The 57,671-nt window shown below is 53.1% G+C and carries 45 protein-coding genes (1 of these 45 running past the window's edge); 19 read left to right on the forward strand and 26 right to left on the reverse strand.

The genetic code is table 11. The annotated features are described in order from the left end of the window. The 4 genes from AC0LWT_RS33930 to argC form a co-directional block, all read left to right on the forward strand. Positions 1–1,706: 1,4-alpha-glucan branching protein domain-containing protein (locus AC0LWT_RS33930; protein ID WP_474685921.1), on the forward strand; the 1,706-nt coding region annotated here is incomplete at its 5' end. A gap of 185 nt (positions 1,707–1,891) precedes the next feature. After that, positions 1,892–2,182 (forward strand): hypothetical protein, encoded by a 291-nt coding sequence (locus AC0LWT_RS33935; protein WP_474685923.1) that lies wholly within the window; start codon positions 1,892–1,894, stop codon positions 2,180–2,182. A gap of 558 nt (positions 2,183–2,740) precedes the next feature. Beyond that, complete coding sequence (locus tag AC0LWT_RS33940; protein ID WP_474685925.1) at positions 2,741–4,705, forward strand: glycoside hydrolase family 15 protein; 1,965 nt, start codon at positions 2,741–2,743, stop codon at positions 4,703–4,705. Between the two features lie 142 nt (positions 4,706–4,847). Further along, complete coding sequence (argC, locus tag AC0LWT_RS33945) at positions 4,848–5,801, forward strand: N-acetyl-gamma-glutamyl-phosphate reductase (protein WP_474685927.1); 954 nt, start codon at positions 4,848–4,850, stop codon at positions 5,799–5,801. 30 nt (positions 5,802–5,831) lie between these two features. Here argC and AC0LWT_RS33950 read toward each other — a convergent pair whose 3' ends face one another. Both AC0LWT_RS33950 and AC0LWT_RS33955 read right to left on the reverse strand, forming a co-directional pair. Next, positions 5,832–6,209 carry a glycine cleavage system protein H gene (locus AC0LWT_RS33950; protein WP_474685929.1) on the reverse strand — a complete coding sequence of 126 codons (378 nt, stop codon included), beginning with the start codon at positions 6,207–6,209 and terminating at the stop codon, positions 5,832–5,834. A gap of 135 nt (positions 6,210–6,344) precedes the next feature. Next, positions 6,345–6,893, reverse strand: coding sequence for a peroxiredoxin (locus tag AC0LWT_RS33955; protein ID WP_474685931.1), 549 nt, complete (start codon positions 6,891–6,893; stop codon positions 6,345–6,347). Positions 6,894–7,481: 588 nt separating this feature from the next. On the opposite strand from AC0LWT_RS33955, the gene AC0LWT_RS33960 reads away from it, so the two are divergent. Then, positions 7,482–9,629, forward strand: a complete 2,148-nt coding sequence (locus AC0LWT_RS33960; RefSeq protein WP_474685933.1) for a fibronectin type III domain-containing protein — start codon at positions 7,482–7,484, stop codon at positions 9,627–9,629. A 134-nt stretch (positions 9,630–9,763) separates the two neighbouring features. Here the strand turns inward: AC0LWT_RS33960 and leuB are convergent, their stop codons facing one another. Together leuB and AC0LWT_RS33970 are read right to left on the reverse strand one after the other, a co-directional pair. After that, on the reverse strand, positions 9,764–10,843 hold the full coding sequence (leuB, locus tag AC0LWT_RS33965; protein ID WP_474685935.1) for a 3-isopropylmalate dehydrogenase: 1,080 nt from the start codon (positions 10,841–10,843) through the stop codon (positions 9,764–9,766). Positions 10,844–11,019: 176 nt separating this feature from the next. Then, positions 11,020–11,259 (reverse strand): hypothetical protein, encoded by a 240-nt coding sequence (locus AC0LWT_RS33970; RefSeq protein WP_474685937.1) that lies wholly within the window; start codon positions 11,257–11,259, stop codon positions 11,020–11,022. Between the two features lie 395 nt (positions 11,260–11,654). On the opposite strand from AC0LWT_RS33970, the gene AC0LWT_RS33975 reads away from it, so the two are divergent. From AC0LWT_RS33975 to AC0LWT_RS34000, 6 genes are all read left to right on the forward strand, one after another. Next, positions 11,655–12,989, forward strand: coding sequence for an extracellular solute-binding protein (locus AC0LWT_RS33975; protein WP_474685939.1), 1,335 nt, complete (start codon positions 11,655–11,657; stop codon positions 12,987–12,989). A gap of 73 nt (positions 12,990–13,062) precedes the next feature. Beyond that, the gene (locus AC0LWT_RS33980; protein WP_474685941.1) at positions 13,063–13,938 is read left to right on the forward strand and encodes a carbohydrate ABC transporter permease; all 876 of its coding nucleotides are present in this window, start codon (positions 13,063–13,065) and stop codon (positions 13,936–13,938) included. 18 nt (positions 13,939–13,956) lie between these two features. Further along, positions 13,957–14,835: a carbohydrate ABC transporter permease gene (locus tag AC0LWT_RS33985; protein ID WP_474685943.1), complete on the forward strand. Its 879-nt coding sequence runs from the start codon at positions 13,957–13,959 to the stop codon at positions 14,833–14,835. Between the two features lie 32 nt (positions 14,836–14,867). Next, positions 14,868–16,637: a sensor histidine kinase gene (locus AC0LWT_RS33990; RefSeq protein WP_474685946.1), complete on the forward strand. Its 1,770-nt coding sequence runs from the start codon at positions 14,868–14,870 to the stop codon at positions 16,635–16,637. Continuing rightward, positions 16,618–18,198 (forward strand): response regulator transcription factor, encoded by a 1,581-nt coding sequence (locus tag AC0LWT_RS33995; protein WP_474685948.1) that lies wholly within the window; start codon positions 16,618–16,620, stop codon positions 18,196–18,198. The genes AC0LWT_RS33990 and AC0LWT_RS33995 overlap by 20 nt, the downstream gene beginning before the upstream one ends. 46 nt (positions 18,199–18,244) lie before the next feature. Further along, complete coding sequence (locus tag AC0LWT_RS34000; protein WP_474685950.1) at positions 18,245–20,815, forward strand: beta-mannosidase; 2,571 nt, start codon at positions 18,245–18,247, stop codon at positions 20,813–20,815. 1,398 nt (positions 20,816–22,213) lie between these two features. Here the strand turns inward: AC0LWT_RS34000 and AC0LWT_RS34005 are convergent. From AC0LWT_RS34005 to AC0LWT_RS34050, 10 genes are all read right to left on the reverse strand, one after another. Then, complete coding sequence (locus AC0LWT_RS34005; RefSeq protein ID WP_474685952.1) at positions 22,214–23,410, reverse strand: aminotransferase-like domain-containing protein; 1,197 nt, start codon at positions 23,408–23,410, stop codon at positions 22,214–22,216. A 92-nt stretch (positions 23,411–23,502) separates the two neighbouring features. Further along, positions 23,503–25,050: a 2-isopropylmalate synthase gene (locus AC0LWT_RS34010; protein WP_474685954.1), complete on the reverse strand. Its 1,548-nt coding sequence runs from the start codon at positions 25,048–25,050 to the stop codon at positions 23,503–23,505. A gap of 113 nt (positions 25,051–25,163) precedes the next feature. Then, entirely contained in the window at positions 25,164–26,156 is a 993-nt protein-coding gene (gene ilvC, locus AC0LWT_RS34015) for a ketol-acid reductoisomerase (protein WP_474685956.1), read from the reverse strand. Positions 26,157–26,343: 187 nt separating this feature from the next. Beyond that, positions 26,344–26,829, reverse strand: a complete 486-nt coding sequence (gene ilvN / locus AC0LWT_RS34020; protein ID WP_474685958.1) for an acetolactate synthase small subunit — start codon at positions 26,827–26,829, stop codon at positions 26,344–26,346. Continuing rightward, positions 26,826–28,574, reverse strand: coding sequence for a biosynthetic-type acetolactate synthase large subunit (ilvB, locus tag AC0LWT_RS34025; RefSeq protein WP_474685960.1), 1,749 nt, complete (start codon positions 28,572–28,574; stop codon positions 26,826–26,828). Before ilvB ends, ilvN begins: the two co-directional genes overlap by 4 nt. A gap of 1,126 nt (positions 28,575–29,700) precedes the next feature. Further along, complete coding sequence (gene rplT / locus AC0LWT_RS34030; protein WP_474685962.1) at positions 29,701–30,060, reverse strand: 50S ribosomal protein L20; 360 nt, start codon at positions 30,058–30,060, stop codon at positions 29,701–29,703. A gap of 43 nt (positions 30,061–30,103) precedes the next feature. Further along, positions 30,104–30,304 (reverse strand): 50S ribosomal protein L35, encoded by a 201-nt coding sequence (rpmI, locus tag AC0LWT_RS34035; RefSeq protein WP_474685964.1) that lies wholly within the window; start codon positions 30,302–30,304, stop codon positions 30,104–30,106. A 29-nt stretch (positions 30,305–30,333) separates the two neighbouring features. Next, positions 30,334–30,834, reverse strand: coding sequence for a translation initiation factor IF-3 (infC, locus tag AC0LWT_RS34040; protein ID WP_474685966.1), 501 nt, complete (start codon positions 30,832–30,834; stop codon positions 30,334–30,336). Between the two features lie 253 nt (positions 30,835–31,087). Further along, positions 31,088–32,323, reverse strand: a complete 1,236-nt coding sequence (locus AC0LWT_RS34045) for a glycosyltransferase family 2 protein (RefSeq protein WP_474685968.1) — start codon at positions 32,321–32,323, stop codon at positions 31,088–31,090. A 340-nt stretch (positions 32,324–32,663) separates the two neighbouring features. Then, a complete protein-coding gene (locus AC0LWT_RS34050; RefSeq protein ID WP_474685970.1) occupies positions 32,664–33,842 on the reverse strand; it encodes a glycosyltransferase family 4 protein in 1,179 nt (392 codons plus the stop codon). A 216-nt stretch (positions 33,843–34,058) separates the two neighbouring features. Here AC0LWT_RS34050 and AC0LWT_RS34055 point away from each other — a divergent pair, with 216 nt between their 5' ends. After that, entirely contained in the window at positions 34,059–34,586 is a 528-nt protein-coding gene (locus AC0LWT_RS34055; protein WP_474685972.1) for a phosphatase PAP2 family protein, read from the forward strand. Positions 34,587–34,593: 7 nt separating this feature from the next. Next, positions 34,594–35,796 (forward strand): MGDG synthase family glycosyltransferase, encoded by a 1,203-nt coding sequence (locus AC0LWT_RS34060; RefSeq protein WP_474685973.1) that lies wholly within the window; start codon positions 34,594–34,596, stop codon positions 35,794–35,796. Here AC0LWT_RS34060 and trmB read toward each other — a convergent pair. Together trmB and AC0LWT_RS34070 are read right to left on the reverse strand one after the other, a co-directional pair. After that, entirely contained in the window at positions 35,769–36,491 is a 723-nt protein-coding gene (trmB, locus tag AC0LWT_RS34065; protein ID WP_474685975.1) for a tRNA (guanosine(46)-N7)-methyltransferase TrmB, read from the reverse strand. The genes AC0LWT_RS34060 and trmB overlap by 28 nt on opposite strands. A 193-nt stretch (positions 36,492–36,684) precedes the next feature. Next, a complete protein-coding gene (locus tag AC0LWT_RS34070) occupies positions 36,685–37,215 on the reverse strand; it encodes a WGxxGxxG-CTERM domain-containing protein (protein ID WP_474685977.1) in 531 nt (176 codons plus the stop codon). A 152-nt stretch (positions 37,216–37,367) separates the two neighbouring features. Between AC0LWT_RS34070 and mnmL the strand changes: the two genes are divergently transcribed. The 4 genes from mnmL to AC0LWT_RS34090 all read left to right on the forward strand — a co-directional run bounded on the left by mnmL (position 37,368) and on the right by AC0LWT_RS34090 (position 40,386). Then, entirely contained in the window at positions 37,368–38,327 is a 960-nt protein-coding gene (gene mnmL, locus AC0LWT_RS34075) for a tRNA modification radical SAM protein MnmL/YtqA (protein ID WP_474685979.1), read from the forward strand. A gap of 79 nt (positions 38,328–38,406) precedes the next feature. Next, a complete protein-coding gene (locus AC0LWT_RS34080) occupies positions 38,407–38,544 on the forward strand; it encodes a hypothetical protein (protein WP_474685981.1) in 138 nt (45 codons plus the stop codon). A 234-nt stretch (positions 38,545–38,778) separates the two neighbouring features. Beyond that, complete coding sequence (gene mnmM / locus AC0LWT_RS34085; protein WP_474685983.1) at positions 38,779–39,357, forward strand: tRNA 5-(aminomethyl)-2-thiouridylate-methyltransferase MnmM; 579 nt, start codon at positions 38,779–38,781, stop codon at positions 39,355–39,357. Between the two features lie 63 nt (positions 39,358–39,420). Next, on the forward strand, positions 39,421–40,386 hold the full coding sequence (locus AC0LWT_RS34090; protein WP_474685985.1) for a type I phosphomannose isomerase catalytic subunit: 966 nt from the start codon (positions 39,421–39,423) through the stop codon (positions 40,384–40,386). A 732-nt stretch (positions 40,387–41,118) separates the two neighbouring features. Here AC0LWT_RS34090 and AC0LWT_RS34095 read toward each other — a convergent pair. The 3 genes from AC0LWT_RS34095 to AC0LWT_RS34105 all read right to left on the reverse strand — a co-directional run bounded on the left by AC0LWT_RS34095 (position 41,119) and on the right by AC0LWT_RS34105 (position 44,898). After that, positions 41,119–42,621: an IMP dehydrogenase gene (locus AC0LWT_RS34095; protein WP_474685987.1), complete on the reverse strand. Its 1,503-nt coding sequence runs from the start codon at positions 42,619–42,621 to the stop codon at positions 41,119–41,121. 220 nt (positions 42,622–42,841) lie between these two features. Beyond that, on the reverse strand, positions 42,842–44,605 hold the full coding sequence (locus tag AC0LWT_RS34100) for a B12-binding domain-containing radical SAM protein (protein WP_474685989.1): 1,764 nt from the start codon (positions 44,603–44,605) through the stop codon (positions 42,842–42,844). Between the two features lie 71 nt (positions 44,606–44,676). Continuing rightward, positions 44,677–44,898, reverse strand: a complete 222-nt coding sequence (locus tag AC0LWT_RS34105; protein WP_474685991.1) for a hypothetical protein — start codon at positions 44,896–44,898, stop codon at positions 44,677–44,679. Between the two features lie 180 nt (positions 44,899–45,078). Here AC0LWT_RS34105 and AC0LWT_RS34110 point away from each other — a divergent pair, with 180 nt between their 5' ends. Continuing rightward, the gene (locus AC0LWT_RS34110; protein ID WP_474685993.1) at positions 45,079–45,765 is read left to right on the forward strand and encodes a hypothetical protein; all 687 of its coding nucleotides are present in this window, start codon (positions 45,079–45,081) and stop codon (positions 45,763–45,765) included. A gap of 1 nt (position 45,766) precedes the next feature. Further along, on the forward strand, positions 45,767–46,678 hold the full coding sequence (locus AC0LWT_RS34115; protein ID WP_474685995.1) for an ABC transporter ATP-binding protein: 912 nt from the start codon (positions 45,767–45,769) through the stop codon (positions 46,676–46,678). A gap of 1,179 nt (positions 46,679–47,857) precedes the next feature. Here AC0LWT_RS34115 and AC0LWT_RS34120 read toward each other — a convergent pair. The 7 genes from AC0LWT_RS34120 to AC0LWT_RS34150 form a co-directional block, all read right to left on the reverse strand. After that, positions 47,858–48,979 carry a glycoside hydrolase family 88 protein gene (locus AC0LWT_RS34120; RefSeq protein WP_474685997.1) on the reverse strand — a complete coding sequence of 374 codons (1,122 nt, stop codon included), beginning with the start codon at positions 48,977–48,979 and terminating at the stop codon, positions 47,858–47,860. A gap of 82 nt (positions 48,980–49,061) precedes the next feature. Beyond that, positions 49,062–50,927, reverse strand: coding sequence for a heparinase II/III domain-containing protein (locus AC0LWT_RS34125; RefSeq protein WP_474685999.1), 1,866 nt, complete (start codon positions 50,925–50,927; stop codon positions 49,062–49,064). A 31-nt stretch (positions 50,928–50,958) separates the two neighbouring features. Further along, positions 50,959–52,566: a response regulator transcription factor gene (locus AC0LWT_RS34130; RefSeq protein ID WP_474686001.1), complete on the reverse strand. Its 1,608-nt coding sequence runs from the start codon at positions 52,564–52,566 to the stop codon at positions 50,959–50,961. Beyond that, positions 52,544–54,385 carry a cache domain-containing sensor histidine kinase gene (locus AC0LWT_RS34135; RefSeq protein ID WP_474686003.1) on the reverse strand — a complete coding sequence of 614 codons (1,842 nt, stop codon included), beginning with the start codon at positions 54,383–54,385 and terminating at the stop codon, positions 52,544–52,546. The genes AC0LWT_RS34130 and AC0LWT_RS34135 overlap by 23 nt, the downstream gene beginning before the upstream one ends. A 77-nt stretch (positions 54,386–54,462) precedes the next feature. Then, entirely contained in the window at positions 54,463–55,851 is a 1,389-nt protein-coding gene (locus AC0LWT_RS34140) for an ABC transporter substrate-binding protein (protein WP_474686005.1), read from the reverse strand. A gap of 108 nt (positions 55,852–55,959) precedes the next feature. After that, positions 55,960–56,799: a carbohydrate ABC transporter permease gene (locus AC0LWT_RS34145; protein ID WP_474686007.1), complete on the reverse strand. Its 840-nt coding sequence runs from the start codon at positions 56,797–56,799 to the stop codon at positions 55,960–55,962. Between the two features lie 33 nt (positions 56,800–56,832). Further along, positions 56,833–57,671: the 3' portion of a carbohydrate ABC transporter permease gene (locus AC0LWT_RS34150; protein ID WP_474686009.1), read on the reverse strand. The gene runs 97 nt beyond the window's last position; the window shows 839 of its 936 coding nt (coding positions 98–936); the start codon falls outside the window, past its right edge; the stop codon is at positions 56,833–56,835.

The raw sequence follows: 57,671 nt of genomic DNA on the forward strand, positions 1-57,671 counted from the left end.
CAGCCGAGGACCGGATGATCCGCGCCGCCGCCCGGGTGCAGCGCGAGCTTTCGCCGCCCGACGCCTGGCGGAGGCGGGCGCTCAATCAGGCGGCACGGGAGCTGCTGCTCGCTCAAAGCAGCGACTGGACGTTCATTCTCGACGCCGGCACGGTGACGGAATATGCAGAGCGCCGCATCCGCAGCCATCTGGAGCATTTTCACGCCCTGCTCGACATACTTGAGCCCGCTGATGAACGCAGTACCGGTACCGGTTTGTCCGCTTCGTCTGCGCCAGCCCAGCCCGCCGATGCTTTGACCTGCAGACCGGAGCCCACCGGCAATCACTGCACCGACAACGGCTTGCCCGCTCTGTCTCCGCCCGCTCAGCCTGCCGGCGACCTGCTCGATCGGCTGGAGCACAGCTCGCCGTTTTTGCCCGATCTCGATTACCGCATATACGCAGCTTCGAGCGAGCTTGAGGAGGTACGAGCGGGAGCGTTTCTTCCCGCCGCTCCCGGCAGTGGCAAGCTGCGCATCCTCATGCTCGCCTGGGAATATCCGCCGCGCGTGATCGGCGGCTTGGCCCGGGCGGTCTGCGACTTATCGGAACAGCTCGCCACGCTCGGACACACCGTCCATGTCATTACGTGCCATGCGACCGACAGTCCGGTCTACGAGGTGTCCGGGCAAGTGCATATTCATCGGGTGCAAATTTTGCAGTCGATGGCGCCGGTTCATTTTCTCGATTGGGTCTTTCAAATGAATATGGCTTTTATAGAAGTGATTCAGCGTCTTTTCCGGGACGATGCGGATTTCGATCTTGTTCACGCTCACGACTGGCTCGTCTTTTACGCCGCCAAAGAAAGCAGGCAAACTCTCGGCATCCCGCTCATCGCCACCGTTCACGCCACGGAATACGGGCGCAGCCAAGGCAGGCTGGAGACCGAAGTGCAGCAGCGGATTCATCGCCTGGAAGGTAAGCTGACCAAGGAAGCGGACCGCGTCATCGTCTGCAGCCGGTTTATGCAGCATGAAATGCAGCGCCTTTTCGGACTGCCGGAAAGCAGAGCGGTCCTTATTCCCAACGGCGTACGCGCGCATCGTGGAACGGATGCCCCCGCTTCCCTTATCCATCCGCTGCTGCCGGGAACCATTGGCGATACCACAGGCCGAGACCGGATCATCTGCTTCCTGGGCAGGCTCGTGCACGAAAAAGGCGCGCACATTCTGATCGACGCCATGCGGCCGCTGCTCAAACGCTTCGCTAACGCACTCCTCGTCATCGCCGGGACCGGTCCGGCTCTGGAAGAGCTGCGTTTCCGCTCCGCCCGTTACGGAGACCGGGTCCGTTTCACCGGCTTTGTTGACGGGCAGGATAAAGAACGATTGCTGGAAGCCGCCGAATTGTGCGTCTTTCCCAGCCTCTACGAGCCGTTCGGCATCGTCGCTCTGGAAGCGATGTCCAGCGGAACGCCGCTAGTCGTCTCCGATGTCGGCGGTCTGGCCGAAATCGTCGAGCACGGCGTCGACGGCTGCAAAGTTCCCCCGGGCGATGCCCGGGCGCTCGCCGCGCAAATCGCGGATTTGCTGGAGCGTCCCGAGTCCGCGAAGCAGCTTGCGGAAGCGGCTGCTCGTAAAATTGAAGCTTCCTACGATTGGACCGGCATCAGCGAGGCGACCGTAGACGTGTATCGGCAGGCAGCCCATACCGTTTTATCAAAATGAAGCGGAATTTCAAATTGCTGAGCAAATGAGGTCACTTTGTGAGGGTTAGGGAACCGGAGCGCTCTAATTTGGGGTGCATACGCTTTTTCCCAACGCTCGTCTCCCAGGGTGCAGGTTGTACAGCGGGGAGACATCAGGCAGCTTAGCGGACCAGACTAAAGCCTGCAAAAGTGCAGGTTTTTCCTATGAAAATGTTTCGTTTTGGCGAAAAGCCTGCGATTGTGCAGGAATTTTCGATGAAAATGAATCTGAGCCCACGTTCGCGGCGAAAAGCCTGCACAATTGCAGGAATATTTCGTCTCCAGCCCATCAACGAGCAAAAAACTGCACTTTTGCAGCTTTTTTCGCGTGATTCGGCTGAATGTGGGGTCCGGCTTTGGCGTGCACGTTTCAGGGCAGCCTGGCTTTTGCTGCTCTTCTTTACACAACCCAGCAGATTGTGGGGATTCGGCTCTGGCGTGCAGGTTTCGGAGTAGTCTGGCTTTTACTTCTCTTCTTTACGCAACCCAGCAGATTGTGGGGATTCGGCTCTGGCATGCAAGTTTCGGAGTAGCCTTGGCTTTTGCAGCTTTTTCACGCGATCGGGCTGATTGGGGCGGTCCGCCTTTAGCCTCCGCGTTTCGCGGCAGCCTGGCTTCTGCTGCTTTTCTTCACGCGACCAGGCTGATTGGGGCGGTCCGGCTCCGGCCTCCGCGTTTCTGGGCAACCAGGATTGCGCTGCTTTGATTATGCCGGCCCCGTTCTAGCCTCCCCGCGTTTCCTGGAAGCCCCGGAATTCACGTATATTTCATAGCGGCGAGGAAATAATAAAATAATATGTGAAACTGTGCCCATTTTGAAAGCGCGGTCACATGCAATTTTCAGAATATTTTCAAAGAATCATTGATTCCTTGGGAAGAATTAGGTAACCTATTGGCAAAGCCCTATGTGTCCTTATGAAGCGTAGGCTGATCCATCAGACGCGTAGACCCTCTTTCAGTTCCCTTGGAGCATGGTTTTACCGCGATCAAACTTACGAGTGGGGAAGTGATTTTATGCCTAGACATCTGGTCATCGGAAACGGAAAATTTCTTATTAACCTCGATCAGCATTCTTACATGCGGGATCTGTACTATCCTTTCGTCGGCCAGCTCAATCATATCGGCGGATACCAGTGCCGGGTAGGCATCTGGGTCGATGGCGCCTTTGCTTGGCTGAACGCCCCGGAATGGCAGTTTCATCTCGCTTATGTGGAGGATTCTCTCGTTACAAAGGTTACGGCTACGCATCCGGATCTGGGAATCACCCTGCTCATAAACGACGGTGTCCATCAGCGCGAGGACATTTATTTGAAGCGGATTCAAATTACCAATCACCGAAATACGGTGCGCGAGGTACGGGTATTTTTTAACCAGGATTTGCTCATTAACGAAACGGAAGTGGGCGACACCGCTGCCTATTACCCGGCATCCAATACCGTTTTCCATTATAAAAAAGACAAGTATTTCATGTTTAACGGAAGCACCGGAACCGAGGGCATTTTTCAGTATTCTACGGGTGTCAAAAGGTTCTACAATGCCGAAGGCACCTGGCGCGACGCCGAAGACGGCCATCTGATGGGCAATGCGATCGCTCAGGGCTCGGTCGATAGCACGATCAGTTTCCGGCTGTTCGTGCCGCCGGAGGCCAGCCAGACGATGTACTACTGGATGACGGCCGGCAAAACGCTCGAGGAAGTGAAAAAGCTCGACGCCTACGTCAAAGACAGCCACCCCGGCAAGCTGCTTGACCGGGTTACCGTGTACTGGCAGCGCTGGGCTAACAAGTCCGAGCGGGATTACGGCGACTTGCCGGAGGAAGTAGTGCGCTTGTATAAGCAGAGCCTGCTGATCGTCAGAACGCAGACCGATGTGAACGGCGCCATCATCGCCGCCAACGACTCGGACATTATGCAGAGCAATCGTGACCATTACAGCTACATGTGGCCCCGCGACGGCGCATTGATCGCCTATGCGATGTCCATGGCCGGTTATCAGGGCATGATCATTCCTTTCTTCAACTTTTGCGCTAATGTGCTTTCGCCGGAAGGCTATCTGCATCATAAATACAATCCGGACGGCACGGTCGGCTCCAGCTGGCATCCTTACATTCATTCGGGACGCGTGCAGCTGCCGATCCAGGAAGATGAAACCGCACTTGTCCTTTTTGCCCTGTGGCAGGACTTTCAGAAGCACGGCAGCCTGGAATTCGCCCAATCGCTTTATCGCACGTTAATTCGCAGAGCGGCCCGGTTTATGTCGACTTATATCGATCAGGAGCTGAACCTGCCTAAGCCGAGCTACGATCTTTGGGAAGAACGGTACGGCATTTATACTTTCACGGCTTCTGCAGTGTACGGCGGGCTGATCGCCGCTTCGAATTTCAGCAATTTGTTCGGCGATGAGGAGCGGAGCAACCGCTACAAGCACACGGCCGAGAAAATTAAAGCCGGCATGCTCAAGCATTTGTGGGATGAAGAAGAAGGCCGTTTTGTGCGCGGTTTGTACCTTGAGGACGGGGAATGGGTTAAGGATATGACGCTGGAAAGCTCCGTCTACGGCATTTTCGAATTCGGCGTGCTGCCGGCCGACGACGAGCAGGTCGTATCGACTATGAAAGCGAACAAAGCAGGACTGGCGATCAAAACCGACGTCGGAGGCATCGCCCGCTATCATCACGATTATTACTTCCAGCGCTCCACCGACATCGATAACATTCCGGGGAACCCCTGGATCATCTGTACGCTTTGGATCGCCGAGTGGGAAATCGAGTGCGCCAAATCGCTGGCCGACCTGGAGACACCACGCAGGACGCTGGAGTGGGTCGTTCGGCATTCCATGGAAAGCGGCGTGCTGCCCGAGCAGCTTGATCCTTTTTCAGGCGAGCCCGTATCCGTCGCTCCGCTCACCTGGTCCCACGCCACTTATGTGCTGACCGTCGTGAAATACTTGAACAAATACAAGCAGCTTGCCAAACAGTAGTGCTGCAAATACAAAAGCTATCCTGAAGTCGGTTTCGACAGGGGATAGCTTTTTTTTGCGCGGAGTAAATTTTTGCATTGTATAATTATTCATAAAATTTTATAATTATTAAAACCATTTTGCATTTATTGGAGTGATGAAATTGGGCTTTAAAGTTTTTGTCGATGGTCAAGACGGCACTACAGGATTAAAAATTAACGAATATTTATCGCGGATCGCCAAGATCGAAGTGCTTCAAATCGAACCTTCCAAACGAAAAGATCCGGATGCCCGCAGCCGATTGCTGAACGCCGCAGATATTGCATTCCTTTGTTTGCCCGACGATGCCGCCAGGGAATCCGTTTCGCTGATTGCCGGCGGGAAAACCAAAATCATCAATGCCAGCACCACCTTTAGAACGGATCCGGGCTGGGTCTTTGGATTGCCGGAGCTAGTCCCCGGCCAGAGGGATCTCATTCGCGGCGCTTCCAAAGTTTCCGTCCCCGGCTGCCATGCAACAGGCTTTATACTGAGTCTCAGACCGCTCATCGATGCCGGCATTGTGCCGAGGGACTACCCCGTCACCAGTTTCTCGGTTACAGGGTACAGCGGAGGCGGAAGAAAAAAGATAGAATTGTACGAAAACGCTGCGGCCGCAGACGAAAAAAAACTGCATATCCCGAGGCACTATGCGCTCGATCGCTTGCATAAGCACATCCCCGAGATGCAAATGTACTCCGGCCTGCTCTACGAGCCTCTTTTTACGCCCGTTATTGCCGATTACTATCAGGGACTGGCTGTATCCGTGCCGCTGATCAAAAGGAATTTGAACAAAAGCGTGTCGGCCGAGGATGTTCGCGACATCTTGGCGGCCCGCTATGAGTCCGAACCTTTCATCCGTGTCATGCCGTACGAATCCGGCCGCTACCTGGACGACGGCTACTTTTTGATCGGCGAGTGCAATCTCACGAACAAAGTCGACATGTTTGTTTTCGGCCAGGGCGAACATATCCACATTTTAACCAGGTACGATAATCTGGGAAAAGGTGCTTCCGGCGCGGCCATTCAAAATATGAACCTGATGCTCGGCTTTGAAGAAAGCCTTAGTTTAATCTAGCGGCCGCACTCGGAGCCTGAGCCAAACTCCCTACTGCACCAGCTCGCTGTAGCTCCCGGCTCCGAGCAGCAAGTCGAGCTCCTGCGGATGGGATAGCTGAATTTTATACATCCATCCTTTTTCATAAGGCGAGTCGTGCAGCAGCTGCGGCACCCGTTCAAGCAATGGGTTCACGGCCATTACTTTGCCGGATAACGGGGCGGGCAAATCCCGATCGCCCTCCACGGTTTCCGCGCTGCCTGCATATCCGCCCCGCTCCAGCTCATCCCCTGCTTCGGGCAGTTCGATAAAGACGATCATCCCAATTGTGGCGATCGCCCAATCGGTAAGTCCGACGACGGCATGCTCCCCTTCCGGACGAATCCAGTAATGGTCTTTGGTGTACCGAAGATGTTCCGGAACTGTCATGTTCATTATCCTCCCAGGTGCAAAAGTTTGCAAAGCCGCCAGTGCCTGCTAAGCCCGGCGTTTGCGTTTTAGTATCAAAAAAGCTCCTCCGCCGCATCAAACGGACCGAAGGAGCTTTATCGCTTTTAACTATGATTATTTCGCAACGAGGTGTTTGTCGCCAGGTTTCCAGTTCATTGGGCACAATCCGCCGGATTGAAGCGCTTGAAGCACGCGAAGCGTTTCTTCTACGCTGCGGCCTACGTCGTTGTGGTTAACAACTTCGTATTTCAGTTCGCCTTCCGGATCGATGATGAACAGGCCGCGAAGCGCGATGCCTTCTTCTTCGATCAGAACGCCATAATCGCGGGCAACGGATTTAGTGATGTCCGCAGCAAGAGGGAATTCCAGCTTGCCAAGGCCGTTATCGTTAACCGGAGTGTTGATCCAGGCGCGATGAGTATGAATGCTGTCGATGGAAACACCCAGAATCTCAGTGTCCAGCTCTTTGAATTGAGCGGCAGCGTGGCTCAAAGCTGTAATTTCTGTTGGGCACACAAATGTGAAATCCAATGGATAGAAGAATAATACCAACCATTTTCCTCTATAATCGGACAAAGATGCTTTACCGAAATCTTGACCGTTGCCTAATGCCGTCTCCATTGTGAAATCCGGCGCTTGTTTACCGACTAAACGCTCTGCCATGTGCAAAACTCCTCCTCTAATCTGAACTCTTCGTATAAAATGGTAACATTCGCCTAGATGAAAGTCAATAATTAGATCGAATATCAACTAATAATTATTATTAATTGTGGGAGATTTTTGACAATTAGTTTGAAAAGCATTTGGAATAGGGGCATTTCGAAATGCTGATTGGAAAAACCAAGCTGCTGAATATCATCTATCGATTATCGCCAACGCTTGCCGACCGAATTATGCGTGACACATAAGCTGCGTTATGTAAAAAGCCTGGCGGTTGAGGCGTTATATGTTTCACCCAGAAGGAACTAGTTTAATAAACCTAATTATCAATTTGGAAATGAGCCTTAATTCTCATTTATTTTTTAAAAAATTACAAATTTCAACTTTTTTAGACAAAATAACATGGTAAACCTTTCCTTTAAGTGATATTATGAGAAAGTTGATATAAATTACCCAAAAGGAGTCATTGCATTTATAGGAAAGGGGAGAGCATCAACTTTAGCACTAAGGACTATTTATCTATCTTTCTATGATTCAAGTTCATAAGATGACTCGATGCTCGGCAAATTAATTGGAAAAGGATGTGCAACTATGAAACCAACCTTCAAAAAATCTCTTTTTAATAGCAAGATTTATTTCTGCTGCATGTTTATGAGTTTACTTTTTACTATTTTTTCAAGTTCCACATTTGCGGCGACTACAGGATATCCTCCTAGTCAGGCTACTGGTGGGAAGGTTACTGCTACAGTGATCAATGCCTATTCTGCAAATGCAACTGAGAATGGTGCAGGGTTGTTCGATGGAACTATGGTGGATGAATGGAATACAAATAAAGTTTTTTATTGGTATGGTGCTACTTCGTATCTGGAAGTTTCTTTCCCTAAATCAGTTAATATTTGGAGATATGGAACTACTTCGTGGAGCGGTCATAATGCTCAATTGAACATCTTGAAATTTAACAGTTCTGACGGTAGCTATACAGATGTTACTTCCACGTATTCTCTTCCTGTTTCAGCAATTAACCAAACACAGGCTGAAAAGTTTGTACAGCATTTACCAGCGGGAAGGTACAAGTTTAAAGTTGCTAGTGGTTATCGAATAGATTCTGAATGGTATGTGGAAAATGATGAGGCTGGGCCTGCTGTACCGTCTGGTTTGAATGGTACTGGTGCTAATGGTACTGCTAACCTTACTTGGAATGCGAATACCGATTCTAATTTACAAGGATATTTCATTTACCAAAATGGAGTAAAACTTTCCAATACTCCTATCAGCGGAACATCTTATTCCGTTGGTTCCCTTACGAACGGGACTTCCTATTCTTTTCAGATTTCGGCTGTTGATACCTCAGGGAATGAATCTGCTTTGTCTTCAGCGGTATCGGTCACACCAGTGAACACGAACCCGCCAGTTACGCCAACCGGATTAACTGGAGTGGCAGGGAACGGGACGGTAAATCTTAATTGGAAAGGGAATTCAGAAACTGATTTAAGCGGCTATAATGTATATCAAAATGGAGTGAAACTGAATACGACACCTGTTTCGGCGGTTAGTTTTAATGTGACCGGATTGATCAATGGAACAACCTACAGCTACCAAGTTTCGGCGGTTAATAAAGCGGGGTTTGAATCGGCCAAATCTGCAGCCATCAATGTAACTCCTGTTCCTCCATTGCCGGCAACTCCTTCGGGATTATCAGCAACAGCTGGAAATGCACAAGTAAGTCTGACCTGGAATTCTGTAGCAGAGTCCACATACTATGTTCTTAAAAGATCAACGACTGCGGGCGGACCATATACTGTTATTGCTAATAATGTATATCTACCATCTTTTACGGATAACTCAGTTGTAAACGGTACGACTTACTACTTTACTGTAAGTGCGGTTAATATCGCGGGGGAAAGCGGCAATTCGAATGAGGTTGCAGTTACTCCAAAAGCTCCATTGCCACAAACGCCGCAAGCTCCAACCAATTTGACAGGAAGCGCGGGCAGCAATCAATCGAGCCTGTCTTGGACTGCATCGGCTGGAGCGACAAGTTACACGGTAAAACGTGCAGCAACTGCAAATGGGCCTTTCACCGCTGTGGCAAGCAACGTAACTCAGACTTCATTTATTGACGCCACGGTTACCAATGGTACGACTTATTATTATGTTGTCACAGCAACAAATGCAGGTGGCGAGAGCTCAAACTCCAACGTGGTTACTGTGACCCCGTCTTCGCCGGGATTGCTTTATCCTACAAACTTGGTTGCTACATCCGGCAGCAAACAGGTTTCCTTAACTTGGACAGCCGCAACGGGAGCATCCAGTTATATTGTTAAACGCAGCACATCCAATAGTGGTCCGTATACCCAAATCGCATTGGGAATTACAGGTACGAGTTATACGGATACGACAGTAACAGACGGAACGACATATTACTACGTAGTATCCGCTGTTATTGGAAACAATGAAAGTAATAATTCAAACTCTGTAGAGGCAACCCCGACAGCTCCAATTCAAAATAATCGGGCTCTATTAGAAATTACTATGGTTAGCGGTCAAACATTTGAATATGATTTGTCTATGGACGAAGTAAATGATTTTATCAACTGGTACAACAATCGCGCTTCAGGAACAGGACCAGCATTCTATACGATGAACAAAACCTATAACCTGGGACCTTTCAAAAGTAGAAAAGATAATTTTGTATTCGATAAGATCCAAAATTTTGAGGTTAATCAATACAGTAAATAGAGTTTGATCTACCGATTATCGCCATCGATCGCCGACCGAATTATGCGCAACACAATAAGCTGCGTTATGTAAAAAGCCTGACTGCTGGGGCGATGTTATTCGCTCAGCAATCAGGCTTTTTATATTGCATGAAATTATTTGCGCATAGCGTTAACGATCAGTTCGCCCATCGCAATCGTGCCGATGGCTTTGCTTTTGTCGACGGCGATGTCGCCTGTGCGGTTGCCCGCGTCGAGCACTTCTTTGACCGCGCGCTCGATGGAATCAGCCGCATCGTGATAGCCGAACGTCAAGCGGAACATCAGAGCGACGGACAAAATCGTAGCGATCGGGTTCGCGATGCCTTGACCGGCGATATCCGGAGCGGAGCCGTGCACCGGCTCGTACAGGCCGAAGCTGCCTTCGCCCAGGGATGCGGAGGAAAGCATGCCGATCGAGCCTGTCAGCATCGCAGCTTCGTCGCTCAAAATGTCGCCGAACATGTTCTCGGTGACAATGACGTCGAAGCTGGATGGACGGCGGAGCAGCTGCATCGCGCAGTTGTCGACGAGCACATGCTCCAGCTCGACATCCGGATAATCCGCGGAAACGCGGATTACCGTTTCGCGCCACAAGCGGGACGTCTCCAGAACGTTCGCTTTATCAACGGACGCCAGCTTCTTGCTGCGGGTGCGCGCGATGTCGAAAGCTTGGCGGGCGATGCGCTCGACTTCAGCGACGTTGTACACGCAAGTATCCACTGCTTCTTGGCCGTTTGCGCCTTCGCGGCGGAATTTCTCACCGAAATAGATGCCGCCTGTCAATTCGCGAACGACGATCAGGTCGGTTCCTTCCAATACTTCCGGTTTCAAAGTGGAAGCTTCTTTCAGGCAATCGAAAATAACAGCCGGACGAATGTTCGAGAACAGTCCGAGCGCTTTGCGGATGCCGAGAAGCCCTGTTTCCGGACGCAGCTCCTTCGGATTGTTGTCCCATTTCGGACCGCCGACAGCGCCCAGCAGAACGGCGTCAGCCGATTGGCACACCGCAAGCGTTTCTTCCGGCAGCGGGGTGCCTTTTTGATCGATGGCGATACCGCCGAACAGCGCATGCTCGGTTTCAAATTGGTAACCGAACAATTCTTCCGTACGCTTCAATACTTTTTCCGCTTCTGCAACAACTTCCGGACCGATTCCGTCTCCGGCGATTACAGCGATTTTTTTCACTTCTGCCATGACTTTCATTCACTCCCTGGTTTCATATTCCTGCCGCTTGGCGCGGTCAGACATCCTTCGTTAACGTCGAAAAAAGACTTCTATATATTGTACCATACTTAGGCCAGGTCACTTAGATATAAAATCTATCGCTTTAATAGGCTACACCTATAAAGAAGCATGTAAACGTGGTTGAATCACTCACCGCCGGAGCAGCACATCACTGCTGACGCGGCAAAAACCTGCAAAAGTGCAGGCTTTTTCTTTGAAAGAGGCTCATTTTGAGGAAAAACCTGCAATTGTGCAGGAATTTCCGACCCAGATGGGTCCGAACTCATGTATGCGCGAAAAAAACTGCATTTTTGCAGGAATTTTTCGTTTCCGGCGTACCAGCGAGGAAAAAACTGCACTTTTGCAGGTTTTCCCTGCTTTGCCAAGCGGGTGTGCGCCTTTTGCAGGTTTTCCCCACGGTCGGCAGGCTATCCCTCCCTCCGTTCGCTGCACGAATCGCCGTAAGTCACCCTGCCCCACCGCATCGCACCGCAACCACACGCTGGCTTTGACATCCATTAGGGTTCAGCCCTTCTGGATACCCTAGTAATAATGTATCTCGTACACTCCGGGATATTGTGGCCGACCGACCGCCGTCATGCCGTGCAGCACCGCGCGCCGGGAGCTGCGCGCAGATTCGCCGGTGCCGATATGATTCGACCCGAGCGGCACCGGCGAATCCGATCATTTTCTACCCTGTTCCTTATCCATTTCATCTTACGTAAACAACCGGAATCCGTAGAATAAAGATAGATCGCAAATACAGGAGGTCAGTAATATCATGAAAAAAATGATAAAAATCGCTGCAACGCTGCTTGCCGCTACTACGCTGCTTGCCGGATGCGCCAGCGGCGAAAAACCTGCGGATCCGCAGGGGGCGGGAGCGGCGGCAGGAACGTCCACGGACAAAGTCAAGCTCTCCGTGTGGCATAACTGGACAGGCCAGGATGCAAAGGCCATCGCCATGAGAAAAATTTTGGACGATTTCAAAACGCAAAACCCCGATATCGAGCTTGAGGTCGAGGGTCTCCCGACAGACGGCTTGAAAACGCGCCTCAGAACCGTAGCCGCGGCGAATGAAATGCCGGATTTGTTCGTGATGTGGCCCGACGCCATGACGAAGGAGTTTGTGAGCGGCAATCTCGTGCAGCCGATCAACGATTTCCTCGACAGCAAGCAGGAGTGGAAAAACAATTTCATTCCGAACGCGCTGGACGGCTATACCGTGGACGGCAACATTTATTCCGTTCCGATGAACCTGTCACCTACCTCTTTCATTTACTATAACAAAGCTTTGTTCGACAAATACAATGTACAGGTTCCCCAAACATGGGACGAGCTTAAAGCGGCAATCGACACGTTCAACAAAAATAAATTAATCCCGATCGCCCTCGGCAATAAAGCGAACTGGGCCGTCCAATCCACCATTTTCAGCGCGATCGCCGACCGCGTGACCGGAACGGACTGGTTCCTGAAAGCGGCGAAACAAGATGGCGCCAAATTTACAGATCCGCAGTTCGTCGAAGCTTTGAAAACGCTGCAGGATCTCAGCAACGCGAAAGCTTTCCAGGACGGCTTTAACAGCATCGATCAAAACCAGATGAGACAGCTTTTCTTCCAAGGCAAAGCGGCTATGTTTATCGACGGAGGCTGGGCGATGGCCGACGTTGTAACGAATGCGCCGAAAGAAGTGCTGGACCAAACGCACGTTACGATTTTGCCTCCTGTTAACGGCGGCAAAGGCGAGGCCAAATCCACTTCCGGCGTCGTAGGCACGGGCATGGGCGTAAGCAAAAAGCTGACCGGCGCCAAAAAAGACGCGGCGATGAAGCTGTTCTACGCGCTTTCCGGTCCGGACGGCCAGCAGGCGACTTTGAACAGCAGCACGCTCGTCAGCTACAAAATCGATCTGGACAAAAGCAAAGCTCAACCGCTGTTCGTGGAGCTGAACGAGCTGATGAAAACTGTGAAAATTACTCCCGTCTACGATTCCAAGCTGAGTTCCGCTGCCGTTGATGTCATCAACAACAATCTGCAAGAGCTGCTCATGGGCGGCAACCCGGAAGCAATCGCCAAAAAAATCCAGGACGCGCAAGCAGGCGCGCTGGGCAAATAAAGGAACTGCTGCAACACCCCCAGCCCTCCACGTTTGTGGCAGGGCTGGCTACTTTCCCGAAGGATGTGAAAAGATGAATACAGCGTATGTCCGCAGGTTCGTTGTGTTAAGCCTCCTCCCCGCCGTCTTGATCTATGCTCTATTTGTATTTGTTCCGGTCATCTGGTCCAGCTACTACAGTTTTTTCGACTGGAAAGGCATCGGCGCCGCCAAGTTTATCGGCCTCAAAAACTATGTTGAAATCATTCACGATGAGGTATTCTGGAGAGCGTTCAAGAACAACATCATTTTTGTCGCCGTAGCGGTCTTCGGCCAGCTTCCCATCGCTCTGGTGCTTGCCATCATGCTGCATAAAAGCAATGCCCTGCAGCGTTTCATCCGCTCCGCCGTCTTTATGCCGATGGTGCTTTCCTCCGTCGTCATCGGGATGATCTGGCAATATATTTATCACCCGCAGATCGGCATTTTGAACTTTTTGCTGGACAAGCTCGGTTTGTCAAGCTGGAAGCTGCAATGGCTGTCCGACGCGAAAATCGCGATTTTCGCCCTTGCTCCCCCGCTCGTCTGGAGCTTCGTCGGCCTTTATTTGATCATCTTTATTTCCGCGTTTCAGAACATTCCCGGAGAAATCCACGATGCCGCGCAAATTGACGGCGCGGAAGGAGCGCGCAAGCTCGTTTCCGTGACGCTGCCCATGATCTGGAGCACCGTGCAAATCGCCATCGTCCTCTGTATTTCCGGAAGTCTGAAATCGTTCGACCTCGTTTACGTAATGACCAAGGGCGGTCCGGCGCATGCGACCGAATTGCTCGCAACTTATATGTACAACTCAACCTTCTCTTCGTACCGCTACGGATTCGGCAGCGCCATATCCACGTCGATTGTCCTCATCAGTCTTGTCTTTATCGGCATCAGCCAGTGGTTAACGAACAGAAGCGCGAAAGCGTAAAGAAAGGAGCAACATAAGATGAGCTATTTGGCAGCAGCCCGGCCGCAAGCGAGTGCGAATAAAACGGGTTCTTCCATGAAAAAATGGAGACAAGGCATATTTTGGACGTTTTTGACTTTATATGCTATTTTAACGTTATACCCGCTTTTCTGGCTGGTGATCAGTTCGTTTAAATCGAATGCGGAGTTTTTCAACAAGCCTTTCAGCCTGCCGGAAAGCTGGCATTTCACCAATTTCGTGACGGCCTGGAACACCTCCAAGATGGGCCTCGCGTTCGTCAACTCGGTCATCGTATCCGCCGTCTCGCTGGTTTTGACATTGTTTATTACTTCGCTTGCGGCATACGTTCTGGCCAGATTCAAGTTCCGATTCAAGGGAATCATTTTAACTTTTTTCGTCATCGGCATGCTGATTCCGATTCACAGTACGCTGGTGCCGCTGTTTATTTTGATGAAGCAGCTTTCGATGCTGAATTCGTACTGGGCGCTTATTCTTCCTTATACCGCCTTCGCCCTTCCGACCGCCATATTTGTGCTAACCGCTTATCTGGCTTCGGTGCCCAAAGAAATCGAGGAAGCGGCTTATATTGACGGAACCAAGCTGTGGGGCGTTTTTTGGCGGATTATGCTGCCGATTTCGCTGCCTGCTTTATCAACGGTCATCATTTTGAGCTTTTTGCACTTTTGGAACGATTTTTCCTTTGCCCTTGTTTTCATTAGCAAAAGCAGCCTAAAAACGCTGCCGCTGAGCATCGCTACGTTCGCCGACGGCTATCAGACCGATTACGGCCTGACGCTGGCTGCGATGACGATTGCGGTGCTTCCGACCATTGCCGTGTATTTGATGTTCCAGGAACAGGTTATGAAAGGAATGACGGCCGGAGCCGTGAAGGGTTGATCGTACAGGCAAAAGCTAAGGAGGATACATGAATGTGGCGATGGATGGGATACTCCCTGCGGCGTAAGCTATCCTTCATGCTGCTTGTAACGGCGCTAATTCCGCTGCTGTTTCTCGGTTCGTTCGCCTTCGTCATTTCTTCGAACATTACGCAGGAGAAAGCGCAGCAGGCCGGACTTGACACTCTCGCGCAAATGGATGCCAAGTTCCGTTTTATTATCGGCGATGTCGAAAATATTTCAATTTTCCTGATCGGCCTGCGGGACATTCAGGAGTATATGAACAAGCCCGACAATGATGTGGCCGCGCAAACCCGCATCCTCGGCCTGATGACCAACCTTATGCATTCCAAAGACTATTTGTCCAACATCACGATTTATCCGGCAAACGGGGGCGATCCCCTGTCCACGACGACGATCTATAGCAGCGACCTGGGCAAGCAGATGGATGTCAGACAGGTGCAGGACAAGCTGTGGACCGGACTGTACACGATACGAAACTATGCAGGGGACCGCCATGTTTTTTCCTTCATCCGCCCTTTGCGCAGTGTGAACAATTATCAGACGCTGGGCTGGCTGTCGATCAGCCTGGACGAGCAGACGGTGTCCCGCATCTGGTCGGAGACGCAGCTTGCCGAAGGCCATGGTCAAGTGGCGCTGCTGAACGGCAGCTATGACGTCATTTCATCTACGGATAAAAGCTGGCTGGCCCGCCCTGCCGGGGCGATGTTTCCGGAAATAGCGGGGCTTGCTGCAGGCAAGGTATCCGGCGAATGGGCAAGCGGCAGCGGGAACGCCAAGCAAAACGTGCTGTTTTATCGGGATGTCCGCACCGGATGGACGCTTATCGGCGTCATTCCCTTCGAGCTTTACAGCGCCCAAAACCGCTACATCCTGCAGTTGACGGGCATTGCCGTCGTCATATCGGTTTTGACGACCGCCATACTATTGATTTTTTTCATTCAAAAAATTACGAACCCGCTTCGCGCATTGACCCGTCTGCTGTCCAAAGTGAATCCGTCCGAGCCGCTGCCGCTCTATCCGGCGGAAACGGATGACGAAATCGGGCGGCTGGCGCAAAGCTACAATATGCTCGGCAAACATATCGAAACGTTGAAAAAGCAGCTCATTCAAAACGAAGCCCGCAAAAAAGAAGCCGATATGCGCGCGCTGCAGGCGCAAATCAATCCGCATTTTTTGTACAACACGCTGTCTTCGATCCATTGGATCGCCCTGCTGAAGGAGGAAGAGCGGATCGCCGAAATGGTCGGCGCGCTCAGCGATTTTCTTCGTTTCAGCTTGAACAAAGGCAAAGAATACTGCACGGTGTCGCAGGAGCTCGCGCATATCCGGAATTACATTCAGGTGCAGGCGATACGCTTCCCGGATCAGTTTGAAGTTGATTTTACGATCGACCCGGACCTGAACGACGCATACATGCTGAAGCTTCTGCTGCAGCCAATCGTGGAAAACGCGATGATTCACGGCATCCAAAAGAACGATCAGAAGGGCCTGATTTCCATCTACGCGGAGAAGAAAGGGAACAGCATGAACTTCATGGTGCTTGATGACGGAATCGGCATGTCCGAAGAGCAGCTGCAGCTCGTCAAAGACAGCCTGCGCCCGCAGGAAGGCTCGTATCCGCCTGACGCCAGCTACGGGCTGCGGAACGTGCACGAACGTCTTCAACTGCATTACGGCATCGAATCCGGGATCGAGATCGAAAGCAGGCTGCATGTGGGCACGCGCGTTTCTTTTTCCATTCCTATTTTGGAGGGCACTCATGAAAATCATGATCGTTGATGACGAGGTTATTATCCGCACCGGCTTGGCTAAAGTCATCAAATGGAGCGAAATCGGGCTGGAGCTGCTGGAGCCGGCCGTTTCCGCCGAGGAAGCGCTGCAGCGAATCCCGCTGGAGAAGCCGAACATTTTGCTGACCGACATCCGGATGAAGGGCAAGGACGGCCTGCAGCTCGCTGAGGAAGCCAAGCAAATTTTGCCTGAGATCGAAGCGATCATCCTCTCCGGGTATGACGATTTTGCCTACATGCAGCAAGCGATCCGGCAAGGGGTCAGCGACTATTTGCTGAAAACGAGCAGACCGGAAGAAATCATTAAAACGGTGCTGAAAGTCAAGCAGAGCATTGAGGACAAATGGAAACACCATAACCAGGATTTGTACAAAAACAAGGAAATGCGCGGCAGGCTGTTCGAGCGCTGGATTATTGAAGGAGAGACCGAATCGGTGGATGCCGCGCTGCTCCCCGACTATTTGCCTCTCCTGTTCAACGAAGGCGAGACGGCAAGCGGCAAGCTGCTCGTCTATATCATCGCGGCGGAAGGCTGGGGCGAGACGGCCTCGGCAGAATCGCTGCTGCTGTTTGCCGCCGCCAACATGCTCCACGAGCTGCTGCCGTGCGAGACTTTGATTCACCGCAAGCGAATCGTGATGGCGATGCGGCTTGGCAGCCCGAACGAGCGCTTCGCGGCGCGTCCCGCGGCATTTCAAAAGATCGAGCGGCTTTTGAAATGCAAGGTTTATACGGCCATCGGCGAGCCGGTCGGCCAGCCGGACGAGCTGTACCATTCGTATGCCGCGGCGGACTACGCGTTCAGCTATAAACACCTGATCGAAGAGCCGGTGCTGGATTATGCGCACATTTCCAAACGCAAAGGCGGCAAAACGGTCTGCTCGCACGAGGAGGAGATCGAGCTTTCCTCCATTATGCTGGAAGGCGACTCCGTTGCTTTGAAAGGCTGGGTTCAGCGGTATATCCAGCAGGAATTGAACAATTCCCAGATGACTATCGAGTCCCTGGAATCGTTGATCCGCTCGGCCGCCCTGTCCGCCCACCGCTGGCTGGAACGGGTTTTGGCGGCAACCGGGCGTTCGGCAAACATCGATGAGCATGTAACGGGCTTTGCGATAAAGCGCGGCTCCGCCCCCAGGGATGCCTTGTTCCAGCATCTGCTCTCCCTGATGGAGCTGTACCACCACAAGCTCGCGGAAGGGCAAGCCACCCACGCCCAGAAAGCGATGGCTTATATTCAGGAAAACCTCAGCGGCGATGTCGGACTGCAGCAGGTGGCGAGGTTTGTTCATCTGCACCCGAATCATTTGAGCGAAGTGTTCAAAAAAGAAACCGGAATTACGTTCAGCGATTACGTAACGAAGCAAAAAATGAACCGGGCCATGGAAATTTTAACCGTATCCCCCGTCAAAATCGCCGAAGTGGCCGCGGCCGTAGGATTCGAGGATATGAAATATTTCAGCCAGGTGTTCAAAAAATTCACTGGAAAAACGCCCAGCGAGTTCCGGGAAGAAGCAAATCAGCAAGCAGGATCATCACCCAAAATTTGATGCCAGGCGGAACGGATGCCAAATGGAGTTAAGGGAGAGAACTTTCATGGAATTATCAGGTTTATGGCGAATTCAGCAGTTTGAAGCAGGACAAACCAGAGCGCTTGACATCGCGTCGGCCGGATTGGACGACCGCTTCTGGATTACGGCCAAAGTGCCGGGCGACGTGCACTCCGCATTGATCGAAAGAGGCATTATCGATAACCCTTATTTTGGACACAACGATCAAAAAAGCAGATGGATCGAGCAAAAGGAATGGTGGTACCGTTATTCCTTTTCATATGAGCTGAATGAGGGCAGCGGGGAGCGCCACGAGCTGATTTTCGAAGGGCTCGATACGTTCGCCACGATTTTCGTAAACGGGCACGAGATCGGCACGACCGCCAACATGCTGATGGCCCATACGTTTGACGTCACCCGCATCCTGCAAAACGGCAAAAATACGATAGCCGTAAAATTCGATCCGCTCTATTTGCACAACCGCGAAAAAGAGCAGTTCCAATGGTCGTCCTACACCAAAGAACGGCCCTGGCTGCGTAAAGCCGCAATGAATTTCGGCTGGGACTGGGGCCCGAGAATGGTAACCGTCGGCATCTGGGGCGGCGTCCGCATCGAGCGCAGGCGGCTTGCCAAGCTGGAAAGCGTCTTTGCCAGAGCGCGCTCGGTTTCCAAGGAGCAGGCCGATGTGCAAGTCGATGTGGAAGTGAAAACTTACCGCGCGGGCAGGGAGAGCCGGGGCAAAGGCAGCAAGGGCAACGGCAGTTGGGACAATGGCAGCAAGGACAAAGCAAGCCGGCGCGAATGCCGCATCCGTTTGCTCGATCGGGAGGGCCGCGCCGTTGCCTCCGCCGCAAGCCTCGTAACAGGCGGCTCGCATTCATTCGCGATTGAGGTTAAGAGCCCGCAGCTGTGGTGGACGCACGATTTGGGCGAGCCGTATTTGTACGAGCTGGAAGTTTTGCTGTACGCGGACGGGGAACTCGCGGATCAGTACCGCAAGCCGTTCGGCATCCGCATGATCGAGCTGCAGCTCGAAGACGAGCAGGGCCGGCCTGCGTTTGCTTTTGTGCTCAACGGAGTCAAGCTGTTCGCCAAAGGGGCCAACTGGATTCCCGCCGACCATTTTATCGGCAGCATTCCGGATGAGCGCTACCGCGATCTGATCGACCTGTCGGTCCTCTCCAACATGAACATGCTGCGCATCTGGGCCGGCGGCATTTACGAGAAGGACGTCTTTTATGAGGAGTGCGACAGACGAGGGGTGCTCGTTTGGCAGGATTTTGCGTTCGCCAACGCGCTTTTCCCTGATTTTAACCGCGATTTCATGGAAAATGTCCGCAATGAAGTTGTGTATAACATCAAGCGTCTGCGAAACTATGCTTCGCTTGCCCTTTGGTGCGGCAACAACGAAATTGACTGGCTCTACGATATGAAATCTTCCGGCGGAGACATCGATTGTCCCTTCTATGGAGAGGCGATCTATCACGAGCTGATTCCCGAAGCTTTGGAAGAGCTTGACGACAGCCGGGCTTACTGGCCTTCCTCGCCTTTCGGCGGCAATGATGCGAACGATCCGAATATCGGCGACCGCCACAACTGGCAAGTATGGCACGGCTCCGTGTATCCCCGCAAATTCGGCGAAGCGCCGCTGCTCGATTACAGCATTGAAGGCGTCACTTTTAAAAACTACAAAAAAGACTTCACTTTGTTCAGCAGCGAATTCGGCATGCACGCATCGGCAAACCGCTATACGCTGGAGAAAAATATTCCGCAGGGCCAATTTTACTGGAACAGTGTGGAGATGGCCTACCGCAACAAAGATACGAACCATCAAAAAGGCATTCTTCTGATGGAAGGATTCACAGGTATTCCCCGCGATATTGAGGAATATATGAACTTCTCCATGCTGACGCAGGCCGAAGGCCTCAAATACGGCATCGAGCATTACCGCCGCAACAAGCACCGTACGAGCGGATCGCTCGTCTGGCAGCACAACGACAGTTGGCCCGGCACAAGCTGGTCGCTGATCGACTATGAGCTGCTGCCGAAAGCGTCTTTCTACTATGCGGCCAAATTTTATCATCCGCTGCTACTCTCGCTCGACCATGAGCCAGGGCAGCCGCTGCGCGTCTGGGCGGTCAACGATACGCTCGACGCTTTGCAAGGACAAGTCAAGCTCAGCGTGTTCGACTACTTCGGCAAAGAACTGTTCACGCACTCGTTCACCGCGAACGTGCAGGCCAATTCCGCAAGCTTCCTCGGCAGCCTGAACGAAGCGGAGGTCTTGAACGGCGCGGACCCTGCGCAAGTCGTCGTGAAATTGAGCACCGCGGATTGGGCGGCGCCGGACAATCTGTTCTACTTGCGCGACCAGAAGGATCTGCAGCTTCCTGCCGCGAGCCTCAGCGTAGAAGTCGATCCGGCGGAGCAGACCGTCGCTATCACCGCAAACGGAGCGCATGCGCGCATGGTCAAAATCGACATACCGCAGGGCAACCTCCGGTTCAGCGACAATTTCTTCGACCTGCTCGCAGGCGAGACCAAAGTGATCCGCATCCGGCATCCGCATGGTCAGCCGGTCTCCCTGGCCGACATCCGCGTAAGCGCCATGAATTAAACCCGAAGAGGCAGTCCCGCAGCGGTGTATATCCACAGGGGGAACTGCCTCTTTCCTATTTACGCACACTGTCAATCGCGAAAAGTTTCCAACATCCGCCGGCTTCAGCGATTATGATCGCGGTCGGTCGACCGCATGAACGGCTTGATAACTCAAAAGCCTGCAAAAGTGCAGGCTTTTTCGATGGAATCGACCCGTTTTTGGGAAAAGCCTGCAATTGTGCAGGAATTTCCGCCGAAGAGCGGGCTGGACCCATAAACCTGCGAAAAAAACTGCAGATTTGCAGGAATTATCCGAAACGGGAGCTTCAAGGAGCAAAAAGATGTACTTTTGCAGGTTTTTGATTCGCTGCGCAGCACATCCGTTCGTTAGAAACTGCTGGTAACCCGAAAGCCTGCAAAAGTGCAGGCTTTGTCGTTGGAATCGGCCCGTTTTTGGGAAAAGCCTGCAATTGTGCAGGAATCTCCGCCGAAGAGCGGGCTGGACCCATAAACCTGCGAAAAAAACTGCAGATTTGCAGGAATTATCCGAAACGGGAGCTTCAAGGAGCAAAAAGATGTACTTTTGCAGGTTTTTGATTCGCTGCGCAGCACATCCGTTCGCTAGAAACTGCTGGTAACCCGAAAACCTGCAAAAGTGCAGGCTTTGTCGCTGGAATCGGCCCGTTTTTGGGAAAAGCCTGCAATTGTGCAGGAATTTCCGCCGAAGAGCGGGCTGGACCCATAAACCTGCGAAAAAAACTGCAGATTTGCAGGAATTATCCGAAACGGGAGCTTCAAGGAGCAAAAAGATGTACTTTTGCAGGTTTTTCGATAGTGCTGTGAAGCCAGGGGGAGTGCCAATCTCCTGCAGACTCTAAAAACCGAGCATCGTGCCGGATGTGAAATAACGCTGCAGTAGTGCGGCTGGTGGCGACCTTCCTTTCCATTCCGCGAAACGCCGCCGTGCATCCGTCGCAACGCCGCCGCTTTCGCTTGTGAAGCTGCGCCGATGAGCGCTCGGGCGGCGATTCCGCTTGTGAGGCTGCGGTGATGCGCACTCGGGTGGCGATTCCGCCTGTGAGGCTGCCGCAATTGCGCTCAAGCGACACTTCCTCATTTGAGGCTGCCGCAATTGCGCTCGGGCGGCACTTCCTCTTGTGAGGCTGCCGCAATTGCACTTAGGCGGCACTTCCTCATTTGAGGCTGCGGCGATAGCGCTCATGCCGCGCCTTCCTCCTGTGAGGCAGCGCGGAGCGCTCCGCCTCGCTGCGGAGCCAGCGTTGCAATAAGCGGGCAAAGCGCTCCGGCGCATCCGCCACAGCGCTGCTGCCGCTTTTCCCGCAGGCACGCCGCCCGCAAAAAAAACGCCTCCATCCCAATTAGGTTTGGAGGCGTTTTTCCGCTTCATTTTCAGCGGCTATACATTTTGCAGATAAGATGCCATCGCTTTGGCGAGTTTTTGCATCCCGAGGATCGTGTTGTCGCGGTCTGTATGCGTGTAATTCAGGCGCATCGTGTTGTACTGCGGGTTCTCGGCAAAAAACGTCGACCCCGGCACGAATGCGACGCCTTCCTGAACGGCCTGCTTGAGCAATTCCTCGGCGCGGATATGCTCTGGAAGTTCCACCCAGAAGAACATGCCTCCCTTCGGCTCCTCCCATTTCATTCCCGGCCAGCTCAGCTCGTTCAGCAAGCCTGCCATCAGCTTCATGCGCTGTCCGTAATGTTCGCGGATCAAAGCGATGTGCGCGTCCAGATCAAAATGCTCCAGCAAATGATACAGCGTCTGCTGGTCGATGCTGCTGGAATGCAGGTCGGCGGACTGCTTGAACCGCGCCATTTGACGGATAAGCGTCTGATCGCCGATGACCCAGCCTGTGCGGAAAGCCGGAGCGACCGTTTTGGAGAAGGTGCTCGTGTACACGACGCAGCCTCCTTCGGCACGGCCTCCCAGCGAAAATACCGTCGGGTACGTGGCGCTGCTGTCAAACTGGATCTCACCGTACGGATCGTCTTCGAGGATCAGCACGTCAGCCGCGCGGCAAATGTTCAGCAAGCCCTTGCGGCGCTCGAGGCTCCATACCCGGCCGGCCGGATTGGAGAACGTCGGTATGACATAAACCAGTTTAGGATTATGCGCGGCGATTTTCGCGGACAGATCGTCAAGAATCATCCCGTCATTATCGCTGTCTACGGAAATAATGCGTGCCCCTTTTGCCTGAAACACCTGCAGCGCCGCAAGATAAGTCGGTCTCTCGACAAGAATAATATCGCCTTCGTCGATATACACGCGGGTCAGCAGATCGATAGCTTGCTGCGAGCCTGTCGTCAGCAGCATCTCGTCCGGCGTAACGTGCATATTCTTGGTCGCCATACGGCGGCAAAGCGTCTCGCGCAAAGGCTTGAAGCCCTCGGTCAAACCGTATTGAAGCGCCCCCTTGCCCTGGGCGATGACTCTTTGAAACGCCTCGCTCACCGCCTCCAGAGGAAAAAACTCTTCTGCAGGCAGTCCGCCGGCAAAAGAAATGATGGAGCTGCCCTGAGTCAGCTTCAAAATTTCTCGCACCGCCGATGAGGAAAAACCATCCAGCGATTTGGAAAATCGAAAATTCATAACGGACGCATCCTTTCGTATTTGTAGAAAGCACCCCACAGCCCTTACAGCCAGTTGAGGTGCTTAACGTGATGAGCCTAAAGCAAAGTGCGTTAAATCAAAGAGACATTCCGGCGATTGCTCGTCGGCGTTTTGCGCTTGTCGATAAGCCGGTTCACCGCATCCAGATAAGCTTTGGCGCTGGCTTCAAGAATGTCCGTGCTGATGCCGCGGCCTTGGACGGAAATATCGTTTTGCTTGAGGACGACATGCACTTCGCCCAGCGCGTCCTTCCCGTGGGAAACGGACTTGATGGAGTAATCGTCAAGCTCGACTTCTTCCTTCGTCGCTTTATCGATGGCATTGTAAATCGCGTCTACGGAGCCGTTGCCGACTGCGCTTTCCGCAATTTCGCCGCCTTCCTGCAGGCGTACGTGCACCGTTGCCGTCGGGGTCATCTGGTTGCCGTAGGCTACCTGCAGGGCGCCGAGCGAAAATACTTCCGGCGTCTCGATCAGCTTCTCCTCGATCAGGGCGCGGATGTCTTCGTCCGCCACGTTTTTCTTGCGGTCCGCCAAATCCTTGAATTTGGCGAATGCGGCGTTGACCTGCTCGTCTCCGAGGTCGTAGCCGAGGTCGACCAGCTTCTCCCGGAACGCGTGGCGTCCGGAGTGTTTGCCCAGTACGAGCTTGCTCTCCTTGACACCGATGGTTTCAGGGGAGATGATCTCGTACGTCGTTTTTTCCTTCAGCATCCCGTCCTGATGGATGCCGGATTCGTGCGCGAACGCGTTGGCGCCTACGATCGCTTTGTTGCCTGGCACCACCATGCCGGTCAGCTTGCTGACCAAACGGCTGGTGCGGTAGATCTCGCTCAGAACAAGCGATGTCTTCGCTTGGAAAAACTCCTGGCGCGTCTCGAGCGCCAAAGCGACTTCCTCGAGCGAGGTGTTGCCTGCGCGCTCGCCGATGCCGTTGATGGTGCCTTCGATTTGATCGGCACCGTTCAATACCGCCGCGAGCGCGTTAGCCGTAGCCATGCCGAGATCGTCATGGCAATGCGCGCTCAGCTGAATTTTTTCAATGCCTGGCACGGTGTCCTTCAGCATTTTAAAAATGTTGCCGTAGTCGTAAGGGGTCATATACCCGACCGTATCCGGGATATTGACTACCGTTGCGCCTGCGCGGATCGCCATAGCCGTTACTTCGGCGATGAAATCCAGCTCGGTGCGCCCTGCGTCCTCCAGCGAAAATTCGATTTTGCTGAAATATTTTTTGGCGTATTTGATTGCCGCCTCTGCGGTTTCCAGCACTTGATGCTTCTCCATCCGCAGCTTGTGCTGGCGGTGGATCGGCGAAGTTGCGAGGAACAAGTGAATGCACGGGTCCTGTGCCCCTTGCAGCGCTTCTCTGACGGCTTCGATGTCCTGCTCCCGGGAACGGGACAGCCCGATGACAGAGGCATTCTTGACCGCTCTGGCAACGGCGTTCACGCCTGCCAGATCCCCCGGTGAAGCTGCCGGGAATCCGGCTTCCATACGGTCGATCCCCAGCTTCTCCAGCTGAAGGGCGATCTCGACCTTCTCCTGGACGTTCAGGTTCACTCCCGGCGACTGTTCGCCGTCCCGCAGCGTCGTATCAAAGATGTAAATTTTACGCACAGTATGTCACCTCCTGATGGCTGTTAAAAGGCCTTACTCGTCTTTATAGTATTCACAGGGAGTGAACGGGCAAACCATGCTCCGATCACTCCCTGCGATTGTGAAAGCTTATATTATTTCTTGATCCAGTGCATCATTTCGCGCAATTGTGCGCCAACGACTTCGATCGGATGCTCGGACTCGTTGCGGCGCGTTGCATTCATGAACGCGTTGTTGGATTGGTTTTCCAGGATGAAATCGCGTGCGAACTTGCCTTGTTGGATGTCGGAAAGAACTTCTTTCATCGCTTTTTTCGTTTCGGCTGTGATCACGCGAGGTCCTGTTACATAGTCACCGTACTCGGCTGTGTTGGAGATGGAGCTGCGCATCGAAGCAAGTCCGCCTTCGTACATCATGTCGACGATCAGCTTCAGTTCGTGCAAGCACTCGAAGTATGCCATTTCAGGAGCGTAGCCTGCTTCAACCAATGTTTCGAAACCGGCTTTAACCAGTGCAGTCGCACCGCCGCAAAGAACGGCTTGCTCACCGAACAGATCCGTTTCGGTTTCTTCGCGGAAGGACGTTTCAATAACGCCGGCGCGCGTACAGCCGATACCTTTTGCATAAGCAAGTCCGATCGCTTTTGCGTTGCCTGTAGCGTCTTTCTCGATTGCGATCAGGCCAGGAACGCCGAAGCCTTCTACATACGTGCGGCGCACCATGTGTCCTGGGGATTTAGGAGCTACGAGGAACACGTCGGTGCCTTCAGGAGCAACGATTTGTCCGAAGTGAATGTTGAAACCGTGGGAGAACATCAATGCTGCGCCTTTTTTCATGTTAGGCTGGATGGACTCGCGGTATACGCGGGCTTGAGTTTCGTCCGGCATCAGGATTTGGATCACGTCAGCGCGTCTTGCCGCCTCGTCAACGGATACGACTTCGAAACCGTCATTTTTTGCCGTATTCCAGGAACGGCCTTCGCGAAGACCGATGATAACGTTCAATCCGCTGTCGCGCAGGTTTTGCGCTTGTGCGTGCCCTTGGGAACCATAACCGATGATTGCGATCGTTTTGCCTTTCAATACCGCCAAGTCTGCATCTTTTTCATAATAAGTAGTAACTGCCATTTGGAATAAATCCTCCTTTGATATGATAAATCCGTATTTTCTACCCCTTGAGTGGGTGTTTCAACAGTTTACCCCCGAATGCGCGGGCGGGTTGACGCTTGCCAACGGCCTGGCCTTTTCAAAAGCGGAAGAGTACACCGCTGAAAGCCCCACTCAAGGAGGCTTTTCCTTTCCGGTTGACCTCCGCTTACCGAACGGAACCGCGAATCATCGCAGTCGCTCCCGTGCGGGAAAGCTCGCGGATGCCATAAGGACGAAGCAATTCGACCATAGCATCTATTTTATCCGAATCTCCCACAACTTGCACGATCAGCGAGCTGGGTCCGATATCGACGACCGCTGCGCGGAACGTCTCGACAATGCCGAGAATTTCCGGACGCATCGCCGGCTCGGCGTTAACCTTGATAAGCGCCAATTCTCTGGCGACCATCGGGTTCGCGCTTAAATCCACGACTTTGATGACGTCGATCAGCTTGTACAACTGTTTGGAAATTTGCTCCAGCGTATTCTCGTCGCCGGTCGTGACGATAACCATTCGGGAAAGTCCGATTTCTTCGGACTCCCCGACAGTGATGCTCTCGATGTTGAAGCCTCTTCTTCCGAACAAGCCGGATACGCGCTGAAGGACTCCAGGCTGATTGTTTACCAGAACGGATATCGTATGTCTCATCATTCCGAATCCCCCATTATCATGTCACTTATCGTATCGCCTGCTTTAACCATCGGGAAAACATTCTCGCCCCTCGGCACGACGAAATCAATAACGACCGGTCCCGGCGTATCCAGCGCTTCCTGCCAAACTCTTCTGGCCTCTTCCTTCGTAGTCGCCCGCAATCCTTTGACTCCGTAAGCTTCAGCCAGCTTTACAAAGTCAGGGCTGCCTGCGAGGTCGATGTGGCTGTAGCGGTTCTCGTAGATGATTTCCTGCCACTGGCGAACCATTCCCAGCACCTGGTTGTTGATAATAACAACCTTAACGGGGATGTTATTGATCGCGCAGATCGCCAGCTCTTGCGCACACATTTGCACGCCGCCGTCGCCATTGATCGATACGACGAGCTTATCCGGATTGCCGAGCTGCGCGCCGATGGCGGAAGGGAACCCGAAGCCCATCGTGCCAAGACCGCCGGAAGTTACCAGAGAGCGGGGGTTTTTGAAACGGTAGTACTGAGCCGCCCACATTTGGTGCTGTCCTACGTCCGTAGTTATGATCGCTTCGCCTTTGGTCGTTTCGCTGATCATCTCAATAACAAATTGCGGCTTCAATTCGTTATCGCTGTCGTTGTATTTCAGCGGGAATTCCGCTTTATTCTTCTGGATTTGCGCAATCCACGCTTCGCTCTTGGCAGGCTTCGCCTTCGTATTCGCGTATTCCAGAACCGCTTTTACATCGCCTACGCAAGGGATGTCCGTCTTGACGTTCTTTCCGATTTCCGCCGGATCGACATCGATATGCGCGATCACTTTCACTTTTGGCGCGAAACCGTCGAGTCTCATCGTCACGCGGTCATCGAAACGGGAGCCGATGGAGATCAGCAGGTCGGCATTTTGGATCGCCTCGTTGGCCGTGTACGTGCCGTGCATGCCCGGCATGCCCATCCAGAGCTCATGGGCGCTCGGGAATCCGCTCAGCCCGAGAAGCGTCGTCGTGACCGGGATACGCGTCTTGTTGACGAATTCGATCAGTTCCTTGGAAGCGTCCGCGTATACGACGCCGCCTCCGGCGATAATAACCGGACGCTCGGCCGCTTCAATCGCTTTGAGCAGCTTATCCACCTGCAGTTTGTTCGGCTGTACGGTCGGATTGTAGCCGCGAACGCTAACTCCGGTTACAGGCTCGAACACGGTCTTGTTGGCGGAGACATCTTTCGGAATGTCGATCAGCACCGGACCTTTGCGTCCGGAGTTGGCAATGTGGAACGCCTCGTGAATAATGCGGGGCAGATCATTTACATCGCGAACCAGGTAACTATGCTTCGTAATCGGCATTGTGATTCCCGTAATGTCGGCTTCCTGGAACGCGTCCGTGCCGATAAAGTTCGTTGCGACGTTGCCGGTAATGACAACCAGCGGAACCGAATCCATATATGCGGTGGCGATGCCTGTGACCAGGTTGGTAGCCCCCGGTCCCGAAGTTGCGATGCAGACGCCTACTTTACCCGTGGAACGGGCATAACCGTCGGCAGCGTGAATCGCTCCCTGTTCGTGTCTGGTAAGCAAATGGTTAAAATCGGAGAAGCCGTGCATCGCGTCGTAGATGTACAATACGGCGCCGCCCGGATACCCGAAGACGCACTCCACACCCTCCAGCAGCAGGCTGCGCAGCAAAATTTCCGAACCCGTAATCAAATCCGGCTGCTTCAGTTTTTCCATCAATTCTTCTTTCGATCTTTTCGGTTGTTGTGTCTCGACATTCATTTGTGATCCTCCTCTCAAAAAGTCAGTTCGCTATGCTGGCCATCGTTTCAGGCCATCAAAAAAACCCCATCCATCCCGAACACGCACATGACGTGTTAAACGGGACGAAAGGGGTTAGAGCTTCCGTGGTACCACCCAAATTTGCTACGCGCCTCACAACGCATAACCTTAGCAGGTACGGGTCGATGATGACCGATACCCTAGCACGGTAACGTGTGCTACTCCGATTTTCCCTACTACGCTGCGGCGGTCCCGCAAGTTTCAGGAAAACAGCTCCGAGGTGACCTCGTACGTAAGGGATTAAGGCGATGGTTTCAGCATATCCAACGCTCTCTGAGCATAATTGCCCTCACAACTTCTTCCTCTTCATAGCCGATTATCCAATGTCAATTCCTCACATATAGAATATAACTTAAAGTCAATTATATGCGTGTCATCCACTATAGTCAATAGTTTGTCTAATAAAAATTCCGCAGCAAGTGCGACACTCTGTTAGGTTGATCAGAGCAGGACACAGGCATGGGCGGAGCAGACACGTCTCGTTTGGGCGCAACCGTTCATGCAGCGGTTTGGCAAGCTGAAAAGCCTGCAATTGTTGAGAAACTCGCCTACTGGAACTTGCGTTAGCGCTAAGGCATCTCCGGCTAAGGAGAGAAAGCCTGCAAAAGTGCAGGCTTTTTCGATGGAAACGGCTCGTTTGGCTGAAAAGCCTGCGATTGTGCAGGAATTCCCGGGCATGTTGGGCCTGAGTGCGAATTTGAGCGATAAAACCTGCAGATTTGCAGGAATTTTTCGCTGCAGGCGTATTAACGAGCAAAAAGCTGCACTTTTGCAGGAATTCACCGCTTTGCTAGGCTGAAATGCAGCTCGCTCCAGCACGCGGGTTTTTCAACAGCCCGCTCTTGGGCGGCATTCCCCCTGCGTTGCTAGGCTGAAGTGCTGCTCGCTCCAGCACGCGAGTTTTTCAGCAGCGCGCTCTTGGGGCGGGCTGTTCGGGCTGCGAAGCCGCTTCATAGTGCGAGCGATTTTATACGCACAGCCGCCCCAGACAGCGCGACATAAGACAGCGCCGAAAAAAAGAGACCTGCCCTCATGGGGCAAGTCTCCTCGAACGCTAGCACGAAGCTTACGCGTTTACTTTTGCTTTGGCTGCAGCCGCCAGGTCGTTGAACGCTTTGGAGTCGTTCACAGCCAGGTCTGCAAGGATTTTGCGGTTGATGTCGATACCGGCCAGTTTCAGGCCATGCATCAATTTGCTGTAGCTCAGGCCGTTTTGGCGAGCTGCCGCGTTAATACGCACGATCCACAGCTTGCGGAAATCACGCTTCCGTTGACGGCGGTCACGGTATGCGTACAGCAAGGATTTCATCACTTGCTCTTTTGCTGTTTTAAATAATCTATGTTTGGAACCGAAGTAACCTTTTGCCAGTTTTAAAATTTTCTTGCGACGATGAGCGCGAATAAAACCGCCCTTGACTCTTGCCATTGTCAACTACCTCCCGGAATGTATATGTGATGTTGCGTTATCGTTACTTGATGTTAGCAAGTTGTTGCTTCAGGCGACGTACGTCTCCCGGAGCCATAACCGGATTTGTGGACAGAACGCGTTTTTGACGCGCCGTTTTACCGGACAGCAAATGGTTTTTGCCGGATTTGTATCTTTTCACTTTACCGGTGCCGGTAATTTTGAAACGATCCTTCAAGCTGCTGTGAGTTTTCATTTTTGGCATGGGGTGTTCCTCCTAATTTAGTAAATCGCCTAAGTTGTAGCTTTTGGCGTTAAAATCATGATCATGCTTCTTCCCTCAAGCTTGGGAGCACGCTCCATCGAAGAGATGTCGGCCGTTTCCGCAGCAAGGCGGTCGAGCACTTTTTTGCCGATCTCGGCATGCGCGATTTCGCGGCCGCGGAAGCGTACGCTCGCCTTCACTTTGTCGCCGTCGCCAAGGAACTTGACTGCGTTGCGAAGCTTGGTCTGAAAGTCGTGCTCATCGATCGTCGCGCTTAAGCGGATTTCCTTGATGTCCACGATTTTCTGATTTTTGCGGGCTTCCTTCTCTTTCTTTTGCAGCTCGTACCGGTATTTCCCGTAATCCATAATGCGGCATACAGGCGGCTTGGCTGTTGGAGCTACGTTCACCAAATCCAGGTTGGCGTCCACTGCAATCTGAAGAGCTTCGCGAATCGGCTTAATGCCGAGCTGTTCTCCGTCCGCCCCGATCAGGCGTACTTCCTTCACGCGAATCTCGTCATTAATCATATGGTCTTTGCTAATAATGTTTCACCTCCACAGGTATGTAACGACAGTATCCTTTTAAGGGCCCGTCATATCTACACAAAAAAAGATGCGGGCGCAAGAAGCCCACATCTTTCATCAATAACAGGTTTCAAAACCTATTCTACGTGCATGATGATTATCGAGAACCAGCCAACCAAGGTGTCGGTCAGGTGAGAAGCGGGCGCCTCTGCTTTTACTTGAACTACTATATCACTTCAGATCGGTGAAGTCAACACTAACTTGCCTGCTTGCTCTTCATCTCTTCCAAACGAATGACGCGCGTATGTTCCGTATGGCTCCATTGCTTGTTGTTTTGCGTGAAGAAGGCGTAGAACGTAATCGGCCACCAGGAAATCATGAAAATCGGATACAGGATCAGGTACTTGTATGTTTTCCAAGGCGCTCTCTCGATGTACATGGAAATCGGGAGAAGCACGTAGATCGCAACGCTGATCGAGTTGAAGAACACCGGATTGACATCAACAAGCATCGGCGTGTCGGACCAGCCGGGAGTAATCTGTTTGATCCACAGCAGTACGCTGATAATAGCGCCGAAAAAGAAGTTGTACACATTTGCGGAATAAATCGCCGCATCGATTTTGGTCCAGCTGCCCTCTTTGATTCCCTGCCACAGCAGCGGGAAGAAGTAGCGCTTCGCTACGTCGAAATGCCCCTGCATCCAGCGCAAACGCTGTTTGGCGGACGCTTTAAAGGTAAGCGGCTTCTCGTCATATACTTTGGTTTCGTAATTGAACGTGGGTCGAATACCCAGCTTGATGCAGCGCATCGAGAATTCCAAATCCTCTACAAGGCTCGTAGCTCCCCAGCCGATCTGCTTTAAAAGGCTGGATTCAAAGCACATGCCGGTACCGCCGAGATAATTGGCAAGTCCCAGGTTCGTTCTCGGCATTTGCCAGAAACGGTTGGCGAAATAATACGAAATCGCATAGGAACCCGTGACCCAGGAGTCATTGGGGTTTTTAGTATCCAGGTACGCTTGAATGACCCTTGAGCCCGAACACAGATCGTTGTTCATATGCGTCAAATAATCCGGGCTGGACAGATTGTCGGCATCGAACATCACGACTGCATCGTACTGGCGCTCGCGTTTCCAAAGCTCCTTGAGCATCCATTCGATCGCATAGCCTTTGCCTCTCAAATTCGGATTGTTCCGCTCCATCGCATATACGCCGTAGCTGCGGGCAATGTCAGCTGTACTGTCCGTACAGTTATCGCAGATGACGAAAATATCGTAGAGCTCTTTTGGGTAATCCAGGCCCTTCAGGTTTTCGATCAAAGCGCCGACCACCTGCTCTTCGTTATGAGCGGCGACGAGAACGGCGAAAGATTTTTGCGGTGCAAACTGCTTTTTGTTGCGCGGTCTGTACCATCCAAAGAAAGTTAAAAACAACTGGTATGCTCCTACACAAGCCAATCCGATTTGAAAGAAAAGCATGATTTTGTCCAGCATGAAGCAAAAGTCCCCCTTTTTGTGTATGCACCGCAGCTTTTCTCTATGTATATTCTGTGTGCACGTATGTACAGGTGAATAACGTTCTTGATTTTCCTCTCTTTCCCGCGATTTGTCAAAGTCTGCGAAAACCGAAATTGCGCCAGTTCTTCAACGTTTATGGGGAAAGTCAAATTTTAGGCCGCCGTCACTTGCAATCAGTTCGTTACAGTCTCGTTTTCATCGTTTTTCATTTTATTGTGCACCAAAAGTTCACCGTTTAGACGAACCCCGCGAGGTGTACGGGGATTATTATAATGCACCTCGCCCGCCAAATACAACTTTTGCCGTAAAAACAGGATCAGCGGATCATCCGCACGGAATCGATTTGTAGGTTGCTGGCGATTCTTGCATCGGCAACTTCTTCGTAGCTCGCATACAGCCGGTGAAAAATACGGTCCCAGGACTGCTGTCCGGCATATTCGATCCCCGCGATCGAAAGCGAACGGCGGGTTTCCGCCGAAACGTACAGCCGCTTCATCGCCTCGACAAACGAGGGCACATCCCCCGGCCGGCACAGCAAGCCCGTAACTCCGTGCTCGATGTTGTCCTGCACGCCGCCTGCGGCCGCACCGATTACCGGCGTCCCGGAGGCCATCGATTCAAGCACCACATTGCCGAAAGTTTCGGTCGCCGACGGAAAAAGGAAAACGTCCGCCGCCGCGTACAGCTCAGCAAGCCGTTTTCCTTGAATGAATCCGGTGAACGTAATACCGTCCGCCTTTCCATAAAGTTCGTTAAGCGAAGCCGCCGAAGGTCCGTCACCGGCGATAATGAGGCTGCAGCGGCTGCGGATTTGCTCCGGAAGTCCCATAAAAGCTTCAATCGCGACATCGACACTTTTTTCCGGGGCAAGCCTTCCTACGTACAAAAACACAAATTTGGCGCCGCTAACCTGATAGGAAGACAGCACCTCGCTGCGGTTCACGACAGGCCGGTAAGTATCGGTATCTACCCCGCGGCCCCATATTTCCAAATGCTTCAATCCCTTTTGCTGCAAATGCTCCAAAGTGGACCGGGAAGGCACGTAGATTTTGCGGCAGCTTTGATGAAACCACTGCATATACCGCCACAGCGCCGGCTCGACCCAAGGAATTTTATAATATTTGACATATTGATCGAAATGAGTATGGTAAGAAGCGACAAACGGGATCCGCCGCTTGCGGGCGTAATGCATGCCGAACAAGCCCAGATTAAACGGCGTTGCCGCGTGAATGATGTCAGGCTGAAAATCGTGAAGGGATTTGCGTATATGGAGGGGATTCGGGATCGCCAGCCGGCATTCCGGATACAGCACAAAGGGGATGCTCAGAAATCTTTCCACCCGATAAGGATCGGGATCTCCTTCCGTAAAACTGGCAGGCGCAAAAACTTTGCACTCCGCTCCTTTGGATTCCAGGAACTGAGTCCATCGCCCCAATGTCCTGGCCACTCCGTTTACATCAGGCAAATAGGTATCCGTGAACAAGGCAACTTTCATCGCATATCAGCCCCTTCTGCTTTCGATGCCATACATCCGTCATGCTAACACGCGACTGTTAACGCCAGATCAGAACAAAGTAAAATTGGAAACCGAACATATTTATTGCAGAGTTAATAATGTATTAATACTTCCCTGCTACAATATATATTAAGTTCCGAAGTTTTTGCGAAAAGATCAGCCTATGCTTAAAGCTCCCAAGGAGGTCATGCGCTCATGAGCAGGGTCGTTCATTGGCTTCAGCATCATGAAACTCGAGTTTTTCGTTTTGTCAATCAAAAAATACAGCACTCATTCCTGGACCGTTTCTCGGCGACAATCACTCACCTGGGGGGAGCAACAGCGACGATTTTCATTTCGCTTTGCTTTGCGCTTTTCGGTCATGAAGCCCTTCGTACTGCGGGAATTCAAGCCTTGGTGGCACTAGCGGCAAGCCATATTCCCGTTGCGGTTTTTAAAAAGAAATATCCGCGGCTGCGTCCTTATCTGGTCCTGCCCGAAACGAATATCGGAAAAAATCCGCTGCAGGATCATTCTTTCCCGTCCGGCCATACGACTGCGATTTTTTCTATTATCGTGCCGTTCGTAGCTTTATTGCCCGTGCTCGGCTTCGTTTTGATTCCACTGGCTCTTCTGGTCGGGCTTTCCCGCATTTATTTAGGCCTGCATTATCCAACCGATTGCCTGGCAGGGTGTCTGATCGGCACGCTCGCATCTCTGGCCGCGGTAGGCCTGTGGGGGTAAAAACGCGATGAATATCTCTTCCGGCGGTAAGAGAGTTCTTATTTTGTCCGAAGGCTTCGGGGCCGGCCACACGCAAGCTGCCCATGCGCTTTCGTTTACGCTCAGCCAGCGCTGTCCGGACATCCGGACACGCGTGCTGGAGCTTGGCCCCAGCCTGCATCCGACCATTGCCCCGCTCATTTTCCACGCTTACAAAAAAACGATCGTCGCGCAGCCCAAGCTGTATGGCAGGCTGTACCGGTCGCAGTACAAAAAATCGCTGAATCCGCTCGCCCAACTGGCGCTGCACCGGATTTTCTACGCGCAGACCGCGGCGCTCATCAAGCAGTGCGAGCCGCACGCGATCGTGTGCACGCATCCTTTTCCCAGTGTTGTCATATCCAGATTAAAAAGAAACGGCCTGCGAACCCCGCTGTGCACCGTAATTACCGATTACGACGCCCACGGCACTTGGGTCAGCAAGCAGGTCAACAAATACTTGGTATCGACGGTTGAAGTAAAAAACAAGCTGCTATATCGGGGCGTCGATCCCGGACAGATCGAGATTACGGGAATTCCAGTGCATCCGAGCTTTCGCGAAACGCACGACAAGGAGCAGATCCGCGAACAATTCGGTTTGCTGAATATGCCTACGGTTCTTGTGATGGGCGGAGGCTGGGGATTGGTCGGCGGGGGCCAACTGGGCAGCTATCTGGAAGCCTGGAGAGACCGGATTCAGTTCATATTTTGCCTGGGAAATAACGAGAAGGCGCTGAACAAGCTTGCGCGAGACGCCCGGTACCGGCATCCGAACGTCCGGCTGCTCGGTTTTACCAACGAAATCGGCAAGCTGATGGAAGTCTCCGATCTGCTCGTCACGAAGCCCGGAGGCATGACGTGCGCCGAAGGTTTGGCCAAATCGATTCCGATGCTGTTCTACGATCCGATTCCAGGCCAGGAGGAGGAAAATTTGCAATATTTTACGGTGCACGGTTTCGGCGAGCCGATCCGGTCGTCCGATACGATTGAGAGCTGGATGCGCATGCTGGCGGAAAGCTATGACGAAGTAAAAGCGAGGCGGGCGCTGATCAGCCGGAAAAAGCTGCAGCATACCGCGTCCGACTGCGCCAACGTTATTTTGCAGCTGCTGGATTCAGGCGACGCTAGTGCCGGCGCAGCCGGGAAATACGAAAAAGAGCCGTCCTATTTGGACCGCTCCTTGTTTAATTGATCGATATGCGCCTGAAGCGCCCGCTCTCCGACTACGACTTCGCAGCGGTGAATATTCATGCCCTGTCCGGCAAATTTGGTCTCGTACTCGGTCATGACATGATCCGGATGAAATCCGTCCGCATGAAGATTTAACGAGATGTTGCGCATTCTGAGCCCCATATCGGCAAAAGAGTTCAAAGAAAACTCGAATAGCAGTTGAGAATCTGTTTTTAAATGAATTTCGCCGTTATCGTTGAGAATGCGGATATACTTTTCCACGAAGCCGGGATGGGTCAGCCTTCTGCGCGCATGCTTCTTTTTCGGCCACGGATCGCTGAAATTCAAAAAAATCCGCTCAAGCTCGCCGTCGCCAAAAGCTTCTTCAATCTGCTCGATATTAAAAAGCACAAGCCTCAGGTTCGAAATGCTCCGCTCTTCTTCCTCCGGGCTTATTTCATGTGCGGCTCTGGCTTTCTCGCCGGCTTTGCGGATCAGCTCGTCGTACATGTCGATGCCGAGAAAATTGACGTCCGGATATTTCCGGCTCATCTCGCTGATGAAGCGGCCTTTGCCCATCCCCAATTCGGCATAAATGGGCTTGTCATTGCCGAACAGCTCCGACCATTTCCCCTTGTGATCCCTGGCGTTCAACACGACCAGTTCCGTTTGGCGTTCAATATCTTCGCGAATTCCTTTTCTTCCCCGTAAACGCATCTTATGTTTGCCTCCTGACCGTATTCCGGACAAAACCGATATCGAATACAAATCATAGACGATTCACGGGAAAAAATCAAAGGAAATTATGTTTCCGGCTTTAGTGTGGCTCCCAATCCCAAACTTTATAAATGGCAGTTGATAGGCGAAAAAAACGCCCTTCCTTTTAACCGAGGAAAGGCGCTTGAAGCTGTTAAGAGTGGGTTTTATCGCGGTTGCCGCCGCGAAGTCCGGCCAGGCCGATCAGACCGACAAGTCCGAGCCAGCCCCAATCCATGCGGTTGGTCGTCGCCGTGCCGTAAGCCCGGTAGGATGTGTTGTCGTAATAGCCGGTTCCGGCGTTTTTGATGCCCGTACCCGTTGTGCTCATACGGTCCATCATGTTGTTGCCGTAGCCTTTGACCCCTGTAGTCGAATAATTATAATAATTTCCTGTGCCGGTAGGAGCGCTGTAACCCGTTCCCGTCGTTGCGTCATAATTGCTGCCCGTGTAGTAAGCCGACGGAGTCGTAGTTCCAGTGCCGGTAACGGCGCTCGTTCCATACTTACCGTCTGTGCCCAGGTAAGGCGCAGGCGACGTTGTGGCAGTGCCCGTGTAGCCGCTGGTCATGGTGCCGGTAGTTCCGGGAGTCGTGCTTGTCGTAGCTGCGTGGACACTTCCTGCGCCAAAACCAATAGCTGCGGTAAACATTACCGCCAGAGATACGGTACGGAGCTTTTTCATGTACAAACCCCTCTCAACAAGTGATGTGGTGTTGCATGATTATGTTGCTCCTTGGCGCATCTTTTTATCGGGGGACTTGCTGGAAAGCCTGGGGGTCGCTTTCGGCAGCCGTTTTCGCTACAATAAGTGAAGGAAAGGAGCACGATTTTGCGATGCATACAACCACTCAGGATACTCCTCTACTGTGGGGAGATAAACGTTTCCATACATGGAATTACGAAATGCGGGAAACTTTCGGCGAGAAAGTTTTCAAAGTCATGCTGGATGCCGGCTTTACCTGCCCGAACCGGGACGGCAAAATTGCCACGGGAGGCTGCACCTTTTGCAGCGCGCGCGGGTCGGGAGATTTTGCCGGCAGCCGCCGCGACGATCTCGTTACGCAATTCGCCACAATTCGCGATTTGCAGCATCAAAAATGGCCTGACGCCAAATATATCGGCTATTTTCAGGCTTATACGAACACTTACGCGCCTGTGGAGGAGCTTCGGGAATATTATGAAGTGATTTTGCAGCAGCCGGGCGTCGTCGGCCTTTCCATCGCCACCAGACCGGACTGCCTGCCTGACGACGTGATCGAGTATTTGGCCGAACTCAACCAGCGCACCTATTTGTGGGTCGAAATGGGGCTGCAAACCGTTCACGAATCAACGTCAACGCTGATCAACCGCGCCCACGATACCCAGTGTTACCTGGATGCGGTCGCCAAGCTGAGAAAGCACAATATCCGCACTTGTGCGCACATCATATACGGACTGCCGGGAGAAACGCACGAGATGATGCTGGAAACCGGCCGCGCCGTATCCCGGATGGATGTCCAGGGGATCAAAATTCACCTGCTCCACCTGATGCGCAAAACGCCGATGGTCAAGCAGTACGAAGCAGGACTTCTTCGCTTCCTGGAAAAAGACGAGTATGTGAAGCTCGTTGTCGACACGCTGGAAATACTGCCGCCCGAAATGATCGTGCACCGGCTGACGGGAGACGCGCCGCGCGATCTGCTGATCGGACCGATGTGGAGCCTCAAAAAATGGGAAGTGCTCAACGCCTTTGACGCCGAGCTGAAAACAAGAAACACCTGGCAGGGTAAACATTGGGACCCTTCGCGGAGGTGAGTGCCGGGACTGGGACAGGGGCGGTGGTCGACGGACCGCCGTCATGCAGCGCAACATCGCGCACTGGGAGCTGCGAGCGGTGCGACTCCGCCTGATGAAGATCCGGCTGTGGAAACGGGAGCCGGATGCAGTACAACACCGCACGATGAGAGCTGCGCTCGGTACGACCCCGCCTGATGAAGATCCGCCTGCGGGGACGGGAGCCGGTACACTGTGATCATCGGCATGCAGTGCAACAGCGCAACGAGAGCTGCGCTCGGTACGACCCCGCCTGATGAAGACCCGCCTGCGGGGACGGGAGCCGGATGCAGTACAACACCGCACGATGAGAGCTGCGCTCGGTACGACCCCGCCTGATGAACATCCGCCTGCGGGAACGGGAGCCGGACCCGGTAAGTTTTGCTGTGCGGGAGCCTAACCCGCCAAGTTTTTTTTATCGAGGAGCCAACGTATGGGATTTGTTTCGGTTTTAAGTTTTGCGCACCAATTGATCGCCCAGCGGGTTCAGCCCGGTGAGACGGTCATCGACGCCACGCTTGGCAACGGGGTCGATACTTTGTATTTGGCCAAGCTGGTCGGCCCCCGCGGCAGCGTGTACGGCTTCGATGTCCAGCAGCAGGCCATCGATAATACCTCAACGCGTCTGCAAGGTGAATTGCCGGACGCTAGTTCTTTTGTCCATTTGCACTTGTGCAGCCATGAGCAGATGGAAAGTGTCGTGCCGCCCGCCAAACATGGCAAAGTCGCTGCGGTCACGTTCAACCTCGGCTACTTGCCGGGCGCCGATCCTGAAACTATAACAAAGCAGGAATCTACGATTCCTGCTTTGGAGGCTGCCCTGCGCCTTTTGCGGAAAGGCGGGATCGCCACGATCGTGCTCTACAGCGGACATGCCGGAGGCCAACAGGAAGCCAATGCCGTCGAAAGCTGGGTCAGCCGGCTTCCCCTTGCGGACGCCCAGGCGCTGCGGTACCAGATGGCGAATGTAAGCCTTCAGGCCCCCTATCTCTTGGCCGTAGAAAAAAGATAGCCTAATGCTTATAATCTAGTAGAAAGTATAAATTATAGTAAATAATAGCAGGGAGAGAGTGTAGTGAAACCATATCCGCTTCAGTTTCAACCCGAAATGAAAGAACGCGTTTGGGGCGGCAGAGCGCTTGAGAAATTCGGCTTCCGGCTTCCTGAAGGAGCGATCGGCGAAGGCTGGATGATCGGCGACCATCCCAACGGCACTACGAAAGTCATTAACGGCGAATGGGCCGGACTCGGTTTGGACGAAATCCGCGAGCAATATGGCAGCATCCTGTTCGGCACCAAAGGATTTTCGGAAAAGAACGGGCGCTTTCCACTGCTGATCAAGCTGCTCGATTGCGAAGACGACCTGTCGGTTCAAGTGCATCCGAACGATCATTACTCGAACCTGTCTCCCGGCGAACTCGGCAAAACGGAAATGTGGTACATACTGGACGCCAAACCCGGCGCCAAAATTATTTACGGCATGAAAGACGGCGTCACCCGCGAAAGCCTGGCACAGGCTATTGAAGAAAACCGGATCCTGGACTGCCTGCAGGAAGTGCCGGTTGAGGCGGGAGATTCCTTTTATATCCCGGCCGGCACCGTTCACGCTCTGGGCGCCGGCGTGCTGGTCGCAGAGATTCAGCAGAACTCCGATACGACTTACCGGCTGTACGATTACAACCGCCCGGGACTTAACGGCAAGCCGCGGGAGCTGCACATCGAAGACTCGCTCAACGTCATTGCCTACGAGGGCTCCGGCTCGACCCGGATGAAGACGGATCTGCACGAGACCGGCGTCTGGCTGACCCTCGCCCGATCCCCGTTCTTCATCGTGGAAAAAGGGCTCGTCGGTCCCCGTTGGGAGCTGCAAACCACCGCAGAAAGCTTCGTCATCCTTGTCATCGCGGAAGGTGACGGCTCTCTGGAGTGGGCCGACGGCCGTATCATCACGAAACCCGGCGACTGCTTCCTCCTGCCGGCAAACCTCGGCAGCTTTGCGCTGGAAGGCAGCATGACCGTGATCCGCAGCTACTTGCCGTAAAAAGCAATGAAACCCGCAGGCTCAGAGCCTCGGGTTTCATTTTTTTGGGGCGATGGGTGTCGCGCGTCGAAGCACTCGCTGACATGGACCGTCGCTGACGTAAAGCACAAGTAACGATTGGCGGAAAACCTGCAAAAGTGCAGTTTTTTGCCAATCGATGCTCTAGCTGCGGATAATTCCTGCAAATCTGCAGTTTTTTTCGCTAAAATTGGGGGCTCCGGCCATTCTGCCCGGGAATTCCTGCACAATTGCAGGCTTTTCCTCAAAATCAGGTGATAACTGAGAAAAAGCCTGCACTTTCGCAGGCTTTTCGTTCTGGAAGGACCTGCTTTGCATGACGGGGCCCTTGTTTGTGTACTGGAAGCCTCCCTTTTACATGCCGGAGGCCTTGTTTTGTCTGCTATCCAGTCACTTCACCGACAGCTGCGCTAATTTTAAGCCTCATCCTGCTGTGCGGCAAACTGATCAAGCCCTTTCGGCATCCATTAAGCATGGCTTGGAGAGATAAATCGTACTAATCGGAACCGCAGGAAGGAGAGAGTTTTTCGGCGGCCTCCGCCGACGCCTCGCCGGGCCGCTGCCCGCCCTCTAACGATGTTCCACATCGTTCGGGCGAGCCATCGCGGGCCCGGACGCGGGCTCTCCCGCCCGCTCCCACCAGCCTTTGCCACCCTCTCATCGCTCGGGTGAGCTCAAAGGCCTACCCGGGACGCAGCGCAGCGTTAGAGGAATCTAGGATTCCTCGGACAAGCTGCTTTCTTTCAAAATCACATCGTGCGCGCCGCCTTCTACGAGGCTTGTGGATGACACGAGCGTTATTCTTGCTACGCGCTGCAGTTCTTCAATGCTGGTGGCGCCGCAGTTGCACATCGTCGATTTGATTTTGCCGATCGTCTTGTCCAGATTTTCCTGCAGGCTGCCTGCATAAGGCACGTACGAGTCGACGCCTTCCTCGAACAAAAGATTGTTCTTGCCGCCCGTGTCATACCGCTGCCAGTTGCGCGCCCGGTTGGAGCCTTCGCCCCAGAACTCCTTCACGAAGTTGTTGCCGACTCTCAGCTTGCGGGTCGGGCTCTCGTCGAATCGGGCGAAGTAGCGGCCCATCATGACAAAATCCGCGCCCATCGCCAAAGCGAGCGTAATATGGTAGTCGTGAACAATACCACCATCCGAACAGATTGGCACGTAAACGCCGGTATCTTTGAAGTATTGATCCCTCGCCTCGACCACTTCCATCAGCGCCGAAGCTTGGCCGCGCCCGATGCCTTTTTGCTCCCGGGTAATGCAGATGGAGCCGCCGCCGATCCCCACTTTCACGAAGTCCGCCCCGGACTCGACCAGATACAGGAAGCCTTCCCGGTCAACTACGTTGCCGGCCCCGATTTTCACGTCGAAGTTCGCTTTCACATACTGAACCGTCTCGCGCTGCCATTCGCTGTAACCGTCCGAGGAGTCGATGACGAGAATGTCCACTCCCGCTTCGACGAGCGCCGGAACACGTTCCATATAGTCTTTTGTATTGATGCCGGCGCCGACAATATAGCTTTTGTTATCGTCCAGCAGCTCCAGCGGATTTTCTTTATGAGCGTCGTAATCTTTGCGGAAAACGAGATAGTCCAGATTCTGGCGCTCGTCCACGATCGGCAAGCAGTTCAGCTTGTGCTCCCAGATCAGATCGTTCGCTTCCGGCAGCGTGATCCCGGATTTGCCGTAGATCAAAGACGAAAACGGCGTCATAAATTCACTGATCGGCTTCGCCAGCGAATCGCGGCTAATCCGGTAATCGCGGCTTGTAACGATGCCGAGCAGCTTGCCTCTGGCCGTTCCGTCTTCCGTAATCGCAACCGTGGAATGTCCCGTCTTCTCTTTCAAATCCAGCACGTCTTTGAGCGTATGTGCGGGGGTCAAGTTGGAGCGGCTGATGACGAAGCCCGCCTTGTACCCTTTCACTTTCCGGATCATTTCCGCCTCTTCCTCAATCGACTGCGAGCCGAAAACAAAAGAGATGCCTCCGCACCGCGCCAAAGCAATCGCCATGCCATGGTCCGACACGGCCTGCATGACGGCGGACGAGAACGGAATGTTCAGCGAAATCGCCGGTTCCTCGCCTTTGTTGAATTTCACGAGCGGTGTTTTCAAACGAACATTTGCCGGTGTACATTCTTTTGTCGTCAGATTGGGAATCAGCAAAAACTCGCTGAACGTGCGGGACGGTTCCAGGTAATACGTGGCCACTTCACTCATTCCTCCTTCAAATTTCACGTTTTTTCGCGGGTAAATTTTTTCAATCTTATCACTGAACCTCTACCGAGGTCAATGACTAATTTTGCACAAAAAATGAAAGCGCATTTTCCTGGCAGCGGGCCGGCTGAAAATGCGCTTCGCCCCGCTGCTGCGCGCTTTCGCAGCAGCAAAAAAAGCTTCGCTCCCCCAAAGGGATAGCAAAGCTTTCGCACTACACCGCCGCCGCCCTGTCGAGCGGCAGCGTGTAAAAGCCGGCCGGCTGCTGAGCATCCGGCGGAAAATGCACGATGAGCAGCTGCTTGCTGCTCCTGTCCATCGTCCCGTTTTGCAGGTACAGCTGCAAATCGAACGGCAGCACCTCCAGCATGACATGCTTGTGGAGGTCTTTTTCACTGATGTTCAGGCTGCGGAAGCCGCCTGCCACAAGTTCCGGCTGCTCGGCGAGCAGCTTCAGGTACGCCGACTGCTCCTGCTTGTCGAGCGTAAAATCCCACCAAATTTTGCGCGGCCTATATTTATGTCCCAGGAAATAATCGAGCTTCATGAATCCCTCGATGATCTCCATCTGCCCCGTGCCCCGGAACAGCAAAAAATCTCTCAAGCGGGTAAACAAATCTTCCAGCTGATGCCCGATCTTTTGCCAGCCGCGCCCTTCCCAATAATCGCCGAACTCCTGAAAAAAGTCGAACGCCGATGTGAATTCATTCGCAATTAAATAGTTGACAGTATGATCCATCCGGTGTGCGTTCCAGTATTTTTCCAGCACATCCTCCACCCGTTTGATGCGAATCAAATCGGTGAACGGCAAAATGTCGTTGCCCAGAATCTCATAAGGGGAGTGATCCATGTATACGTATCCGTACTTGTCCGCGTCGGCCCGCATGCCGGTGCCGCGCAGCATTTTCAAAAATCCGAGCTGCAGCTCTTCCGGCCCCAGAGCGAACACGTCATTGAACGTTTTGCGGAACGAATGGTAGTCCTCCTCGGGAAGCCCGGCGATCAAGTCGAGATGCTGGTCGATTTTGCCGCTTTCCTTGATTTTCGTTACGGTGCGCGTCAGTTTGGAAAAGTTTTGCCTGCGCTGCACAAGCTCGTTGGTCGCATCATTCGTCGACTGGACGCCGATCTCAAAGCGGAATGTGCCCGGCGGCGCATGCTCCGCCAAATAATCGAGCACTTCGGGACGCATAATGTCCGCCGTGATCTCGAACTGGAACACCGTGCCGCGGTGGTTGGCGATCAGAAACTCGAAAATTTCCATCGCGTAATCGCGCTTGATATTAAAGGTGCGGTCGACAAACTTGATCAGCTTCGCGCCGGAGTCGATCAAGTACAAAATGTCCCTTTTCGTCCGCTCTATATCGAAATAACGCACGCCCACCTCGATGCTGGAGAGGCAAAATTGGCACGAAAACGGGCAGCCCCGGCTCGTCTCAAAATAAACGACCCGATTCGGCAAATTCGGGATATCCTCGGCAAAACGGTGCGGCGACGGAATATCGTCCAGCTTCAGCTTAGGTCTGCCGGGCATCAGGACGATTTCTTCCCCTTTGCGGTAGGCGAGCCCGTATACAAAGTGGTATTTGCGCGTTGTCGATATTTCCTGGAGCAGCTGGTGCAGCGTCTCTTCCCCTTCTCCCATCACAATAAAATCGACTTCAGGGATGCGCTTCATCCAATACTCGGTGTCGTAAGAAACTTCGGGTCCGCCTAGAACGATGATCAGATCGGGTCTGATTTTTTTGATCATGCCGATGACCTGAATCGTCTCTTCGATATTCCAGATATAACAGGAAAAGCCCAGCACATCCGGCGCCTTTTGGTACAGGTCGGAGACGATGTTCATCGCTGGGTCTTTAATCGTATATTCGACTATGTCCACATCAAAATCTTTCTCGCAAAACGCTTTCAGGTAGCGCAGCGCCAGAGAGGTGTGGATGAACTTCGCATTCAGCGTGGAAACAATGACTTTCATCTTGGGAAACCTCGTTCTTTATTCGTTAGTAGTCCTACTTATTTTACACGAAAAACGAGGAAATACAAAGGCTACAGCACCATGTCATCGTCCAGGTGAGGCGCTTCATAAGGGATGTACAGCGGCGACGCCGCTTGGATCTCTTGTTTCCAGCGTTCCGCCTGCGAATAAAGCTGTTCCTCCACTTCCCTGATTTTCATCTGCAGCATGCCGGCATCCTGGGGCTCGCCCAGCAGCGCTTTTTGCAGCGAGAGCCGTTCTTCAAACCATTGAGTCAACTGATACAGCAGCATAAGTTCCACCTTTTCACAAATAGACTGTTAGCCGCTAGTATGCCCCAAGACCGGGGGATGACATACGAAAAGGGGAAGAACAAACTGCTTTTTTTGGATAAACTTGTAGTTTTATAGATTAATATGGTATGAATTAGAAGACCGATCGTCGTTTCGGTATTACGAAATGGGAGGCTTTGAATGAAAGGTATCGTTTTCAGAGAGTATTGGGCACTTGTAAAAGGTTTTAAATCCATCCTTATTGTCTTGTTTATTTTGGGCGTTTCCCTGTGGTCGGCGCGTTTTATCGCCAGCAGTCCGATCCCTTTAAGCGAAGACGCGAACCCGGACAAAGCCGCATTAGCCGGGCTTACGCTTGTTTTGCTGCTGCTCGGGGCCATATTCGTTTATACCTTGTCACATGACATCGTAAACCGGGATATCGAGCTTCAGCGAATGAGATTGCTTATTACCAAAACGTCGCGGCGAAACGTGATCATCGGCAAATTCGCCGCGGTCTGGCTGTTCTGGGCAACCGTCACGCTCGTCGCTTTTATCGGCATTTCATTGATCACAAAAACGTTCGTTATCGCCGATCTGCTCAAATTATGGGTATTTCTTGCTTATCATGCCAGCGCTGCCGTTATGATTTCAACATGTCTGCGCAACCATACCTACACGGTCATTCTAGGCGTCCTGCTGGGAATCGCCATGCCGATTCTGGGCGTCTGGAGCGCGTTCGCGGCATCCGCTTCCGCACAAGTCGTCCGCTACATTCTGCCCTATTATCCCATGACGAGCAAACCCGAGCTTCTGATCGTGAGCGGCATTGAAATCGGGGTCATGCTGGCCGTTTCTATTCTTCTTTTTAACCGAAAGGAACTGTAAAATGGATGTTTTGAAAGTAACCGATTTGTCGAAAGCGTATAGAAGCAAAAAAGTTGTCGATAACGTCACCTTTGAATTGAAGGCCGGCGAAATATTCGGATTTCTGGGAAGAAACGGCGCAGGCAAAAGCACGACCATCAACATGCTGACAGGCATTCTGCCTCCGACTTCCGGCACTATCGAAATTCTTGGTACGCCTTACAACAGCCTGAACCGGATCAAATCGCGCATCGGCGTGCTTCCGGACAACAGCAATTACTATAACGATATGACCGCTTTGCAGCACATGGTGTTTTTTTCCAGAGTGAAGAAGACTTCGCCCGACAAAAAGGAACTGGTTCAGTTGCTGGAAAACGTCGGCTTGGGAGCGGACATCGGCAAAAAAGCAAGCCAATTCTCATTGGGCATGAAAAAGAAGCTCGGCATCGCCCAGGCTTTGATCGGCTCCCCCGAACTGGTGTTTTTGGATGAGCCGACCTCGACGCTCGACATCGAATCGTCGCTGCTCATACGGGATTTGATTGTCAAGCTGGCAGCGGGCGGAGTTACCATATTTATGACCTCGCACAACCTGGATGAAGTCGAGAAAATATGTGACCGCATCGCCATTTTGCACCAAGGGACAATTGAAAAATTGGGAACGATGAGCGAACTGCGCGAAGCGCATTCGGACGAGATCAAGCTGAAGGTAAGCTGCGGAAGCGGCAGGCCGGATTCGGTGCGGCAGTGGTTGGAAAGCCTGGGGCCAAGAGTGCAAGTGACGCAAGCCGACGAGTCGTTCGTACACCTGGTAGCCGGAGATCAAGAAGATATTCCGTATGTGGTGGAGACAGCTGTACATCACGGCGTAAAAATTTACGGCCTCGAAGTAGAACAAACTTCCCTCGAAAAAATATTCATGGACCATCATTAAGGAGCTCGCATTGCCGCCGGGGCAGACGCTCATAGGAGGGACGGGGCTGGGCTGGCTGGGCAGCCGCTCGTGATGCGGAACGGACCAATCAGCCGCTCGTGGTATGGATGGGGGCCGGGCAACCGTTCGTGATGCGGATCGGACCAATCAGCCGCTCGTGGTGTGGATGGGGGCCGGGCAACCGTTCGTGGTGCGCATCGGACCAATCAGCCGCTCGTGGTGTGGATGGGGGCCAGGCAACCGTTCGTGGTGCGCATCGGACCAATCAGCCGCTCGTAGTGTGGATGGGGGCCGGGCAACCGTTCGTGGTGCGCATCGGACCAATCAGCCGCTCGTGGTGTGGATGGGGGCCAGGCAACCGTTCGTGGTGCGCATCGGACCAATCAGCCGCTCGTAGTGTGGATGGGGGCCGGGCAACCGTTCGTGGTGCGCATCGGACCAATCAGCCGCTCGTGGTGTGGATGGGGGCCGGATAGCCCGTAAAACTGCAGCTCCCAGCACAAAAGCCTGCAAAAGTGCAGGCTTTTTCTCTGATAAAGGTTCGTTTGGAGGAAAAGCCTGCGATTGTGCAGGAATTATTGATTAAAGTGGGTCTGAGCTTAAATTTAAGTCAAAAAAACTGCAGATTTGCAGGAATTCTTCGGGGCAAGCGTTTTACGGAGAAAAAAGATGCACTTTTGCAGGCTTTTGAGCGTTGTCAGCACTTACTGCCTTGTCAGCGTTGCCAGAATTGCCAGCATTTCTAGCATTTTCAGCATTGCCTGCATTGCCAACACCTTGCCTTGATTGCCAGCGTCCCCAACCTTACCAGAGTTACCAGTCTTGCCAGCATTATCAGCATTACTTGCATTACTTGCATTACTTGCATTACCTGCATTACCTGCATTACCTGCATTACCTGCATTACCTGCATTACCAGCATTACCAGTATTACCAGTATTACCAACCTTACCTGCATTGCCAACTTTACTAGCCTTGCCAACCTTACTAGCACTACCTACATTACCAGCCCAGTCAACGCACCATTGCGAACCTTGCCAATGGCGCGCTGGCTCCTGCCGGGGCTGGCGAGTTTTTCGGCAGTCTCAAAACCCGCAAAAACTCTACGTCCCCAGGATCGGTCGACCTGCTGCAGCAATGATTTTGAGACCGTCGAATAAACGATTCCGGCTTCGCGTTTTATTCCCAGAAAATGTGCTTCGCGCCCTTCAACCTCGCCAGGCCTTCCACGAAATAGTAGTCGCCGTAGATCAGGGGCACATCGATGTTCTTCCCTTCCGGATAATGGCTCGTGCCGTGCAGGATCAAGCCCTCTTCATTCGGGTCGTTCCAAGCCCCGTAATTTTTATACAGCGATTCGAGGATGCGCGTCCCCGCTTCCCGGTACGTCTGCGATTCTGCAGCCGTCACCTTATCCGCGAGCAACAGCAAACCGCTTGCCGCGCACGCGCCTGCGGAGGAATCGCGGTACTTCGTGATCTCCGGCGGCAGCCTGAAATCCCAGTATGGCACGCGGTCTTCGGGCAGCTGGGTGATGAAGAAGTGGGCCACCCGTTTGGCCGCCGCGAGAAAAGCTTCCTTGCCGGTATGGTGATAGCACAGCGTCAAGCCGTAAATCGCCCATGCCGTACCGCGCGACCACGCCGATTCCGGCGCAAAGCCCTGGCCTCCCAGCCCCTCGATGCGCTCTCCCGTCGCAGGATCGAACCGCACGATGTGATAGACCGAGCCGTCAGGCCGGATAAAATGCTCCAGCACCGTCTCCATGTGCACCTCGGCAATATGGCGGTAGCGGGGATCGCCGCTTTCGCGCGAAGCCCAAAACAGCAGCGGCATGTTCATGCAGCAGTCGATAATGGCCAGTCCCGCATTGTCCTCGCCTTCGCTCCACGGATTCCACGCCCGGATATAGCGGCCCCGGATATTGAAGCGCGCAGCCAAAAAATTGGCCGCGATAAACGCTCTGCGCCTGGACTCCGCGGACTGCGTCAGCTTGCAGCTCGCTACGCTCGTCAACGTCCACATGAAGCCGAGATCGTGGTCAAGCCGGTAAAAGTCGTGGAACACCTGATCCAGGCTTGCTTCGCACTGCTCCGCCAAAGCGCGCAGCGATTCGTCGCCGCCATTATCGTAAAGCAGCCACAGCATCCCCGGCCAAAATCCGGCCGTCCACCAATGCGCAGGCTCCAGCGTGTAGCTTCCGCCATTGCTGGCATGCGGGAACCCGGCGCCGATCCGCCGGCTCGTGCGCAGCGTTTTTGCCATCGTCTGCTCCCATGCTTCATCCAACCAATTTACCATACTTCATCACCTGCTCCTTTTTCCGAAAAAATTCCGGCAGAGGCAAGCGCCCCTAAAGCGCCCTCCGCCCCGGTTGAAACGCTTAAATAAATTCGAAATGCAAAACAACTTTATTGATAAGCCCCGGGTCCTTGACGGCAAAATCCACCGTATACCAAGGGGTCTCAACTCCAAAATGATTGCTGTACACATGGCTCTCAATGTTCGGCGTAACCGCTGCGCGATCATAGCGGATCAAAAGCTTGCGGCGGCTCTCCCCGCCGCCCGCTATGACGATGCCGCCGTCGTCCGACGGCTGAGGCCGCGTCCGCGTCACGACGCGCTCTACGATGCTCTCCGGCGCTTCGGTAAACACGTAGGCGTCCTCGACAACGAGGCGCGGAAGCCGCCCGTTTTTGTGCCAGGCGAAGCGCCTCTTGAGCTCCTGCAGCTGCGGAACAGGGTACGCTTGCGCGATGTCGAGCTCCAGCTCGCTGATGTGTTCCCCAGCGGATACGCGAACGACCTGCGCGGCGAACTGTTTCCCCGCCGCCTGAAAGCGGCCGTTTATAATCGGAACGGAATGCCCCTGCGACCCGTTGCATGCATAGCTGTACCGCTCCGCCCCGAAATAGTCCGCCGTATATTCGCCGCTTCCCAAGTCGGAAACGAACGACTCGCCGTCGCAGGCCACGATGAACTGCCCGATATCGTTATGATTATGAGGCTCGTCGTTATGCCCGCCCTTGGCGGCAAATCCGAAGCGGCCGTCTGCGGCAACGTGCCTGGATACGAGCCACTGTGCGTTGTCCAAATAATAATCGGCGGCCTCCCACATAGCGGCGTCAGTGTTCGGGTCTGCCCACAGAAGATTGCGCAGCGCCGGCGCAAAACGGGCGCAATGATCCTCGGTATATGAGGCCCGAAGCGCTGTGGGAGCCGCAGCCATATCGGGATATATGCGCGCCAAATAATGGGTAAGCCCGATATGTACCCGGGCATGCTCAAGGGAATCCGAGAAATTCGCGGTCAAATCGTCCGTGAGATAACATTTTTGCTGAAAAAGCGCGATCCGATGCACCTTTTCGTGCTCGAACAAGTCCAGCTTGCCCTGCGTTCGCTTCTTCAGGAGATCTGCAAAATAAACGAAATAACCGAACCCATAATTCCAATAGCCCAGACCTTCCTGGCAAGCCCCGTCTTCCCCGAAGCCCCGCAGGTAACACTCCATGCTGCCTATCGCTTTGGTCACAATATCGCTCACGTCGCCTGATCGTTCCAGCAAAAGCAGCGCCGCAGCGCCGATCGAGCCTGCACAGACAGCCGCCCAGTTGTGCTCCGCCGTTTCCCAATGGTATGGCCCGTGCGCCAAATAAGGCTTGAACAGGCGATGCACGATTTCCTCCCGCATGCGGCTGCGCAGCAGCGCCGGCAGCGTCTCGCCCGCCAAGCTCAAAATCTCGCTCAAAGCGAAGCCCGTCTCGGCGGCAAACAAATCGATCTGCGTGTGCGTCTGCTTGCGCCCCCACGCCTCCTCATCCAGCGAAAAGGCAAGCTCGCCGTCCGTCTCCAGCGTCCCCTTCAGGTGGGCCGGCAGGCACCACGTATACTCGCCACAGACCGACCAGATTACGTCGTGCAGCGCTTCGCGGTACGCCTCATTCCCGGGCTCCAGAAGCGAGAGCAGGGCGAATGTGGTCAACCTTCTTCTTTTCTCAAAATAAATCTGCTCGAACTCCAGCCGCTTCCCGCTCCGCTCAAACTGCGCGAATACGGCGTAGGACGGCTCGCGGAGCGGCTCTCGGAGCAGCCTTGCCCCTTCGTCCCTGATCTCCGCCACCTGGGCTTCATAGTAAGGCGAAGCGTTAGCCTTACGCCAAAACTCCGCGCCCTCCGGGTACAAAATCCGGGAATCTGCGGGAGCCAGATCCCGCAAACCGTCCTGAATATGCTGCGATTGCAAAAGCATCGTTTCCTCCTCTTGGCCCGCCGCCGCCAATTTATCCTCTGTATTCCAGCGGCGTTACGCCTGCGTGAGTTTTAAAAATTTTAATAAAATAGCTCTGGTTATCGTAGCCGAGCATTTCGCAAATTTTGCCCACCGGATGAGCCGTCTGATCGAGCAGTTCCTTGGCTCTCTCCATTTTCATCCGGGTAATGTATTCGATGAAGTTCTCGCCCGTTTCCTTTTTGAACAACCGGCTGAAATAGCTGGGGTTCAGGAACAGATGCTCGGCAACCTCTTCCAGGCCGATCCGCTTGTCCAGATGCAGCGACACATATTTGCACGCTTCCATCACTTCCGCGCGGAGCCCGCCCCCTGCACCCTTTCCGGCCAGGGCGACGACGGCTTGCAGGTGGTCGACCAGCCACTGCTTCAGCTCGGACAAGGAATCGATGTCGACGATTTCCTTATGAAGCGTATCCGCGGAGAAAGAGGAGCGCGTAAATTGAAGCGACTGCAGCTTCAGCTTGAGATCGAGGATCAGCTTCAGCATCCAGTCCTTCACCGTTTCGGGCGCGTAGCCCCCCTGGCGCATAACGGTGATCCAGCCCTCGACCGCGCTCTGCACGTCTCCGGATTTTTTGCCGATCAGCAGCTCCCGCAGTTCCGTATTCGCCCGGTCATAATGGGCAAAAAGATCCTGCTTGAGATCGGCGGCCGGACCGGGACCCTTGCGGACAATGGCGCCGGGTTCCAAATAAAACCGCTGGGCATCGCTTTCCAGCAGCAGCCGGAGGCTCTGCTTCAGCTCCGCGGGATGCAGGCAGCTCTCGCCGAGCACGAAGCTCATCTGCAGCTTGAGCGCTCTTTTGAGCGCGGCCTGCACCGTTCTAAGGCCGGTTGTGATTTGCTCGTACATGCTGACTTTCAAATCGGGACGGTAGGCGAACAACAGAATGGATTCTTTGGCGCCGTAGCCGGCATGCACACTGTGCAGTTCCAGGCCCGACAGCACTTCCTCCAGCACATTGCCGACCGCAAAGCGCAGCGTCTGAACCGACAGGAACCGCTGCTTCGCCTGCCGGTAGCCTTCGATAAAGCCGATTGCGGCGATGCAGGCAGTCCCTTCTTCGAAGAGTCCGTAAGCGTTCGCTTCTTTTCTCCATTCGCCCGGAGACAGCAGCGGTTGATGAATAAAATTTTTGAGCCACTGTTCCTTGCGCAATTCTTTCGTTTCGTCAACGATATGTTTCAGTCTCGACTGCTGGCCGCTCAGCCGGTTCTCCAGATCGAGGCTGTCTTTGAACTGCGCAAGCAGCCGCTCCAGATCGGCCGGATTCAGGGCGTCTTTCAGCAAATATTCCTGAACGTTCATACGCATCGCCTGCTGGGCGAACTGAAACTCGCTGTGGCACGAAAGAATCGCGACCCGCACGTTCGCTTTGCGCTGCTTCAATAGCCCGATCAGCTCCAGACCGTCCATCTTCGGCATGCCGATATCGGTAATGACGATGTCCGGCATCTCCCGCTGCGCCTGTTCCCAGGCGTGAAGCCCGTTATCGTGCGCGCCGATCAGACGAAGGCCGAGCGCTTCCCAATGAATAGCTTCGGAGAGAAGCTCGATCACAGGGTAATCGTCGTCAACCAGCATCACGTTGTACATCCCCTGCCGCCTCCCTGTATGGAATAAACATCTCAATGCACGTGCCTTTCCCCAGCTCGCTGATGACTTCCAGGCGGAATTCGTCGCCAAAGGTCATCTTCATCCGCTCGTAGACGTTGGGCAGTCCGATTCCCGAAAAGCCGCCGCCCGCTCTCTCTTCGGACGAAGCGGCTGCCGCCGACACGATTTTTAATCGCAACGCCGCAAGCTGTCCCGGGCTCATCCCGGTTCCGTCGTCTCTTACGGCCAGTATCAGCCCCGCTTGCTCCTCGCGGGCTTCGATCGCAATCGTGCCCGCACTTCGGTTCAGCCCGTGAATGAGAGCATTCTCGATAACCGGCTGCAGGAAAAATCGCGGCACCTCGATCAAAAAAGCTTGCGGCGTCAGGTCAAAATGCAGCTCCAGCCGCGCCTCCTCTTTTTGGCGCATATTCATAAGACTAACATAGCTGCCGATAAGGTCAATCTCTTCATGCAAAGCAATGACATCCTTATCCGGGCTGACCGTCATCCGCAAAAGCTTGGACAGCGAGCCGATCATTTGCGCGCTTTCCTCGTCTCCCCGCCTCATCACCTTCATGCGAATGGAATTGAGCACATTGAACAGAAAGTGCGGGTTGATTTGCGCCTGCAGCATAGCCAGCTCCGCTTTGCGTTTGCGGGAATGCGTTTCGGACACTTCGTCAATCATCTCGCCTATTTTATCCAGCATCTGATCGAAGGAGTAGCCGAGCCGGCCGACTTCATCCTGCCCGCGAATGCCGGTGCGGATCGTCAGATTGCCCCGCTGCACTTTGGCGGCCACGCGCCCCAGCCGCACCAGCGGCTTCGTAAATGTGCTCAGCAAATAAAGCAGCAGCATTAATATAATAAAGAAAAATATCGATTGAAAGATCATCACTTTCGTGAAAATCGAGCTTATGTTGACAATCGCCTTCCGGTAAGGCTGCAAGGACACCAGATGCCAGTTCATCGGCGAAAGCTTCTGTTCCGTGACGATATAGTTCTCCCCCCGGATCGGCACGATGTTCGAGCTCTTCTCGTTCTCGCCGAGTCCGGAATATGCGAACGGCTGGCCGATTTGGCCCGAATCCGGATGCGAGACGATATGATTCGCACCGTCTACGATCATCAGCTCCTCGCCCCCCGCGAGACGGTTAAAAATGTCATGAAGCTGGCTTTCCATCACTGTGACGATAACATATCCTAATACTTGCTGGTTATCCTTGCGCAGCGTGCGGATCATGGAAATTTGGTACGGGCTTGTTTTCTGTTCCGTCTGAAAGACGGTCGGCGTCGGCCCCGTCCAGTACGACTGGATTCCCTGCAAATGCTCGACCTCGGGAAACCAGCTTTCTTTGCGGAAATTCAAAGGATTGTACTCCGTAAGCGAATAGCTTGTAAAATAAGTCCCGTCGGCAAGCAAAATCGTCACGTAAAAACGGTCGGTCCAATTCGACAAATTTTGCACCTGTTCCAGAATGCGGTTCGCCTCCCGAAACCTAAGGTACGTATCTTCACTCGTATTAGAAACGCCTTCATTTGGAAAAAGCTTAAAATAAGTGTTAAACTCCGTGTTCAATTGCACGTAATTGGCGATATAAATCATATTTCTGATCAAATTCGTCACTAATCCGTTGACTAACTGCAAAGACTCCTGGGAGTTGGATACCGCCTGCTTCTTCACGGCGTCCTGCGTCCAGTAATTGTAAATATACAGCGAACAGGCTGCCGGAAGCAAAATGCACAATATAGACGCCAACATCAGCTTATAACGCATGGAACGGAACGTGAACAGCTCTCGGATGCGGTTCCACATGCCTAAGCAGGCCTCCCCTCGCCAAATAGAAAAAGGGGCAGTTTCAGGCCGCCCCGTATAACTATCATTATATCAAACTATTTTTTGTTTGCGGCAATAATCTGATTGGTGCGGTCCTGGGAGTTTTTCACCGTCGTATCGATATCCTGCTTGTTGAAAATGAGCTTCTCGAACTCTTCGTTCAGCGCTTTGAACACTTCCGCCTGGTAGGACGCCGCCGGTACGAGCTGCGACGCTTTGGACGCCGACAGTGTGGCGATAAGAGACGCCTTATCGACTTTTTCCGGGTTTTTCGTGCCGCTTACGATCGTATCGATCAGCTTGCTGAGATCTTCCGACTTCACTTTGCTCCAGGCCGGAACGTTTTTGCCCTGCACGATTTGACCTTCCGTCGTGTACCAGCGCACGAACTTGTACGCTTCTTCCTTATGCTTGGAGCTTGCGGCTACGGACACGAAATCCGTCGTAACCGGCGTGTAGCCGTTCGGATCGCCTGTGCTATTTTTCGGGAACGGGGCGACGGCGATGTTGAAATTAAGCGGAACTTGCTCGGTGCCGCCGATTTCCGTATTCATCCAGCTTCCGATGACGAGCATGCTGACGTTCTGGTTAAACAGCTGTGTCCGGTAAGCCAACTTCTGCGAAATCATGTCCGCATAAGGAACGGCCGATTTGTCCTCCTTCTCCATCTTCACGCGAAGTTCCAGCGTCTTCTTGAAGTTCGGGCTGTCCAGGTTCGATGTGCCGTCCGCTTTCAAAATATCCGAATCTTTAGGCTGATTTTCCATATAAAGCTTGAGATATTCCAGCCAGCCGCCGTTTTGAGGGCCGTGGAAGTAAGTGCCGTAACGTTTTGTGGCTCCTTCGCCCTTGGTCAGCTTTTTCGCATAGTCGGCAAAATCGTCCCAGGTCCAATCCGTCGGAACCTTCAGGCCGGCCTCATCGAGGTGATTTTTGTTCAGCAGCACATACCATGGATTGAACTTACCCGGAAGCGCATACACTTTGCCGTTCAGATGCGTATCCACTTTGTACTCCTCTTCTTCCTTGAACCCGTCCTTGGCGATGTAATCGTCAAGCGGCGCCGCCATGCCGAGTGCTACGCGCTGCGCATATCCCGCCGGGTCGCTGAACATGAGAATATCCATCGTTTCTCCGGAGGCTGCGGCCAGATCGAGTTTTTTCATCGATTCCTGGGTGTCGCCTTTTTCGCTCAGCGGTACAAGCTCTATTTTCGTGCCCGGGTTTTTCTCTTCGTAAGCGGCCAGCGTCTTTTTCCAGTTGTAAGCGGCTTCCGTGCCGAACACGAACATCCGCAGATTGACCGAATCTCCCGCTTTCGCAGCCGATTGCGCCGTTCCCGCCGCAGGCGAAGCCGTGCCGCCGCCATTCGAGCTGCTGCACCCGGCCACAAGGCTTAACACAAGACCCGATGCGACAAGCCCGGTCCACAAATTCTTTTTCATAGAAACCCTCCTCGAAGTTGATTGCTCTTTTTACAATCCAAATTATATAAGGTCGCAACCCGGTTCTCATGATCGTAAATTTACTTTTTCCAAAATATTTTGACTTCTTTAGCCTTTTACCCCGCCGACGGCAATGCCTTCGATCACGCTCTTTTGGCCGATGATAAATATAAGAATGAGCGGAAATATCGCGGAAACGGTCCCCGCCATAATCAGGGAATAAAACTCCCCGCTCAGCGAAGTAAACTTGGCCATGGCGAGTTGAAGCGTGAACAGCTTGTCGCTGCGCAAAAAAATGAGCGGATTTTGGTAATCGTTCCACGTCCATATGAACCGCAAAATGGCGTAAGTCGCGACAGCAGGCTTGACAAGCGGCAAAGCGATCGCATAAAAAATGGTAAAGTGTCCGGCTCCGTCTATTTTCGCCGATTCAATATAGTCGTTATGCAAGCCCATAAAAAACTGCCGCAGCATGAACGTGCCGAGTACGCTGAAACTGCCCAGCGCGATCAAGCCGGCATGGCTGTCAAAGAGGCCGATCGCACGGTACAAAATAAACTGCGGCACCAGCACCGCTTGCGTCGGAATCATATACGTCATCAGCACGATCAGGAACAGCCACTTGCCCGCTTTAAATTGTACTTTGGAAAACCCGTAGGCCGCCAGAGCGGATACGGCGCAGGAGATGAACGTCGTTATCACGCTGACTTTGATCGAATTCCAGTAGTATAAGTAAAAAGGAATTTTGCCGAGCCATACTTCCTTATAATTTTCGATAGCGCGCCACTCGTGGGGAATCCACTGGATCGGGTATGTAAACACTTCCGATTCCAGCTTAAACGACGTGACGATCATCCAAAAAAACGGCAGCAGGAACAGGACGCTCCCCGCGAACATAATCAGCGTAATCAGCGATTTGCGGAAGCGGTAAAGCACAAGTTGATTCATGGCGGTTCTCCTTCCAGAGCGAATGCGAATCCATTAGTAGTTGACCCATTTCTTTTGTCCGATCCACTGCGCTACCGTAATCAGCAAAACGAACGCGAGCAGCATCGTCGCCATGGATGAGGCATACCCGATTTTCAGATTAACGAACGCCGTATCGTACAAATACCATACGATGAGGGACGTGGAGCCGATAGGCCCGCCCTGCGTCATAACCGCAATGATATCGAACACCTTGAAGGTCGAAATAATACCCGTCACCAGCAGGAAAAACGACGTCGGAGACAGCATCGGAAGCGTAATTTTGAAAAATTGGGTCCACCCGCTCGCTCCGTCGATATCGGCAGCCTCATACAAATCTTTCGGAATCGACTGCAAGCCTGCAATGTAAATAATCATATTAAACCCGATGGAAACCCAAACGTAAATCATCATGATCGAAATAAGCGCAAAGTTCGGGTCCGCAATCCATTTGGGCGGTTCGCTGATTCCCATCGCTTTCAAAAACTCGTTGATCGGCCCGTAAGAAGGCTGAAAAAGCACCTGCCAGACGGTAGCCACCGCTACGATACTGGAAACGTAAGGCATGAAATACGCTATTTTAAAGTAGCTTTTCAGGTAGACGTGACGATCGATCACAATTGCAAGTATTAATGAAATGATCAAGTAAGCGGGAACGGACAGCAAAAATAAGACGTTGTTCCGCACGGACCTGAGAAACATCGAGTCGTGGAACAGCTTGTCAAAATTGGCAAATCCCGTCCATTTGATGCCGTTCCAGCCGGCTACAAAGTTCCAATCGGCAAAGCTCAGAATCAGCGTCGCAATGATGGGCAGCAGCACCAGTACCGTCACGCCCAACAGCATCGGACTTA

This window comes from Paenibacillus sp. sgz302164 (genome assembly GCF_056120505.1).

What these genes read in the sequence shown, in the direction of transcription:
- AC0LWT_RS33935 (WP_474685923.1), top strand. Translation starts at nt 1,892, where the DNA reads ATGAAAATGTTTCGTTTTGGCGAAAAGCCTGCGATTGTGCAGGAATTT.
- AC0LWT_RS33940 (WP_474685925.1), top strand. Translation starts at nt 2,741, where the DNA reads ATGCCTAGACATCTGGTCATCGGAAACGGAAAATTTCTTATTAACCTC.
- AC0LWT_RS33950 (WP_474685929.1), bottom strand. Translation starts at nt 6,209, where the DNA reads ATGACAGTTCCGGAACATCTTCGGTACACCAAAGACCATTACTGGATT.
- AC0LWT_RS33955 (WP_474685931.1), bottom strand. Translation starts at nt 6,893, where the DNA reads ATGGCAGAGCGTTTAGTCGGTAAACAAGCGCCGGATTTCACAATGGAG.
- AC0LWT_RS33960 (WP_474685933.1), top strand. Translation starts at nt 7,482, where the DNA reads ATGAAACCAACCTTCAAAAAATCTCTTTTTAATAGCAAGATTTATTTC.
- leuB (WP_474685935.1), bottom strand. Translation starts at nt 10,843, where the DNA reads ATGGCAGAAGTGAAAAAAATCGCTGTAATCGCCGGAGACGGAATCGGT.
- AC0LWT_RS33975 (WP_474685939.1), top strand. Translation starts at nt 11,655, where the DNA reads ATGAAAAAAATGATAAAAATCGCTGCAACGCTGCTTGCCGCTACTACG.
- AC0LWT_RS33980 (WP_474685941.1), top strand. Translation starts at nt 13,063, where the DNA reads ATGAATACAGCGTATGTCCGCAGGTTCGTTGTGTTAAGCCTCCTCCCC.
- AC0LWT_RS33985 (WP_474685943.1), top strand. Translation starts at nt 13,957, where the DNA reads ATGAGCTATTTGGCAGCAGCCCGGCCGCAAGCGAGTGCGAATAAAACG.
- AC0LWT_RS33990 (WP_474685946.1), top strand. Translation starts at nt 14,868, where the DNA reads ATGTGGCGATGGATGGGATACTCCCTGCGGCGTAAGCTATCCTTCATG.
- AC0LWT_RS33995 (WP_474685948.1), top strand. Translation starts at nt 16,618, where the DNA reads ATGAAAATCATGATCGTTGATGACGAGGTTATTATCCGCACCGGCTTG.
- AC0LWT_RS34000 (WP_474685950.1), top strand. Translation starts at nt 18,245, where the DNA reads ATGGAATTATCAGGTTTATGGCGAATTCAGCAGTTTGAAGCAGGACAA.
- AC0LWT_RS34005 (WP_474685952.1), bottom strand. Translation starts at nt 23,410, where the DNA reads ATGAATTTTCGATTTTCCAAATCGCTGGATGGTTTTTCCTCATCGGCG.
- ilvC (WP_474685956.1), bottom strand. Translation starts at nt 26,156, where the DNA reads ATGGCAGTTACTACTTATTATGAAAAAGATGCAGACTTGGCGGTATTG.
- ilvN (WP_474685958.1), bottom strand. Translation starts at nt 26,829, where the DNA reads ATGATGAGACATACGATATCCGTTCTGGTAAACAATCAGCCTGGAGTC.
- ilvB (WP_474685960.1), bottom strand. Translation starts at nt 28,574, where the DNA reads ATGAATGTCGAGACACAACAACCGAAAAGATCGAAAGAAGAATTGATG.
- rplT (WP_474685962.1), bottom strand. Translation starts at nt 30,060, where the DNA reads ATGGCAAGAGTCAAGGGCGGTTTTATTCGCGCTCATCGTCGCAAGAAA.
- rpmI (WP_474685964.1), bottom strand. Translation starts at nt 30,304, where the DNA reads ATGCCAAAAATGAAAACTCACAGCAGCTTGAAGGATCGTTTCAAAATT.
- infC (WP_474685966.1), bottom strand. Translation starts at nt 30,834, where the DNA reads ATGATTAATGACGAGATTCGCGTGAAGGAAGTACGCCTGATCGGGGCG.
- AC0LWT_RS34045 (WP_474685968.1), bottom strand. Translation starts at nt 32,323, where the DNA reads ATGCTGGACAAAATCATGCTTTTCTTTCAAATCGGATTGGCTTGTGTA.
- AC0LWT_RS34050 (WP_474685970.1), bottom strand. Translation starts at nt 33,842, where the DNA reads ATGAAAGTTGCCTTGTTCACGGATACCTATTTGCCTGATGTAAACGGA.
- AC0LWT_RS34055 (WP_474685972.1), top strand. Translation starts at nt 34,059, where the DNA reads ATGAGCAGGGTCGTTCATTGGCTTCAGCATCATGAAACTCGAGTTTTT.
- AC0LWT_RS34060 (WP_474685973.1), top strand. Translation starts at nt 34,594, where the DNA reads ATGAATATCTCTTCCGGCGGTAAGAGAGTTCTTATTTTGTCCGAAGGC.
- trmB (WP_474685975.1), bottom strand. Translation starts at nt 36,491, where the DNA reads ATGCGTTTACGGGGAAGAAAAGGAATTCGCGAAGATATTGAACGCCAA.
- AC0LWT_RS34070 (WP_474685977.1), bottom strand. Translation starts at nt 37,215, where the DNA reads ATGAAAAAGCTCCGTACCGTATCTCTGGCGGTAATGTTTACCGCAGCT.
- mnmL (WP_474685979.1), top strand. Translation starts at nt 37,368, where the DNA reads ATGCATACAACCACTCAGGATACTCCTCTACTGTGGGGAGATAAACGT.
- mnmM (WP_474685983.1), top strand. Translation starts at nt 38,779, where the DNA reads ATGGGATTTGTTTCGGTTTTAAGTTTTGCGCACCAATTGATCGCCCAG.
- AC0LWT_RS34100 (WP_474685989.1), bottom strand. Translation starts at nt 44,605, where the DNA reads ATGAAAGTCATTGTTTCCACGCTGAATGCGAAGTTCATCCACACCTCT.
- AC0LWT_RS34105 (WP_474685991.1), bottom strand. Translation starts at nt 44,898, where the DNA reads ATGCTGCTGTATCAGTTGACTCAATGGTTTGAAGAACGGCTCTCGCTG.
- AC0LWT_RS34110 (WP_474685993.1), top strand. Translation starts at nt 45,079, where the DNA reads ATGAAAGGTATCGTTTTCAGAGAGTATTGGGCACTTGTAAAAGGTTTT.
- AC0LWT_RS34115 (WP_474685995.1), top strand. Translation starts at nt 45,767, where the DNA reads ATGGATGTTTTGAAAGTAACCGATTTGTCGAAAGCGTATAGAAGCAAA.
- AC0LWT_RS34120 (WP_474685997.1), bottom strand. Translation starts at nt 48,979, where the DNA reads ATGGTAAATTGGTTGGATGAAGCATGGGAGCAGACGATGGCAAAAACG.
- AC0LWT_RS34125 (WP_474685999.1), bottom strand. Translation starts at nt 50,927, where the DNA reads ATGCTTTTGCAATCGCAGCATATTCAGGACGGTTTGCGGGATCTGGCT.
- AC0LWT_RS34130 (WP_474686001.1), bottom strand. Translation starts at nt 52,566, where the DNA reads ATGTACAACGTGATGCTGGTTGACGACGATTACCCTGTGATCGAGCTT.
- AC0LWT_RS34135 (WP_474686003.1), bottom strand. Translation starts at nt 54,385, where the DNA reads ATGTGGAACCGCATCCGAGAGCTGTTCACGTTCCGTTCCATGCGTTAT.
- AC0LWT_RS34140 (WP_474686005.1), bottom strand. Translation starts at nt 55,851, where the DNA reads ATGAAAAAGAATTTGTGGACCGGGCTTGTCGCATCGGGTCTTGTGTTA.
- AC0LWT_RS34145 (WP_474686007.1), bottom strand. Translation starts at nt 56,799, where the DNA reads ATGAATCAACTTGTGCTTTACCGCTTCCGCAAATCGCTGATTACGCTG.